At 72.7% G+C, this 56,772-nt stretch carries 54 protein-coding genes (1 of these 54 only partly in view); 23 read left to right on the forward strand and 31 right to left on the reverse strand.

The window, feature by feature from the left end; genetic code table 11:
• The 8 genes from CHR28_RS27645 to CHR28_RS27680 form a co-directional block, all read right to left on the reverse strand.
• A partial coding sequence (locus CHR28_RS27645; RefSeq protein ID WP_143655911.1) for a TerD family protein occupies positions 1–615 on the reverse strand: 615 nt, incomplete at its 3' end.
• Between the two features lie 64 nt (positions 616–679).
• Positions 680–901 carry a hypothetical protein gene (locus tag CHR28_RS27650; RefSeq protein ID WP_094056418.1) on the reverse strand — a complete coding sequence of 74 codons (222 nt, stop codon included), beginning with the start codon at positions 899–901 and terminating at the stop codon, positions 680–682.
• A gap of 83 nt (positions 902–984) precedes the next feature.
• On the reverse strand, positions 985–1,974 hold the full coding sequence (locus CHR28_RS27655; protein ID WP_094056419.1) for a zinc-dependent alcohol dehydrogenase family protein: 990 nt from the start codon (positions 1,972–1,974) through the stop codon (positions 985–987).
• The gene (locus CHR28_RS27660; RefSeq protein WP_094056420.1) at positions 1,971–2,822 is read right to left on the reverse strand and encodes a carbohydrate ABC transporter permease; all 852 of its coding nucleotides are present in this window, start codon (positions 2,820–2,822) and stop codon (positions 1,971–1,973) included. Before CHR28_RS27660 ends, CHR28_RS27655 begins: the two co-directional genes overlap by 4 nt.
• Positions 2,819–3,760 (reverse strand): carbohydrate ABC transporter permease, encoded by a 942-nt coding sequence (locus CHR28_RS27665; RefSeq protein ID WP_094056421.1) that lies wholly within the window; start codon positions 3,758–3,760, stop codon positions 2,819–2,821. Before CHR28_RS27665 ends, CHR28_RS27660 begins: the two co-directional genes overlap by 4 nt.
• The gene (locus tag CHR28_RS27670; protein ID WP_094056422.1) at positions 3,757–5,130 is read right to left on the reverse strand and encodes an ABC transporter substrate-binding protein; all 1,374 of its coding nucleotides are present in this window, start codon (positions 5,128–5,130) and stop codon (positions 3,757–3,759) included. Before CHR28_RS27670 ends, CHR28_RS27665 begins: the two co-directional genes overlap by 4 nt.
• 90 nt (positions 5,131–5,220) lie before the next feature.
• Entirely contained in the window at positions 5,221–5,988 is a 768-nt protein-coding gene (locus CHR28_RS27675; protein ID WP_094056521.1) for a DeoR/GlpR family DNA-binding transcription regulator, read from the reverse strand.
• Between the two features lie 300 nt (positions 5,989–6,288).
• Positions 6,289–7,098, reverse strand: a complete 810-nt coding sequence (locus tag CHR28_RS27680; protein ID WP_094056423.1) for an NAD-dependent epimerase/dehydratase family protein — start codon at positions 7,096–7,098, stop codon at positions 6,289–6,291.
• Positions 7,099–7,302: 204 nt separating this feature from the next.
• Here CHR28_RS27680 and CHR28_RS27685 point away from each other — a divergent pair, with 204 nt between their 5' ends.
• The gene (locus CHR28_RS27685) at positions 7,303–8,262 is read left to right on the forward strand and encodes a 5-dehydro-4-deoxyglucarate dehydratase (protein ID WP_094056424.1); all 960 of its coding nucleotides are present in this window, start codon (positions 7,303–7,305) and stop codon (positions 8,260–8,262) included.
• Positions 8,259–9,422, forward strand: a complete 1,164-nt coding sequence (locus CHR28_RS27690) for a hypothetical protein (protein ID WP_094056425.1) — start codon at positions 8,259–8,261, stop codon at positions 9,420–9,422. The genes CHR28_RS27685 and CHR28_RS27690 overlap by 4 nt, the downstream gene beginning before the upstream one ends.
• Positions 9,423–9,629: 207 nt before the next feature.
• On the opposite strand, the gene CHR28_RS27695 is transcribed toward CHR28_RS27690, so the two are convergent.
• Complete coding sequence (locus tag CHR28_RS27695; protein WP_094056426.1) at positions 9,630–10,844, reverse strand: MFS transporter; 1,215 nt, start codon at positions 10,842–10,844, stop codon at positions 9,630–9,632.
• A gap of 320 nt (positions 10,845–11,164) precedes the next feature.
• Here CHR28_RS27695 and CHR28_RS27700 point away from each other — a divergent pair, with 320 nt between their 5' ends.
• The 13 genes from CHR28_RS27700 to CHR28_RS27760 all read left to right on the forward strand — a co-directional run bounded on the left by CHR28_RS27700 (position 11,165) and on the right by CHR28_RS27760 (position 25,980).
• Positions 11,165–11,761, forward strand: a complete 597-nt coding sequence (locus CHR28_RS27700) for a TIGR03086 family metal-binding protein (protein WP_094056427.1) — start codon at positions 11,165–11,167, stop codon at positions 11,759–11,761.
• A 341-nt stretch (positions 11,762–12,102) separates the two neighbouring features.
• On the forward strand, positions 12,103–12,762 hold the full coding sequence (locus CHR28_RS27705) for a GntR family transcriptional regulator (RefSeq protein ID WP_094056428.1): 660 nt from the start codon (positions 12,103–12,105) through the stop codon (positions 12,760–12,762).
• Positions 12,759–13,670: a dihydrodipicolinate synthase family protein gene (locus tag CHR28_RS27710; protein ID WP_094056429.1), complete on the forward strand. Its 912-nt coding sequence runs from the start codon at positions 12,759–12,761 to the stop codon at positions 13,668–13,670. The genes CHR28_RS27705 and CHR28_RS27710 overlap by 4 nt, the downstream gene beginning before the upstream one ends.
• A complete protein-coding gene (araD, locus tag CHR28_RS27715; RefSeq protein WP_094056430.1) occupies positions 13,667–15,397 on the forward strand; it encodes an L-arabinonate dehydratase in 1,731 nt (576 codons plus the stop codon). Before CHR28_RS27710 ends, araD begins: the two co-directional genes overlap by 4 nt.
• 133 nt (positions 15,398–15,530) lie before the next feature.
• Positions 15,531–16,466: a carbohydrate ABC transporter permease gene (locus CHR28_RS27720; protein ID WP_094056431.1), complete on the forward strand. Its 936-nt coding sequence runs from the start codon at positions 15,531–15,533 to the stop codon at positions 16,464–16,466.
• On the forward strand, positions 16,463–17,359 hold the full coding sequence (locus tag CHR28_RS27725) for a carbohydrate ABC transporter permease (protein WP_094056432.1): 897 nt from the start codon (positions 16,463–16,465) through the stop codon (positions 17,357–17,359). The genes CHR28_RS27720 and CHR28_RS27725 overlap by 4 nt, the downstream gene beginning before the upstream one ends.
• A 64-nt stretch (positions 17,360–17,423) precedes the next feature.
• On the forward strand, positions 17,424–18,599 hold the full coding sequence (locus CHR28_RS27730) for a Gfo/Idh/MocA family protein (RefSeq protein WP_094056522.1): 1,176 nt from the start codon (positions 17,424–17,426) through the stop codon (positions 18,597–18,599).
• On the forward strand, positions 18,596–19,441 hold the full coding sequence (locus CHR28_RS27735) for a PmoA family protein (protein WP_094056433.1): 846 nt from the start codon (positions 18,596–18,598) through the stop codon (positions 19,439–19,441). Before CHR28_RS27730 ends, CHR28_RS27735 begins: the two co-directional genes overlap by 4 nt.
• Entirely contained in the window at positions 19,438–20,994 is a 1,557-nt protein-coding gene (locus CHR28_RS27740) for a glycoside hydrolase family 43 protein (protein WP_094056434.1), read from the forward strand. The genes CHR28_RS27735 and CHR28_RS27740 overlap by 4 nt, the downstream gene beginning before the upstream one ends.
• A 155-nt stretch (positions 20,995–21,149) precedes the next feature.
• Positions 21,150–22,499, forward strand: coding sequence for an ABC transporter substrate-binding protein (locus CHR28_RS27745; RefSeq protein ID WP_094056435.1), 1,350 nt, complete (start codon positions 21,150–21,152; stop codon positions 22,497–22,499).
• A 123-nt stretch (positions 22,500–22,622) separates the two neighbouring features.
• Positions 22,623–23,414 carry a rhamnogalacturonan acetylesterase gene (locus CHR28_RS27750; protein WP_094056436.1) on the forward strand — a complete coding sequence of 264 codons (792 nt, stop codon included), beginning with the start codon at positions 22,623–22,625 and terminating at the stop codon, positions 23,412–23,414.
• A gap of 33 nt (positions 23,415–23,447) precedes the next feature.
• Entirely contained in the window at positions 23,448–24,758 is a 1,311-nt protein-coding gene (locus CHR28_RS27755) for a pectate lyase family protein (protein ID WP_094056437.1), read from the forward strand.
• 97 nt (positions 24,759–24,855) lie between these two features.
• Positions 24,856–25,980 carry a pectinesterase family protein gene (locus CHR28_RS27760; protein WP_094056438.1) on the forward strand — a complete coding sequence of 375 codons (1,125 nt, stop codon included), beginning with the start codon at positions 24,856–24,858 and terminating at the stop codon, positions 25,978–25,980.
• A 182-nt stretch (positions 25,981–26,162) separates the two neighbouring features.
• Here the strand turns inward: CHR28_RS27760 and CHR28_RS27765 are convergent, their stop codons facing one another.
• From CHR28_RS27765 to CHR28_RS27780, 4 genes are all read right to left on the reverse strand, one after another.
• Positions 26,163–28,379 (reverse strand): family 43 glycosylhydrolase, encoded by a 2,217-nt coding sequence (locus CHR28_RS27765; protein WP_094056439.1) that lies wholly within the window; start codon positions 28,377–28,379, stop codon positions 26,163–26,165.
• Positions 28,380–28,703: 324 nt separating this feature from the next.
• Positions 28,704–29,537: a pectate lyase gene (locus CHR28_RS27770; protein ID WP_094056440.1), complete on the reverse strand. Its 834-nt coding sequence runs from the start codon at positions 29,535–29,537 to the stop codon at positions 28,704–28,706.
• Between the two features lie 85 nt (positions 29,538–29,622).
• On the reverse strand, positions 29,623–30,462 hold the full coding sequence (locus CHR28_RS27775; protein WP_094056441.1) for a hypothetical protein: 840 nt from the start codon (positions 30,460–30,462) through the stop codon (positions 29,623–29,625).
• On the reverse strand, positions 30,459–31,067 hold the full coding sequence (locus tag CHR28_RS27780) for a SigE family RNA polymerase sigma factor (protein ID WP_094056442.1): 609 nt from the start codon (positions 31,065–31,067) through the stop codon (positions 30,459–30,461). The genes CHR28_RS27775 and CHR28_RS27780 overlap by 4 nt, the downstream gene beginning before the upstream one ends.
• Positions 31,068–31,332: 265 nt before the next feature.
• Between CHR28_RS27780 and CHR28_RS27785 the strand changes: the two genes are divergently transcribed.
• Positions 31,333–32,790, forward strand: coding sequence for an NCS2 family permease (locus CHR28_RS27785; protein WP_094056443.1), 1,458 nt, complete (start codon positions 31,333–31,335; stop codon positions 32,788–32,790).
• 72 nt (positions 32,791–32,862) lie between these two features.
• On the opposite strand, the gene CHR28_RS27790 is transcribed toward CHR28_RS27785, so the two are convergent.
• The 6 genes from CHR28_RS27790 to CHR28_RS27815 form a co-directional block, all read right to left on the reverse strand.
• Positions 32,863–34,314: a peptidoglycan D,D-transpeptidase FtsI family protein gene (locus CHR28_RS27790; protein WP_094056444.1), complete on the reverse strand. Its 1,452-nt coding sequence runs from the start codon at positions 34,312–34,314 to the stop codon at positions 32,863–32,865.
• A 75-nt stretch (positions 34,315–34,389) separates the two neighbouring features.
• On the reverse strand, positions 34,390–35,052 hold the full coding sequence (locus CHR28_RS27795) for a response regulator transcription factor (protein ID WP_094056445.1): 663 nt from the start codon (positions 35,050–35,052) through the stop codon (positions 34,390–34,392).
• A complete protein-coding gene (locus CHR28_RS27800) occupies positions 35,049–36,320 on the reverse strand; it encodes a sensor histidine kinase (protein WP_373453391.1) in 1,272 nt (423 codons plus the stop codon). The genes CHR28_RS27795 and CHR28_RS27800 overlap by 4 nt, the downstream gene beginning before the upstream one ends.
• Complete coding sequence (locus CHR28_RS27805; protein WP_179272585.1) at positions 36,305–36,649, reverse strand: hypothetical protein; 345 nt, start codon at positions 36,647–36,649, stop codon at positions 36,305–36,307. The genes CHR28_RS27800 and CHR28_RS27805 overlap by 16 nt, the downstream gene beginning before the upstream one ends.
• An 88-nt stretch (positions 36,650–36,737) precedes the next feature.
• Positions 36,738–37,208: a GNAT family N-acetyltransferase gene (locus tag CHR28_RS27810; protein ID WP_094056446.1), complete on the reverse strand. Its 471-nt coding sequence runs from the start codon at positions 37,206–37,208 to the stop codon at positions 36,738–36,740.
• Positions 37,209–37,211: 3 nt separating this feature from the next.
• Complete coding sequence (locus CHR28_RS27815; protein WP_010037854.1) at positions 37,212–37,985, reverse strand: IclR family transcriptional regulator; 774 nt, start codon at positions 37,983–37,985, stop codon at positions 37,212–37,214.
• A gap of 131 nt (positions 37,986–38,116) precedes the next feature.
• Between CHR28_RS27815 and CHR28_RS27820 the strand changes: the two genes are divergently transcribed.
• The 5 genes from CHR28_RS27820 to CHR28_RS27840 all read left to right on the forward strand — a co-directional run bounded on the left by CHR28_RS27820 (position 38,117) and on the right by CHR28_RS27840 (position 42,851).
• Positions 38,117–39,646 carry an aldehyde dehydrogenase (NADP(+)) gene (locus CHR28_RS27820; protein WP_094056447.1) on the forward strand — a complete coding sequence of 510 codons (1,530 nt, stop codon included), beginning with the start codon at positions 38,117–38,119 and terminating at the stop codon, positions 39,644–39,646.
• Between the two features lie 100 nt (positions 39,647–39,746).
• Positions 39,747–40,355, forward strand: a complete 609-nt coding sequence (locus CHR28_RS27825) for a DUF1349 domain-containing protein (RefSeq protein WP_094056448.1) — start codon at positions 39,747–39,749, stop codon at positions 40,353–40,355.
• A 46-nt stretch (positions 40,356–40,401) separates the two neighbouring features.
• Positions 40,402–40,896 (forward strand): GNAT family N-acetyltransferase, encoded by a 495-nt coding sequence (locus CHR28_RS27830; RefSeq protein WP_179272586.1) that lies wholly within the window; start codon positions 40,402–40,404, stop codon positions 40,894–40,896.
• A 74-nt stretch (positions 40,897–40,970) separates the two neighbouring features.
• Positions 40,971–41,702, forward strand: coding sequence for a DsbA family oxidoreductase (locus CHR28_RS27835; protein ID WP_094056449.1), 732 nt, complete (start codon positions 40,971–40,973; stop codon positions 41,700–41,702).
• Between the two features lie 96 nt (positions 41,703–41,798).
• Positions 41,799–42,851 (forward strand): aminotransferase class V-fold PLP-dependent enzyme, encoded by a 1,053-nt coding sequence (locus tag CHR28_RS27840; RefSeq protein WP_094056525.1) that lies wholly within the window; start codon positions 41,799–41,801, stop codon positions 42,849–42,851.
• A 92-nt stretch (positions 42,852–42,943) separates the two neighbouring features.
• On the opposite strand, the gene thpD is transcribed toward CHR28_RS27840, so the two are convergent.
• From thpD to CHR28_RS27865, 5 genes are all read right to left on the reverse strand, one after another.
• Positions 42,944–43,858, reverse strand: coding sequence for an ectoine hydroxylase (thpD, locus tag CHR28_RS27845; protein WP_094056450.1), 915 nt, complete (start codon positions 43,856–43,858; stop codon positions 42,944–42,946).
• 7 nt (positions 43,859–43,865) lie between these two features.
• Positions 43,866–44,264 carry an ectoine synthase gene (locus CHR28_RS27850; protein ID WP_094056451.1) on the reverse strand — a complete coding sequence of 133 codons (399 nt, stop codon included), beginning with the start codon at positions 44,262–44,264 and terminating at the stop codon, positions 43,866–43,868.
• A gap of 38 nt (positions 44,265–44,302) precedes the next feature.
• Entirely contained in the window at positions 44,303–45,574 is a 1,272-nt protein-coding gene (gene ectB / locus CHR28_RS27855) for a diaminobutyrate--2-oxoglutarate transaminase (protein WP_094056452.1), read from the reverse strand.
• Positions 45,575–45,671: 97 nt separating this feature from the next.
• Complete coding sequence (ectA, locus tag CHR28_RS27860; protein ID WP_094056453.1) at positions 45,672–46,178, reverse strand: diaminobutyrate acetyltransferase; 507 nt, start codon at positions 46,176–46,178, stop codon at positions 45,672–45,674.
• 351 nt (positions 46,179–46,529) lie between these two features.
• The gene (locus tag CHR28_RS27865) at positions 46,530–47,627 is read right to left on the reverse strand and encodes a pyridoxal-phosphate-dependent aminotransferase family protein (RefSeq protein WP_094056454.1); all 1,098 of its coding nucleotides are present in this window, start codon (positions 47,625–47,627) and stop codon (positions 46,530–46,532) included.
• A 160-nt stretch (positions 47,628–47,787) separates the two neighbouring features.
• Between CHR28_RS27865 and CHR28_RS27870 the strand changes: the two genes are divergently transcribed.
• Together CHR28_RS27870 and CHR28_RS27875 are read left to right on the forward strand one after the other, a co-directional pair.
• Positions 47,788–48,885, forward strand: a complete 1,098-nt coding sequence (locus CHR28_RS27870; protein WP_094056455.1) for an amidohydrolase family protein — start codon at positions 47,788–47,790, stop codon at positions 48,883–48,885.
• A gap of 151 nt (positions 48,886–49,036) precedes the next feature.
• Complete coding sequence (locus CHR28_RS27875) at positions 49,037–49,930, forward strand: SCO1860 family LAETG-anchored protein (protein ID WP_094056456.1); 894 nt, start codon at positions 49,037–49,039, stop codon at positions 49,928–49,930.
• Between the two features lie 256 nt (positions 49,931–50,186).
• Here CHR28_RS27875 and cobC read toward each other — a convergent pair whose 3' ends face one another.
• The 7 genes in view from cobC to cobI are tightly spaced (at most 53 nt apart) and all read right to left on the reverse strand, a layout consistent with a single transcriptional unit that may run on beyond the window.
• Positions 50,187–51,242, reverse strand: coding sequence for an Rv2231c family pyridoxal phosphate-dependent protein CobC (cobC, locus tag CHR28_RS27880; RefSeq protein ID WP_256984438.1), 1,056 nt, complete (start codon positions 51,240–51,242; stop codon positions 50,187–50,189).
• The gene (locus tag CHR28_RS27885) at positions 51,232–52,170 is read right to left on the reverse strand and encodes a sirohydrochlorin chelatase (RefSeq protein WP_094056457.1); all 939 of its coding nucleotides are present in this window, start codon (positions 52,168–52,170) and stop codon (positions 51,232–51,234) included. The genes cobC and CHR28_RS27885 overlap by 11 nt, the downstream gene beginning before the upstream one ends.
• Positions 52,167–52,754, reverse strand: a complete 588-nt coding sequence (locus CHR28_RS27890) for a precorrin-8X methylmutase (RefSeq protein WP_094056458.1) — start codon at positions 52,752–52,754, stop codon at positions 52,167–52,169. Before CHR28_RS27890 ends, CHR28_RS27885 begins: the two co-directional genes overlap by 4 nt.
• On the reverse strand, positions 52,751–54,451 hold the full coding sequence (cobJ, locus tag CHR28_RS27895; protein WP_094056459.1) for a precorrin-3B C(17)-methyltransferase: 1,701 nt from the start codon (positions 54,449–54,451) through the stop codon (positions 52,751–52,753). Before cobJ ends, CHR28_RS27890 begins: the two co-directional genes overlap by 4 nt.
• A complete protein-coding gene (gene cbiE, locus CHR28_RS27900; RefSeq protein WP_094056460.1) occupies positions 54,448–55,695 on the reverse strand; it encodes a precorrin-6y C5,15-methyltransferase (decarboxylating) subunit CbiE in 1,248 nt (415 codons plus the stop codon). Before cbiE ends, cobJ begins: the two co-directional genes overlap by 4 nt.
• Positions 55,692–56,510: a precorrin-4 C(11)-methyltransferase gene (cobM, locus tag CHR28_RS27905; protein ID WP_094056461.1), complete on the reverse strand. Its 819-nt coding sequence runs from the start codon at positions 56,508–56,510 to the stop codon at positions 55,692–55,694. Before cobM ends, cbiE begins: the two co-directional genes overlap by 4 nt.
• 53 nt (positions 56,511–56,563) lie before the next feature.
• On the reverse strand, positions 56,564–56,772 hold the end of the coding sequence (cobI, locus tag CHR28_RS27910) for a precorrin-2 C(20)-methyltransferase (protein ID WP_094056527.1). Its footprint extends 523 nt past the window's final position; the window shows 209 of its 732 coding nt (coding positions 524–732); its start codon lies beyond the right edge, outside the window; its stop codon occupies positions 56,564–56,566.

A 56,772-nucleotide genomic window follows, 5' to 3' on the forward strand; every position in this document is an offset into this window, starting at 1 on the left:
GGCCGGGGCGGCCGGCGCTGCCGCGGGCGTGGTGACGGGCGGGGCCGGCGGCTGCACGGGCGGGGCCGGCGGCTGCGCGGGAGCCGGCGGCGTCACCGGCTGGGCCGGGGCGGCGGCGGCCGGCTCCTCCACCGAGACGCCGAAGTCCGTGGCGATGCCCGCCAGGCCGTTGGCGTAGCCCTGGCCGACCGCGCGGGCCTTCCACTGGCCGTTGCGCACATAGATCTCCACGACCACCAGGGCCGTCTCGCTGCCGAGCTGCGGGGGCGTGAACGTGGCCAGGACGGAGCTGTCGTCGGCGTTGCGGATCGTGGCCGTCGGTTCGATGCCCTGGAAGGTCTGGCCCGCGGCGTCCGGGCTGGCCGTCACGACGATCTTCTCGATGCCCGGGGGGAGGGCCGAGGTGTCGACCACGATCGCGTCGGGCGCGGTGCCGCCGCCCGAGCGGTAGGTCACGCCCGGGCCCGAGGGCTGGTTGTAGAAGATGAAGTCGTCGTCGGAGCGCACCTTGCCGTCGGCGGTGAGCAGCAGGCCCGATACGTCGAGCCGCACCGGGGCGGCGACGTCCACCGTCACGCGGGCGGCGGACAGGGGGATGTTCGAGCCGGGGGTCATAGCTGTCATGCCAGGTGAACGAGCGAGGCGGTTTTGCCGTTCCCTTACCTTGGGGCCAATCGGGTCAGCGGCGGTTGCGCGGGTGGTCGCGGGCGGTGCGTTCGTTGCCGCGCTTGTAGTTGCCGGTCCAGCGGGCCATGACGAGCTGGGGGTCGGAGGCCTCGACCTCGGCGAGGAACTGCGCGGCCCGCGCCCCGTTCAGGGAGGTGGCGGGGCGGCCGTGGTGGCTGATGCGGACGGTGCCGCCGGTGTGCTGCTCGTAGGTGAATCCATGCGGTCGTGGCATGCCGTGAGGGTACGGGGGCGGGGGCGGGCGCCCCACCGGATATCGCCCGCCCCGCCCCGACCTCGCTCAGCGCTCCCGGGGTCCTACGGCACGACCACGATCTTGCGGCCGACTCCCGCCGCGAACTGCTCCAGCGCCTCGGGGTAGCGCTCCAGCGGGATGCGGTCGCTGATGAAGACGTCCGGGTCGAGGACGCCGTTGGCGAAGAGTTCCGCCGCCCGTTCGAAGCTGTGCAGCACCGCCATCGAGCCGGTGATGGTGATTTCCTGGTTGTAGATGCGGTACGGGTCGATCGTCACGCGGGTCGCGTAGTCGGCGACGCCGAACTGCAGGAACGTACCGGCCTTCGCCACCCGGTCCAGGCCGTCCTGGATCGCGGCCGCGTTGCCCGTGGCGTCGACGACCAGGTCCCAGCCCTGCGGGCGGTCCAGCTCGTCCGGGTTCGCCGCCGATCCCGAGACACCGAGGCGGCGGGCCGTCTCCAGGCGGGCCGGGTTCACGTCGACGACGTCCACGCTCGCCGCGCCCGTGCGCTTGGCCAGCTCCAGCATCATCAGGCCCATCGTGCCGGAGCCGTAGATCAGCACGTGTGCGCCGAGCCGGGACTGCAGGACGTCGTAGCCGCGCACGGCGCAGGACAGCGGCTCCACGAGCGCCGCGTCCTCGGTGCGGACGTGGTCCGGGAGCTTCACGCAGTTGGCCACCGGGGCGACGGCGTACTGCGCCGCGCCGCCGGCCGTCGTCACGCCGATCGCCGCCCAGCGTTCGCAGAGGTTGTTGTGGCCGGTCCGGCAGTAGCGGCACTCGTGGCAGTAGAGCGACGGGTCGACCGCGACCCGGTCGCCGACCGCCACCTCCGTGACCTGGGTGCCGACCCCGACGACCTCGCCGGCGAACTCGTGCCCTGGCACGATCGGCAGCTTCGGGGCGAACTCGCCCTGGAGGATGTGCAGGTCCGTGCCGCACAAGCCGCAGGCCGCGACCTCGACGACGACCTCGCGCGGCCCTGGCGTCGGGTCCGGGACCTCGGCGACGACGGCCTTGCCCACGGACTCGATGACGGCGGCCTTCATTTCACGGCTCCCAACGACAGGCCCTGGACCAGCTTGTCCTGGGCGGCGAACCCCGCGGCGAGCACCGGCAGGGAGATGACGAGCGACGCGGCGCACACCTTCGCCAGGAACAGGCCCTGGCTGGTGATGAAGCCGGTCAGGAAGACGGGGGCGGTCTCGGCGACCACGCCCGTCAGGACCCGGGCGAAAAGCAGTTCGTTCCAGCTGAAGATGAAGCAGATCAGCGCCGTGGCGGCGATGCCCGGCAGGGCGATCGGGGCCACCACCCGCGCCAGCACCGTCGGCAGCCGGGCCCCGTCCACCCGGGCCGCCTCGATCACCGCGACCGGGATCTCGGCGAGGAAGGACTGCATCATCCACACCGCGATCGGCAGGTTCATGGAGGTGTAGAGGATGACCAGCAGCCAGATGTTGTCGAGCATCCCGGCGTTCTTGGCGAACAGGTAGATCGGCAGCAGGCCCGCCACGGCCGGCAGCATCTTCGTGGAGAGGAAGAAGAACAGGACGTCCGTCCACTTGCGGACGCGGTTGATGGACAGCGCGTAGGCCGCCGGGAAGGCCAGCAGGAGGACGAGGAGGGTCGACGCCACGGACGCGACCGTGGAGTTGATCAGGGCAGGCCAGGGGCTCGCGCCGCCGCCCGCGCCGAAGAACTCGCGGTAGCTGTCCAGGGTCAGGGCGGCCGCGAAGGACGGCGGGTTGGTCGCCGCGTCCGCCTCCGAGTGGAAGGACGTCAGCGCCATCCACGCGATGGGCAGGAAGAACGCGATGCCGAGCAGCCAGGCCAGCAGGCCGAGGCCCGCTCCCTTGCCACGGACCCGGCGGGGTCGCAGGGCGGTCGTGCTCATGCGCGGGACACCTCCTCGCGGAACAGGGACGACACCACGCGCAGGGCGAAGGTCGCGATGACGATCGAGCCGATGACGACCAGGACGCCCGCGGCCGAGGCGAGGCCGTTCTCGTGGGCCTGGTAGAAGCTCTGGTAGACGGTGTAGGGCAGGTTGGCGGTGCCGAGGCCGCCGGACGTGATCGTGAAGACCGCGTCGAAGTTCTGCACGATGTAGATCGAGCCCAGCAGGGCGCCGAGTTCGAGGTAGCGGCGCAGGTGCGGGAGCGTCAGATGGACGAAGATCTGCCAGTCGCTCGCGCCGTCGACCCGGGCCGCCTCGATCTGCTCGTGGTCACGGCTCTGCAGCCCGGCGAGCAGGATCAGCATCATGAACGGCGTCCACTGCCAGACGAGCGAGGCCTCCACGGCAAGCAGCGGGGTGCTGGAGATCCAGTCGGGCTGTGGGCCGCCCACATAGTGCAACAACCCGTTGAACAGGCCGTATTCAGGGTTGTAGAGCACATGCTTCCAGAGCAGGGCCGCCGCGACCGGCACCACCAGGAAGGGCGCGATCAGCAGCGTCCGCACGATGCCCCGGCCGCGGAACCTGCGGTCCAGCAGCAGGGCCAGGACGAGCCCCAGCACCAGGCTGGCCAGCACCACCGCCACCGTGAGCAGCACCGTCGTCCACACCGAGTGGCGCAGGTCCGCGTCGGTGAGGACCTCCTGGTAGTTGTCGAGGCCGGCGAACCGCCGGGCGTCGGGGTAGAGGCTGTTCCAGTCGAAGAAGGAGATCACCAGCGTGGCCACGAACGGCAGCTGCGTGACGGCGATCATGAAGATCAGGGCGGGGAGCAGCGGGGCGCGGGTCGCCCAGGCGCGCAGCCGGGCGGAGGGCCGGCGGACCGGGGTGCGTGTCTCGGGAGCGGCCACGGGGGCCGTGGTCATGGCGGTCATCGTCCCTCGTACTCCTCGGAGATCTTCTCGGCGAGCGCTTGCGACTTCTCCAGGGCCGACTCGACGGACTGGCGTCCGGCGATGGCCGCGCTGATCTCCTGGGAGACCTTGGTGCCGAGGTCGGTGAACTCGGGGATGCCGACGAACTGGATGCCGGGCGCGGGGCGCGGCTGCACGCCGGGGTCGTCGGGCCGGGCCTGCTCGATGGCCTTCTTGGTCATCTCCTGGAAGGCGGCGGCCTCCGCGCGGTACGCGGGGTTGGCGTAGGTGGAGGCCCGCTTGCCGGCCGGGACGTTGGACCAGCCGACCTCGTCGCCGACGAGCTGCTCGTACTCCTTGCCGGACGCCCAGGAGACGAACTTCCAGGCGTTGTCCGGGTTGCGGGAGGCCTTCTGGATGCCCCAGGCCCAGGTGTAGAGCCAGCCGGAGGACTCGGTCTTCTCGACCGGGGCGGGGGCGTAGCCGACCTTGCCCTTGACGGGGGAGCCGTCCGCCTCCAGGGATCCGGCCGCGGAGGTGGCGTCGTACCACATGGCGACCTTGCCCTGGGTCATGTTGTTCAGGCACTCGGCGAAGCCGGACTGGGCGGCGCCGGACTCGCCGTGCTCGCGCACCAGGTCGACATAGAACTTCGTCGCCTTCTCGAACTCGGGGGAGTCCAGCCGCGCCTTCCAGTCCCGGTCGAACCAGGTGCCGCCGAAGGTGTTCACGACGGTGGTCAGGGGAGCCATCACCTCGCCCCAGCCGGGCAGGCCGCGCAGGCAGATGCCCTTCATGCCGGGTTCGGCGCCGTCGGCCTTCGCCGCGAGGTCCGCCACCTGCTGCCAGGTGGGGCGGGCGGGCATCGTCAGGCCCTTCTTCTCGAACACGTCCTTGCGGTACATCAGGAACGACGACTCGCCGTAGAAGGGCTGGCCGTAGAGCTTGCCGTCCTCGGCGGTGAGGGACTGGCGCATCGGCTTGAGGACGTCCTGCTCGTCGTAGCCCGGGTCCTTCGCGACATAGCCGTTCATCTCGTGCAGCCAGCCGTTGCGGGCGTAGATCGGTATCTCGTAGTTGGACAGCGTGGCGACGTCGTACTGGCCGGCCTGGTTGGCGAAGTCCTGGCTGATCTTGTCGCGGACGTCGTTCTCCGGCAGGACGGTGAAGTTGACCTTGATGCCCGTCTCCTTGGTGAAGTGGGCCCGGGTCAGCTTCTGCAGCTCGACCATCTGCGGGTTGTTGACCATCAGGACGTTGATGGCGTCGCCGCCTGATCCGGCCCCGCCCGCCCCGACCCAGCAGCCGGAGAGCAGCGGGGCGAGCAGCGTCCCTGCGGCGGCCAGGGCGAGCGTGGCTCGCGGAGGCCGTCGTCGGCTCTGGGTTCGCATGGATCGCTCCTGGAATGAATGGGGAGATAAGGGGCAGCACGGGGCGTGACTGCGCCCGGTGGGGGGCGGAAGAGGGTGGACGGGGTCGGCTCAGACGCGGATGACCTGCGGCCCGAGCAGCGAGTAGCGGTGGGCCTCCGCCGCCGGCAGCAGCGTGCTCGTCACGATCGTCTCCAGCGCGCCGACCTCGGCGAACCGGCAGAAGCTGACCGCCCCGAACTTGGTGTGCACCCCGGCGAACACGGTCCGCCGGGCGGCCCGGATCGCCTGGGCCTTGACCTCGCTGACGGCCGGGTCGGGGGTGGTGAGGCCGTGCTCCCGCGAGATGCCGTTGGCGCCGATGTACGCCAGGTCGACGACGAAGCCGGCCAGCATCTTCGTCGTCCAGTGGTCGACGGTGGCCAGCGTGCCGGAGCGGACCCGTCCGCCGAGCAGCAGCACGGACACGCTGTCGGAGCCGGCGAGGGCGCCCGCGACCGGCAGGGACGCGGTGACCACGGTCAGCGGCCGGTCCCGGGGGAGTGCCTCGGCGATGAGCTGCGGGGTGTAGCCCTCGTCGACGAAGACGGTCTCGGCGTCGCCGAGCAGCTCGGCCGCGGCGGCCGCGATCCGGCGCTTCTCGGGGACGTGGCTGGTGGCGCGGAAGGCGAGCGTCGTCTCGAACCCGGCGCTCTCCACGGGGTAGGCGCCGCCATGGGTGCGGCGGAGCAGGCCGTGGTCCTCCAGGACCCGCAGGTCCCGCCGCACCGTCTCCTTGGCCACGCCCAGTTCGGCGGCGAGGACGGTGACGTCGACCGAGCCGTCGCGCCGTGCGGCCAGCACGATCTCGCGCTGGCGTTCTTCCGCGGTCCTGTTCACGGCCGTCACCCGCCTTCCTGCCGCACTGCCCGTTCGAACCCCCGGTGGGTCATGGGGAAGTTCTACAGCGGGTGCGTCGCCGGTGGCCAGGTCTGTTGCGGGCGGGATCGTGCCCGGATGTGCCCGTTCGGTCTTGGTGGCCCGCGGCGGGATGCCGACGGAGCCGGGCTCGTCGTGGCTGGTGGCGGGGGTTTCCCTACCGCCCTGGGGGCTGTCCGGCGGTGGCCGGGCCGTGCCCGAATGCCCGAGCGGGCAGGCCCGTTCTCTGCCCGCCCGCCCGTGTGCGCCGCCTCTTTCCGGTCAGTACGGCCAGATCGGCGGGTCCGTCACGAAGTGGCCGCCGAGGTAGGCGTGGGCCTCGTTCTCCGGGTCCAGCTCGCCCTGCTCGGCGATGAGCTTCGCGGCCCAGGGCTCGGAGTCGTCCTGCGGCTCGTAGCCGAGCGCCCGGGCGGAGGTGAGGTCCCACCACAGGCGCGTGTTGGCGGAGGAGCCGTGGACGACGGTGTGGCCGACGTGCTCGGCGGTCAGGGCGGCGTGGAAGAGGCGGGCGCCGTCGGCGGGGCTCATCCACACCGAGAGCATGCGCACGCTGGTCGGCTCCGGGAAGCAGGACCCGATCCGCACCGACACCGTCTCCAGGCCGTGCTTGTCCCAGTAGAGCTGCGCCAGGTCCTCGCCGAAGCACTTGGACAGGCCGTAGAAGGTGTCCGGGCGGCGCGGGGTGTCGACCGGGATCAGGGGGTCGTCGCCCCGGGGGCGCGGCGTGTAGCCGACGGCGTGGTTGGAGGAGGCGAAGACGATCCGGCCGACGCCCTCCTCGCGGGCGGCCTCGTAGAGGTGGTAGGTCCCCTCGATGTTCGCCTTGAGGATCTTCTCGAAGGGGGCTTCCAGGGAGATGCCCGCGAGGTGGATGATCGCGTCGACGCCCCGGACGGCCTCGCGCACGGCGTCCCGGTCGGCCAGGTCGGCGGTGATCGCGTCGGGCGCGCCCTCGACCGGGCGCAGGTCGAGCAGGCGCAGGTCGTAGCCGTAGGCCGGGAGCAGGTCCCGCATGAGGGTGCCGAGGCCGCCGGCGGCGCCGGTGAGCAGGACGGTGCGGGGAGCGGGCATCCTCGGGTCTCCTTGACTCGCCGATCGTGCACATGGGCGCACGGCATTCATATGCGTGGACACGCTAAGGAGCCGGGGCGGAGCCCGTCAAGGGGGCCCGGAAGTGGCGAATCCGCTGGTGTGACGCGGCGGCGCGCGCTTGACCGGCGCGGATGCGGCGCCTTAGCGTGGACTCGTTCAGAAATATAGACGGCAATCATGAATATGGAACCGGGAGAGCTCGTGACGTCAGCCCCTCTCGCCGCTCGACTCAACATCCCCAGCGGGCCGCTGTTCTTCCCGGTCACCGCCTACGGCTCCGACGGCTCCGTGGACCTCGACACCTACCGCACCCATGTGCGGGACGGCGTGGCGGCCGGAGCCGCCGCCGTCTTCGCCTGCTGCGGCACCGGGGAGTTCCACGCCCTGACCCCCGAGGAGTTCGAGCGGTGCGTCCGGGCCGCCGTCGAGGCGGCCGAGGGGCGCGTACCGGTCGTCGCGGGCGCCGGGTACGGCACCGCGCTCGCCGTGCGCTACGCCCGTCTCGCCGAGGCGGCCGGCGCCGACGGACTGCTCGCCCTGCCGCCGTACCTCGTCGTCGCCGCACAGGAGGGTCTGCTGCGGCACTACCGGCAGCTGGCCGCCGCGACCGCCCTGCCGGTCATCGTCTACCAGCGGGACAACGCCGTCTTCACCCCGGAAACCGTCGTCGAACTGGCCCGCACGGACGGCATCATCGGCCTGAAGGACGGGCTCGGCGACCTCGACCTCATGCAGCGGATCGTCAGCGCCGTCCGCACCGAGGCGCCGGGCGACTTCCTGTACTTCAACGGCCTGCCCACCGCCGAGCAGACCCAGCTCGCCTACCGCGCCCTGGGCGTCACGCTCTACTCCTCCGCCGTGTTCTGCTTCGTGCCCGAGGTCGCCCTCGCCTTCCACCGGGCGCTGCGCACGGGCGACGACGACCTGGTGGAGAGGCTGCTGGACGGCTTCTACCGCCCGTTCGTCGAACTGCGCGCCCGGGGCCGCGGTTACGCCGTCGCCCTCGTCAAGGCCGGGGTGCGGCTGCGCGGACTCGACGTGGGCGAGGTGCGGCCCCCGCTGCACGAGCCGGCCGAGGACCATGTGAAGCAGCTCGCCGAACTGATCGAACGCGGCCACGCGCTGCTGGAGGAGGCCAAGTGAAGGCGTCGGCATTCGTCTACCCCTGGGACGTCGACGGCGACCCGGAGGCGCCCGCCCGGATCGCCGCGCTCGGTGTGGCCCAGGTGACGCTCGCCGCCGCCTACCACTCCACCCGGGCGCTCACGCCCCGCCACCCGCGCCACCGCGTCGTCACCGCCGAGCACGCCGCCGTGCTGTACCCGGCGGACGACCGCTGGAACGGACGGGAGCTGCGCCCCTACGCGGCCGGCGACTGGGCCCCCGGCGACGCCTTCGGCCGGGCCGCAACCGCGCTCGCCGGCGCCGGCGTCGAGGTGCACACCTGGGTCGTCCTCGCCCACAACTCCCGCCTGGGCGCGGAACATCCGCACACCTCGGTCGTCAACGCCTACGGCGACCGCTACCCCTGGGCACCCTGCATCGCACAGCCCGCCACGCGCGCGTACCTGACCGACCTCGCGGCGGAGGCGGCCGTCCGGCCCGGGGCACGCGGCACCGAACTGGAGTCCCTCGGCTGGTACGGACTGCAGCACCTGCACGCCCACGACAAGACCGGCGGCGTCGGCCTCGGGGACGCCGGGCAGTACCTGATGGGGCTCTGCTTCTGCCCGTCCTGCCGGGAGGGCTACGGCCGGCACGGCCTCGACGCCGACGAGCTGGCGGCCGCCGTGCGCACCGCGCTGGAGCCGGTGTGGCAGGGGGCGCCCTCCGACGGGGGCTGGCCCGGCATCGAGAAACTCCTCGGTGAGCCGCTCGCGCGGGCCACGCGCGCGTACCGCGACGAAACCGCCCGCACGCTCCAGGAGGAGGCCGTCGCGGCGGTCCGGGCGGCCGCGCCCGAGGGCTTCCAGGTACTGCTGCACGCGGACCCGGTGTCGTACCACGTCGGCGCCAACGCCGGCGTCGATCCCGCGCACATCCTGTCCGTCGCCGACGGCGTGGTCGTGCCCTGCGCGGGTGGCACCGGCACGCTCACGCCCTTCGCGCGGCAGGACCGGGCGGGCGCGGTCATCGCCGCCAACTTCACCGTCGTCTCCGGCATGGGCGGCAGCCCCGGCACCCTCGCTGCCGACGCGGCCGAGGCACGACGGCTCGGCGCCACCGAACTGCGGCTGTATCACGCGGGGTTGGCGTCCGACAGCGATCTGGAGGCGGTGCGTTCGGCTCTCGGGAGTGTTTGAGGGGGGCGTGGTGGCTGTGCTCGGGGGTGTTTGAGAGGGGCGTGGTGGCTGTGCTCGGGGGTGTTTGAGAGGGGCGTGGTGGGTGTCCTCGCGGGTGTTTGAGAGGGGCGTGGTGGGTGTCCTCGGGGGTGTTTGAGAGGGGCGTGGTGGGTGTCCTCGCGCCTCTTTGAGGAGTGCCCGGCGGCTTTCCTCGCCGGTGGGCAGCCCTCACCGGTGAGCCCCGGCTTCCGCCGCGGCCGGGGCGGTGAACAGTGGGGCCGCCGTCGCCAGCAGGGCCAGGCCCAGTGCCACCAGCACCGGTCGGTGGTCCGCCAGCTCGACCAGGGCGGCGCCGGCAGCGAGTCCGGCCACGTTCGGTGCGTACACCAGCGTGTGGGCCGTGGCGGTGACCCGGCCCAGCAGCGGGCCGGGCGTCTCACGCTGCACGGACGTCAGCGCGGCGATCAGTACGGCGGGCAGCCCGGCCCCGATCGCCGCGCTGCCCCCGAGCGCCACCGGGTCGGACGGCACCGCCCGCAGAGCCACCCCGAGCGCCAGCAGGGCGACCCCGTACGCCGCGAAGCGCCGCGCCCCCAGCCGGCGCAGAGCGGTGCCGGACAGCAGGCCGGCCACGACCGACCCGGCGCCCTGCACGGCGTACAGCACACCGGCGTAGGCGGGGGAGCGTCCGAGGGCGTCGACCACGGCGTAGACCATCGCCCCGTTCAGGCCGGCGAGCAGCATGGTGGCGCCGCCCGCCAGGACGAGGGGGCGCAGCCCGGGGTGCGCCCACAGGTGGCGGGCCCCCTCGGCGGTGCGCCGCCGGGTGCTGCCGCGGGGCGGTGCGGGTTTCTCCTCCCGGACGCGCAGCAGGGCGTACACCCCCGTGGCCAGCGCGAACGTCGCCGCGTCCAGGACGGCGACACCCGGGCCGCCGTACGTGGTGTACAGGCCCGCGCCGGCCAGCGGGGCCAGCAGTTTCATGCCCTCGGTGGCCGTCATGCGCAGGCCGTTGAAGTCGCCCAGCAGGGAGGGACCCACAGCGGTGGCGACGAGCGCCGACTCGGCCGCGTCGTGGACCACGCCCGCCGCGCCGTACACGAACAGCACCGTGTACAGCAGCCACAACCCGCCCGGGGAGTCCACGCCGGCGAGGGTGAGCAGCAGACCGCACAGCAGCACGTTCACGCCGATCAGCAACGGCTTGCGGCGGACCCGGTCGGCCAGTGTGCCCAGCAGCGGTCCGGCCAGGGTCGGCAGCCACATCGCGAGCAGGCACAGCGCGGCCAGACCGTCCGAGCCGGTGAGGTCCTTGACCCACACGCCGGACGCCAGCCACAGCGCCGAGGTGCCGAAGCCGGAGATCACCACGGCGGAGAGGCAGAGCCCGGCCTCGCGGTCGCGCAGGACGCGCACGAGGGGCCGGGTCGTTTCGTTCGTCATGCCCGGTCATCGTGGTGCTAAGGCCGGTGGGCGGGGATCGGGAAAGTGCCCTAGAGGACGGGCGGCGGGGCGATGAGTTCCGCGGGCGCCGTCGGTCTACCTCCCAGAAGACGGAGCCAGGCAGACGGAGCCAGGCAGACGGAGCCGAGGCAGACCGAGCCGGGCGGACCGAGCCGGGCGGACCGAGCCGAGGCAGACGGAGCCGAGGCAGACCGAGCCGGGCGGACCGAGCCGAGGCAGACGGAGCCAGGGCAGACGGCGTCAGGCAGGCAGAGCCCGGCAGACCGAGCCGGGCGGAACGAGCCAGGAGGACCGACGGAATGACCGACACCACCCCGACCCTCGACCTGGGACCGCAGACGGCGGTCCTGGCGCGGCTGGTCGAAGGCGTCACCGACGACCAGCTGCAGGACCCGACCCCCTGTCCGGAGTACGCGGTGCGCAACCTGCTGGGGCACCTGGCCGGGCTGGCCGTCGCCTTCCGCGACGCCGGCCGCAAGGACCTGGGCGTCACGACCGACACCAGCCCGGACTCCGCGCTCCCGGACCTCGGCCCCGGCGGGCGCGAGGAACTGCCCAAGGTCCTCGGCGAACTGGCCGATGCCTGGCGCGACCCGGCCGCCTGGACCGGCATGACCCGGGCCGGCGGCGTGGACCTGCCCGGCGAGGTCGCGGGGCTGGTCGCCGTCGACGAACTGGTGATCCACGGCTGGGACCTGGCCCGCGCCACCGGCCAGTCGTACACCCCCGACCCGGCGGCGCTCCGGATCTGCCACGACTTCCTCGCCGCGAGCGTCGACGACCCGAGCCGGGGCGCGATCTTCGGCCCCGTCGTCCCGGTTGCTCCCGAAGCGCCCCTGCTGGAGCGTGCGGTGGGACTGAGCGGACGGGATCCGGGGTGGCGGCTGAAGCCGTAGGGCCGTGCCCCCGTCCCGTCCGCGCGGCACAATGATCCGGTCCGACGCACCAGACAGGGGCCGGAACGGGGTGGGACATGACGGGGGCGGGGCGTCGCAACCGGTCGCGGGGAGAGCTGATCCGGCAGCGCACCCGCGCACGCTTCGTGGGCCGCAGAGCGCAGTTGTCGGGGCGGAAGCCCAGGTCGTAGAAAGCGATTGCTGTTTTTGTGTGAGAAGCATTGACGAAGCAAACGCGCCCTCCTACCGTCATCGCGTCGTACTTCGTACGTCATATATGAGACGCGATACGAGAGATCCGATACGCGATCCATCGGGACCGCGAGATCCGAGAGGCGCGCATGACCTCTGTGCCCACGCCGATTCCCTCCCGCACGCAGTACGTGCTGGAGGGGATCAAGCACCGCATCCTGACCGGACAGCTGACGCCGGGACAGGCCCTGGTCGAGACCGAGCTCGCCGCGCAGTTCGGGGTGTCCAAGACCCCGGTGCGGGAGGCGCTCAAGACCCTCGCCGGGACCGGGCTGGTCGTGATGAGCCAGTACAAGGGCGTCACGGTGCGCATGGTGGACGCGGACATGGCGCGCGAGGTCTACGACGTCCGGCTGCTGCTGGAGCCCGAGGCGCTCAGGCGTGCCGTGCAGCGCGGCGCCTCCCTGGACGCCGCCAGTGACGCCCTGACCCGGGCCGCCGACGCCACCGACACGGCCGAACGCTCCCTGGCCAACCGGGAGTTCCACCGCGCCCTGTACCTGCCCTGCGGCAACCCGCTGCTCGGCCGGATGCTCGACGAGGTGCGCGACCAGGCCGCCCTGGTCTCCGCCGTCGCCTGGGCCGCCTCGCCCTCCTGGGAGCGCGAGGCCGGCGAGCACCGCGAGATCCTGCGGCTCGCCCTGGACGGCGACGCCGACGGCGCGGCCCGCGCCCTCCACTCCCACATCGCGTCCTTCGTGCAGCGTGCCTTCCCCGAGGCCGCACTGGAACAGGAAGGCCAGGAATGAGCAGCGTGGCGTTCGAGACCCAGCGGGCGGCCCTGGCCGACGTGGTGGCGATCCCGGTGACCCCGTTCGCCGAGGACGGTTCCGTCGCGCAGGACACCTACCGGGCCCTGCTGCGCCGCCTGCTCGACGGCGGCGTCACGACCCTCACCCCGAACGGCAACACCGGCGAGTTCTACGCCCTCACCCCCGAGGAGCGGCGCCTGGTCGCGGAGCTGACCATGGACGAGGCCGGGGACCGGGCCGTCGTCCTGGCCGGGGTCGGGCACGACATCCCGACCGCCGTCGCCTCCGCCCGGCACGCCCGCGAGCTCGGCGCGCAGATGGTGATGGTCCACCAGCCCGTTCACCCGTACGTCTCCCAGGCGGGCTGGGTCGACTACCACCGGGCCGTCGCCGAGGCCGTGCCCGAACTGGGCGTCGTGCCGTACGTCCGCAACGCGCAGCTCACCGGCGCCCGCCTCGCGGAACTCGCCGACGCCTGCCCGAACGTCATCGGCGTGAAGTACGCCGTGCCGGACGCCGCCAGGTTCGCCGCCTTCGCCCGGGACGCCGGCCTGGAGCGGTTCGTGTGGGTCGCCGGGCTCGCCGAGCCCTACGCCCCCTCCTACTTCTCCGCCGGCGCCACGGGCTTCACCTCCGGGCTGGTCAACGTCGCCCCGGCCGTCTCCCGGAACATGATCGAGGCGCTGCGCTCGGGCGACTACCCGGCCGCCATGAAGGTGTGGGAGCAGATCCGCCGCTTCGAGGAACTGCGCGCGGCCAACGGCTCCGCGAACAACGTCACCGTCGTCAAGGAGGCCCTCGCCTCCCTCGGCCTGTGCCGCCGCGAGGTCCGCCCGCCGAGCCGGACGCTCCGGGACGACGAGCGCGCCGAGGTCGCCGCGATCGCCGCGGGGTGGTCGATATGACCGGCCGGCTCGCCCCCGAGGAGCTCAGAAGCCACCAGTGGTACGGCGTCGAGGGCCAGTTGCGCACCTGGTCGCACAACGCCCGGATGCGCCAGCTCGGTTACGAGGCGGAGGAGTACCAGGGCCGGCCGGTGATCGCCGTGCTGAACACCTGGTCCGACATCAACCCCTGCCACGTCCATCTGCGCGATCGGGCCGAGGCGGTCAAGCGGGGGGTGTGGCAGGCCGGCGGCTTCCCGCTGGAGTTCCCGGTCGCCACGCTCTCCGAGACCTACCAGAAGCCCACCCCGATGCTCTACCGCAACCTCCTCGCGATGGAGACGGAGGAGCTGCTGCGGTCGTACCCCGTCGACGCGGCCGTGCTGCTCGGCGGCTGCGACAAGTCGACGCCCGCGCTGCTCATGGGCGCGGCCTCGGCCGACGTACCGGCCCTCTTCGTGCCCGCGGGGCCGATGCTGCCGGGCCACTGGCGCGGCGAGACCCTCGGGTCCGGCACCGACATGTGGAAGTACTGGGACGAGCACCGCGCGGGCAACCTGACCGACTGCGAACTGCGGGAACTGCAGGGCGGTCTGGCGCGCTCACCCGGTCACTGCATGACCATGGGGACCGCGTCGACGATGACCGCGGCGGCGGAGGCCCTCGGCATGACGCTGCCGGGCGCCTCCTCGATCCCGGCCGTGGACTCCGGGCACGAGCGGATGGCCGCCGCCTCCGGACGCCGGGCCGTGGAACTCGCCTGGACCGCGCTCAAGCCGTCCCGGATCCTCACCCGCGAGGCCTTCGAGGACGCCGTCACCACCGTGCTCGGGCTCGGCGGCTCCACCAACGCCGTCATCCACCTGATCGCCATGGCGGGCCGCGCCGGCGTCCGGCTCACCCTCGACGACTTCGACCGCATCGCCCGCACCGTGCCGGTGCTCGCCAACGTCCGCCCCGGCGGCCGGACCCACCTCATGGAGGACTTCCACTTCGCCGGCGGCCTGCCCGCCTTCCTCTCGCGGATCACCGACCTGCTGCACCTCGACCGGCCCACCGTCAACGGCACCCTGGGCGAGCAGATCGCGGGCGCCGCCGTCCACGACGACGACGTGATCCGCACCCGCGACAACCCGGTCGCCGCCGAGGGGGGAGTCGCCGTGCTGCGCGGCAACCTCTGCCCGGACGGCGCGGTCATCAAGCACATCGCGGCCGAGCCGCACCTGCTCAAGCACACCGGTCCCGCCGTCGTCTTCGACGACTACCGGACCATGCAGCGCACGATCGACGACCCCGGGCTCGGCATCACCGCCGACAGCGTGCTGGTGCTGCGCAACGCCGGGCCCAAGGGCGGCCCCGGCATGCCCGAGTACGGCATGCTGCCGATCCCCGGCCACCTGCTCAAGCAGGGCGTCCGCGACATGGTCCGCATCTCCGACGCCCGGATGAGCGGCACCAGTTACGGCACGTGCGTGCTGCACGTCGCGCCCGAGTCGTACACCGGCGGACCGCTCGCCCTCGTACGCACCGGCGACTCGATCACCCTCGACGTCGAGGCGCGCACCCTCCACCTCCACGTGGACGACGAGGAGCTCCGCAGGCGCAGGTCCGCCTGGACGCCGCCGCCCACCCGCTACGAGCGCGGCTACGGCGCGCTCTACAACGAGCAGATCACGCAGGCCGACACCGGCTGCGACTTCGAGTTCCTCGCCCGTCCTGGCCGGGTCGCCGACCCGTACGCGGGCTGAACGGCCGCAACACCCCGCACTCCCCAGCACGACGGCACGGCACTGCCCCGACAGAAAGCGCTTGCCGTGCACGCGCGTACGGACGAACGACGTACCACGACGCACCACGACGTACTGAGAACGGAGAACAGTCATGGCCCAAGCCGCAGCCGTGGCGAAACCGCCCGCGCCACCCCGGCGGCGCCGTGCCTCCGCCACCCCGCGCAGACTCCCGTACCTGCTGATCGCCCCGGCCGCCCTGCTCATGGCGGGCTTCATCGCCTACCCGGTCGTCAGCGTCTTCTACTACAGCCTGCAGAACTACAACCCCACCAAGCCCTGGCGGAACGGCTACGCGGGCCTCGACAACTTCGTCCACGCCTTCACCGAGGACCCCGTCTTCTGGGACACCCTGGTCTTCAGCGCCAAGTGGGTCTTCGTCGAGGTCGGACTCCAGCTGCTGTTCGGTCTCGCGCTGGCCCTCATCGTCAACCAGACCTTCGTCGGCCGGGGCCTGGGACGCGCCCTGGTCTTCTCACCCTGGGCCGTCTCCGGCGTGCTCACCTCCGCGATCTGGGTGCTGCTCTACAACTCCCAGACGGGCATCACCCGTTACCTCGCGGACATCGGCATCGGCTCCTACGGCACGAGCTGGCTGTCGGACACCTCCACCGTCTTCCCGGCGGCGGTCGTGGCCGACCTGTGGCGCGGGGTGCCGTTCTTCGCGATCCTCATCCTCGCCGACCTCCAGTCCGTCTCGAAGGACCTCTACGAGGCCGCCGAGGTCGACGGCGCGAGCCGCGTCAAGCAGTTCTGGCACATCACGCTGCCGCACCTGAAGGACGCCATCATCCTGTCCACGCTGCTGCGGGCGGTGTGGGAGTTCAACAACGTCGACCTGCTCTACACCCTGACCGGCGGCGGTCCCGCGGGCGAGACGACCACGCTGCCGCTGTACATCGCCAACACATCCGTCGACGCCCACAACTTCGGCTACGCGTCGGCCCTGACCACGGTGGCGTTCGTGATCCTGCTCTTCTGCTCGATGGTCTACCTGCGGCTGAGCAAGTTCGGAGGGGAGAGCAAGTGAGCGTCGAGGAAGCGATCAAGACGGCGCCCGCCCCCGTGCGCGCCACCCCGGAACCCGCCCGGCCCGACAAGAGGAACCGGGCGTGGGACGAGGCCCCCCGCTGGCAGATCTACCTGCCCCTGGGCATCTACCTGCTGTTCACCCTCATCCCCTTCTACTGGATCCTGCTCTTCTCGCTCCGCCCGGCCGGCTCGACCTCGCTCGTGCCCTGGCCCGTCACCTTCGACCACTTCGAGAAGGTGTGGACCGACCGCAGCTTCGGCACCTACTTCGCCAACAGCGTCCTCGTCGGCGTCGCCACCCTGCTCATGACGACGCTCGTCGCGCTGGCCGGCGGCTACGCCCTCGCCCGGTTCGACTTCAGGATCAAGCGCGGGTTCATGCTGGCGCTGCTGTGCTCCCAGTTCGTGCCGGGCGCGCTGCTGCTGGTGCCGCTGTTCGAGATCTTCGCCGAACTGCGGATGATCAACTCGCTGGGCAGTGTCATCCTCGCCGAGACGGTCTTCCAGCTGCCGCTGTCGATGATCCTGATCAGCAACTTCATCAAGAACGTGCCGTACTCGCTGGAGGAGGCGGCCTGGGTCGACGGCTGCAACCGCATGACGGCCTTCCGGATCGTGGTGCTGCCGCTGCTGCGGCCCGGCCTGATCGCCGTCGGCTCGTTCGCCTTCGTCCACTCCTGGAACCACTTCCTGTTCGCCCTGATGTTCCTGAACAACCAGGACAAGCAGACGATCCCCGTCGGCCTCAACTCCCTGATGAGCGCCGACAGCGTCGACCTGGGCGCGCTCGCCGCGGGCGGCATCATCGCGGCCGTGCCCGTCGTGATCGTGTTCGCCTTCATCCAGAAGTGGCTCATCACGGGCTTCAGCGCGGGGGCGGTGAAGGGATGAGCGTCGAACGACCCGCCGCCGCGACAGGAGGGAGGACCCCGTGACCGGCCCCATGATCGACTCCATGAGGGCACCCCTGAGCATCCCTGTGCCCGTCGTCCTCGCCGGTGCCCGCGGGCACGGCCGCTGGCACGTCGAGAACATCCGCCGCCTGCAGCAGCGGGGTCTCGTACGGCTGGTGGGCGTCTGCGAGCTGACCCCGCTCACCAAGGAGGAGCTCGGCGACCTGGGCACCCCCGAGCAGTCCGCCGACTTCGGGGCCCTGCTGGACTCCACCGGCGCCCGGATCGCCGTCGTCTGCACCCCGATCCCCACCCACACCGGCCTCGCCCTCACGGCGGCCGAGCGGGGCGTGCACCTCCTGCTGGAGAAGCCGCCCGCCCCCTCCTACGCGGAGTTCCGCCGGATGGCCGACGGCGTCGCCGCCGCCGGGGTCGTCTGCCAGATCGGCTTCCAGTCGCTGGGCTCGCACGCCCTGCCCGCCGTCCGCGCGCTGATCGCCGAGGGCGCGATCGGCACGCCGGTCGGGTTCGGCGGGGCCGGCGCCTGGGTGCGCGACGAGGACTACTTCCGCCGGGCCCCCTGGGCGGGCAAGCGGCGGATGAACGGCGTCGACGTCGTCGACGGGGCGCTGACCAACCCCCTCGCGCACGCCGTCGCCACCGCTCTCGCCCTCGGCGGCAGCACCCGCGCCGAGGACGTGCTCACCATCGAGACCGAGCTGCTGCGCGCCAACGCCATCGAGTCCGACGACACCTCCTGCGTGCGGATCACCACCGCCCAGGGCCATCCGGTCACCGTCGCCGCGACGCTGTGCGCCGAGCGGGCCGACGAGCCGTACGTGCTGGTGCACGGCAGCAGCGGCCGCATCACCTTCTGGTACAAGCAGGACCGCGTGCTGCTCCAGCGCGCGGGGCACGGCCCGCAGGAGTCCGAGTACGGCCGCACCGACCTGCTGGAGAACCTCGTCGACCACCTCACCACCGGCGCGGCCCTGCTGGTCCCGCCGGACGCGACCGGCGCCTTCATGAAGGTCGTGGAGGCCATCCGCACCGCTCCCGACCCGGCGCCGCTGCCGGAGAGCGCCTGGCACCGCGTCCCCGGCGAGAACCGCCGGGTGGTGCCCGGCATCGACGGGCTCGTCGCGGCCGCCGCCGACACCCTCTCCCTCTACTCCGAGCTCGGCGCCCGGTGGGCCCTGGCCGCCGAGCACCTGCCGAACGAGGTGAGCACCCGATGACCGGCAACGACACCACCGTCCTGCGCGTCGCGGGCCGGCCGGTCGGCCGGTACGTCACCCGGCCCGAGCTGCCCGCCCGGCTCTCCCCGCGGCCCTGCCTGCACCCCGTCACCACCCTGGCCGGCACGGCGGTCACCGAGCTCGGCCCCGCCGACCACGCACACCACCTCGGCGTCGGTGTCGCCGTTCCCGACGTCGAGGGGTTCAACTTCTGGGGCGGGCGCACCTACGTCCGCGACCAGGGCCCGACCGAGCTGGACAACCACGGCTCCCAGCGGCACGTCACGTTCCAACTGCGCGACCCCGACGGCTTCGTGGAGGAGCTGCGCTGGGTCGCCGCGGGCGGTGAGCTGCTGCGCGAGCGACGCACGGTCGCGGCCACCGCACTCACCGACCAGGCCTGGGCCCTGGACCTCACCTTCTCCCTCACCAACGTCACCCGGGTCCCGCTGTCGATCGGCAGCCCGGCGACCAACGGCCGCCCGGGCGCGGCCTACGGCGGCTTCTTCTGGCGGGCCCGCAAGGAGGCCACCGCGCCCGAGGTCTTCACGGCCGACCGCGCGGGCGAGGCCGAGGCGCACGGCAGGCGTGCCGACTGGCTCGCCCTGGCCGGGGACGGCTGGACGCTGGTCTTCGCCGGGGCCACCGAACGCACCCGGCAGGACCCGTGGTTCGTCCGGACCGAGGAGTACCCCGGGGTCGGCTCCTCGCTGGCGTACGACGAGCGGCTGCCCGTCCCGCCGGGCGAGACCGTCGTCCGCCGGATCGTCACCGTCGTCGCCGACGGCCGCCTCACCCGCGACGCCGCCGCCTCCCTGGTCCGCAAGGCGGTGAGCCCGTGACCGCCGGGACGACCGCCCAGACCTACACCAACCCCGTCCTCGACGCCGACTGGTCCGATCCCGACGTCGTCCGGGCCGGCGACGACTTCTACCTGACCGCGTCCAGCTTCGGCCGCGCCCCCGGCCTGCCCCTGCTGCACTCCCGCGACCTGGTCAACTGGACCCTCGTCGGCCACGCCCTCGAACGCCTGGAACCGGCTGCCGCGTTCGCCACGCCCCGGCACGACTGCGGCGTCTGGGCGCCGTCGCTCCGCTACCACGACGAACGCTTCTGGATCTTCTGGGGCGACCCCGACCAGGGCCTCTTCCAGATCAACGCCCCCTCCATCAGGGGCCCTTGGACCCGCCCACACCTGCTGAAGGCGGGCCGGGGCCTGATCGACGCCTGCCCGCTGTGGGACGAGGAGACCGGCGAGGCCTATCTGGTGCACGCCTGGGCCAAGTCCCGCTCCGGCGTCAAGAACCGGCTGACCGGCCACCGGATGCGCCCCGACGGCACCGAACTCCTCGACGAGGGCAAGGTGATCGTCGACGGCGACCGCATACCCGGCTGGTTCACCCTGGAAGGCCCCAAGCTCTACCGGCACGACGGCTGGTTCTGGATATTCGCCCCCGCCGGGGGAGTGGAGACGGGCTGGCAGGGCGCCTTCCGCTCGCGCGGCTTCTTCGGACCGTACGAGGAGCGGATCGTCCTGGAGCAGAAGGACACCGGCGTCAACGGCCCCCACCAGGGCGGCTGGGTGCGCACTCCGTCCGGGGAGGACTGGTTCCTGCACTTCCAGCAGCGCGGCCCCTACGGCCGGGTCGTGCACCTGCAGCCGATGTCCTGGGGGCAGGACGGCTGGCCGGTGCTCGGGGACGACGGCGCCCCCGTCACCGAGCACCGCCGCCCCGCTCTGCCGCCCCAGCCGCCCGCCGCCCCGGCCACCGACGACGACTTCCCCGGCGGACGGTTCGGCCGCCAGTGGCAGTGGACGGCGAACCCTCCCCCACTCCCGGCTTCGCTCGAGCGGGGGGACGCCCATGACGGCTGGGCCACCCACCACTCCGGGGACGAGCTGCGGCTGACCTGCGTCCGCTCGGCCGACGCCCACGACCTGCGCCGACTGCCGAACGTGCTGACCCAGCGGCTGCCCGGCAAGCCCTGCGCGGTCGAGGTGGAGCTGCGGCTCGACAGCGACGAGCCCGGGGCCCGTGCCGGACTGGCGGTGCTCGGCGACGCGTTCTCCTGGATCGGTCTGCAGCGGGGCACGGACGGCATCGCGCACCTGGTGCACCGGTTCGCCGAGGGAGTCGCCCCGGCCGAGCGGGACGCCGCCCACCCGCGGCTCGCCCCCGAGGGACGGGCCCGGCTGCGAGTCGAGATCGGCGCCGGTGCCCGCTGCCGCTTCGCGGCCGACACCGGCGACGGGTTCCGGCCCTCCGGACCCGTCTTCGCCGCCACCCCCTGGCGCTGGGTCGGCGCCCTGCTCGGCCTCGTCGCCCTTGCCCCCGCCGGGACCGGGCACGCCGGTGCCGCGACCTTCACCCGGTTCACAGTCACCCCCTCGTAAGCCACCCCGCACGCCACGCCTGTTGGGAGCCGCAATGACGCACTTCCGTAGCAAGCGCTTGTCCGGACCGGGCCCGCCCCGGCACGGCCGTGCCCGCCATCGACCCCCCACACCCTCGAGTTCCGCTGGATCCGGAAGAAGAAGAGAGCCGACCAATGAAGATCAGCAAGAGCAGAAACAGGCACGCCGTCACGGCCGTCGCCCTGGGGGCCGTACTCGCGCTGACCGCGACCGCCTGCGGCGACGACGGCAGCGGGGCGGGCGGTGACAAGGGCGCCGAGGGAAGCGGCAAGGGCAAGATCGTCTTCTGGGACAACAACGGCGGTGTCCGCACCGAGATCTGGAAGGAGATCATCGCCGACTTCGAGAAGGCCCACCCGGACATCGACGTCGAGTACGTCGGGATCGCCTCGACCGAGTACCAGTCCAAGGTCGACACCGCCCTCCAGGGCGGCGGGCTGCCGGACGTCGGCGGTGTGGGTTCGGCGATGATCGCCGGATTCGCCGCGCAGGGCGCACTGGAGCCGCTCGACGAGCGGCTCGCCGGGTCGTCCCTCGGCGGCAAGCTCAACAAGGACATGGTCGAGTCGCTGAAGGCGGCCGGCGGCGGCGACGACAAGCTGTACTCGATCCCGACCTCCGCGAACAACGGCGTGCTGTACTACCGCACCGACCTGTTCGAGAAGGCGGGACTCCAGGAGCCGACGACCTGGGACCGGTTCTACGAGGCCGCGGACAAGCTGACGAACAAGGGCAGGAACGAGTTCGGCTACACCATCCGCGGTGGCGCCGGATCCATCGCCCAGGCGCTGGACGCGATGTACGGACAGTCCGGGATCACCTCGTTCTGGGACAGCAGCGGAGAGAAGACCACGGTCGACGATCCGAAGAACGTCGCGGCGCTGGAGAAGTACGCGGCGCTGTACAAGAAGGTCACGCCGGCCGCCGACCTCAACAACGACTTCACGAAGATGGTCGCGCAGTGGGACTCCGGCACGATCGGGATGCTCAACCACAACCTCGGGTCGTACCAGGACCACGTGAAGGCGCTCGGGGTCGACAAGTTCCGCGGCATTCCGCAGCCGACCGGGCCCGGCGGCAAGCGGGTGCAGGTGTCCAACCCGGTGGACGGGCTGGGGCTGTTCAAGAGCGGCAAGAACAAGGAGGCCGCCTGGAAGTTCATCGAGTTCGCCACGTCCGAGGCGGAGAACTCGAAGTTCAACGAGGCGGCCGGGCAGGTGCCGTCGAACACGGACGCGGCACAGGACGCGTGGATCTCCAAGGCGGAGCCGACGAAGCTGGCCGCGGACGCCCTGTCGGACGGTTCGACGACGATCGTTCAGCTGCCGTACTACCTGCCGGACTGGAACACGATCTCCAAGGCCGACAACGAGCCCAACTTCCAGAAAGTGCTGCTCGGCAAGATGAGCGCCAAGGAATTCCTGAACACGATGGCCGAGCAGCTGAACACCGCGCAGGAGGAGTGGAACCAGCAGCACGGGTGAGCGGCTGCCGGGTTTCGCCGTGGGACGGCCTGTGCGGTGCAGGTGCGGGCCGTCCCTGGCTGGTCGCGCGGTTCCCCGCGCCCCTCAAGGCGTGGACCTCACCCTCTTCGAAAGGAACTCTGCGTGTCTTTGAGCCGTAGACGAGTGGCTGCCGCCGGAATGGCCGCTGTTCCTCTCGCGCTGGCGTTCGGCGGCAACGCGCAGGCGCGTGGTCGCCGCACCCTCCATATCGCCGGCGATTCCACCGCCGCGCAGAAATACGCCGATGCCGCGCCCGAGACCGGGTGGGGAATGGCGCTGCCCTTCTTTCTCCGCAAGGATCTCGTGGTCGCCAACCACGCCGTCAACGGACGGAGTTCCAAGAGCTTCGTCGACGAGGGGCGGCTCGATGCCGTGCTCTCCGTGATACGGCCCGGGGATTTCCTCCTCATCCAGTTCGGGCACAACGACGAGAAGGCGGAGGACCCCACCCGCCACACCGAGCCCTGGTCGACGTATCAGGAGTATCTGCGGAGGTACGTCGACGGGGCCCGGGCCCGTGGGGCGCGGCCGGTGCTCGCCACGTCCGTGGAGCGGCGCCGGTTCGACGCGGCCGGGACGGCCCTGCCGACGCACGGGGAGTACCCGGCCGCCATGCGCGCGCTCGCCGCCGAGGAACGGGTCGCCCTGCTCGACCTCCAGGCGCTGTCGCTCGCCCTGTGGCAGCAGCTGGGGCCCGAGGAGACGAAGACGTACTTCAACTGGACCGCCACCGAGCAGGACAACACGCACGTCAACCCGCCGGGAGCGATCGCCGTGGCGCGGCTCGTGGCGCGTGAGGCGCTGCGCCGGCGGGTGCTCGGGCCGCGGGACGTGCGGCGGCTGGACGAACCGGTCCCGGAGTCCTGGATCGGCTGGCCCGAGGCCGCCGCTTGACAGCCCCGACGACGAAGGAAAGAGAGCCGCAGCATGAACGTTCGTAAATGTCATGATCATGTCAGCAAGAGAGTGGTGGTGCTGGCCGGCTGCACCGCGCTCGTCCTCGCCCTGACCGGCACCGGCGCACAGGCCGCGCCCCGGGACGCGGCCCGTCAGACCCTCGGGGCCGGCGACGGCTGGGGCTCGTACGGCACGGGCACCACGGGCGGGGCGGCCGCCGACGCCGCCCACGTCTACACCGTCACCACCTGGGAGCAGTTCCGGGCCGCGCTGGCGGACGGCGGGACGGCGCCCCGGATCATCAAGGTCAAGGGGATGATCGACGCCGTCTCCGAGGGCTGCGAGGCGTTCGCGGCCGAGGGGTACGACCTGCGCAAGTACCTCGCCGCCTACGACCCCGCCGTCTGGGGCCACGACCGGCCGGTCAGCGGTGAGCAGGAGGAGCTGCGGGCGGCGTCCGCGGCCCGTCAGGACAAGGCCATCAAGGCGACCGTGCCGGCCGACACCACGATCATCGGCGTCGGCAAGGGCGCGGGCATTCTCGGCGGCAGCCTGCAGATCAAGGGCGTCGACAACGTCATCGTCCGCAACCTCACCTTCGAGGCGCCGGTCGACTGCTTCCCGCAGTGGGATCCCACCGACGACGGCAACACCGGCGCCTGGAACTCCGAGTACGACGGTGTCGTGGTGTACGGCTCCAGCCATGTGTGGATCGACCACAACACGCTCACCGACGGCCGCCACCCCGACAGCTCCCTGCCGACGTACTTCGGCAAGACCTACCAGCAGCACGACGGGCTGCTCGACGTCGTGCGCGGCTCGAACCACGTGACTGTGTCCTGGAACTCGTTCCGGGACCACGACAAGACCATGCTCATCGGCAACAGCGACAGCGCCACCGCCGACGACGCGGGCAAGCTCAAGGTGACGCTGCACCACAACCGCTTCGAGGGCATCGTCGAGCGGGCGCCCCGGGTGCGGTTCGGGCAGGTCGACTCGTACAACAACCACTTCGTGGTCACCGACGACCAGAAGTGGGGCTACGTCTACGGCATCGGCAAGGAGTCCCGGCTCGTCGCCGAGCACAACGCGTTCACGCTGGCGAAGGGCCTCAGCCCGGCGAAGATCCTCAAGAAGTGGAGCGAGGCGCCGGTCACCGCGAACGGCAACGTCGTCAACGGCCGGGCCGTCGACCTGATCGCCGTGCACAACGCGGAGATCCCCGGCGAGACGCTCCAGTCGGGCGCCGGCTGGACACCGGCCCTGCGCACCCGCGTCGACCCCGCGAAGGCCGTGCCCGGCATCGTCGACGCCCGGGCGGGCGCCGGCCGCGTCTGCTGAACCGGCACGTCCGAACCGGCCGGGGCGGGACCGCCCCGCGTGCCCGCCCCGGCCCTTTCCGCCCCGCACACCCGCCGTACCGCGAAGGAGCAGCCGCATGCCCGCGCAGCCCCACCGTCCCGTCTCCCGCCGGGGGTTCCTCGCCGCGAGCGCCGCGGCCGGCGCCGCCCTCGGCCTCGCCCCCGGGCCCGCGCGGGCCGCCACCCGTCCGCGCCCCTTCGGCCGCTACGGTTCACCGGCAGCCCGCCTCACCCCCCGAACCCTGTACGTCCACCCGGGCGGCGCCGGTGACGTCAGCTCCGTCCGTGACGCGGTGGCCGCCGCGGACGGCGAGGGCCACACCCTGGTCATCGCCCCGGGCGTCTACCGGGAGACGGTCTCCGTCGACCCGGCCCGCACCGGCATGACGTGGATCGGGGCGAGCGAGGACCCCCGGGACGTGGTGCTCGTGTACGACAACGCGGCCGGGACGCCCAAGCCCGGCGGCGGCACCCACGGCACCTCCGGGTCCGCGACCGCCACCGTCCAGGCGGACGGGTTCACCGCCCGCTGGATCACCTTCGCCAACGACTGGCTGCGCGCCGACCACCCCGGCGTCACCGGCACGCAGGCCGTCGCCCTCAAGGTCCAGGGCGACCGGTCGGCCTTCCACCACTGCCGGTTCCTCGGCCACCAGGACACCCTGTACGCGGACTCCATGGCCCTGGGCACCTTCGCCCGCCAGTACTTCGCGCACTGCTACGCCGAGGGCGACGTCGACTTCGTCTTCGGGCGGGCGACGGCCGTGTTCGAGCGGTGCCACTTCCGGACGCTGTCGCGGACCGACCTGGCGTCGGCGCCGTACGGGTTCGTGTTCGCGCCGTCGACCGCCGGCGCCTGTCCGCTCGGCTACCTGGTCACCCGCAGCCGCGTCAGCAGCGAGGCCCCCGACGGCTTCTACAAACTGGCCCGGCCCTGGGTGCCCAGCTCCGACCCCACCGCGCGTCCGATGCTCACCGTGCGGGACACATGGCTCGGCCCGGGCATCGACGCGGTGGCCCCGTACGCGGACATGCGCGCGGACCACCCCTGGCAGAGCATGCGGTTCGCGGAGTACCGCAACACCGGCCCGGGTGCGCGGGTCGTCGTCCCCGGGAACCGGCCCCAACTGACGGACGAACAGGCCCGGTCCGCGACCCGCGCCGCCCATCTGGGCGACTGGGAGCCGTGGAGGCAGGGCTGATGAGCGGAGGGGGGAGGGGGGCTCGGTGGTTGTGGACGGCCCGCTGCCCGGCTTCCATCCGGCGCCGAAGGACGCCCCGACCTTCCCGCCGGCCCGGGGCCGGTTCACCGGCCGGGCGCCGGGCGACGGTCACGACCGCGAGCGCGTGACCGTCTCCCTGACCCGACGACGTCCTGTGAGGGTCACCGCCGGACCGGTTCGATGCCCTCCAGCGTCGGCACCACGGGCGCGATGCCGCCGTCGGCCGTGAACTCCAGGCGGTCGACGGTCGTCTCGCGGTGCATGCCGTCGCCGCCCGGCCTGCCGGGGCCGCCGAGGGCGAAGCGGTGGTAGACGACGTACCAGTCGTCGGTGCCGGGGGCGTTCACCACCGAGTGGTGGCCGGTGCCGAGGATGCCGTACTCGGGCCGCTTCTGCAGGATCGTGCCGCGCTTGGTCCACGGGCCGAGCGGGGACGGTCCCGTCGCGTACGCCACGTGGTAGTCCTCGCTGCGGGTGTCGTCCTCCGACCACATGAAGTAGTACGTGCCCTTCCGCTTGATCACGAAGGAGCCCTCGCGGAAGCCGGCCGGGGTGATGTCCCGCACCTGCGACGCGTCGAAGGACACCATGTCGTCATCGAGCGGCACGACGTACCCGTGGCCGTTGCCCCAGTACAGGTAGGCCTGGCCGTCGTCGTCCGTGAAGACCGACGGGTCGATCATCTGGCCCTTGAACGTCCCGCCCTTGGCGACCAGCGGCTTGCCCAGCGCGTCCTCGAACGGGCCGGCCGGGGAGTCGGCGACCGCCACACCGATCTGCTGCTCGGCGCAGAAGTAGAAGTAGTACCTGCCGTTCCGCTCGGCGATCGCGGGAGCCCAGGCGTTCTTGTCGGCCCAGCCGACGTCCGGCCCGAGGTCGAGGACGACGCCGTGGTCCTTCCAGTTCACCAGGTCCTTCGACGAGTACGCCGTGAACTTCGTGCCGCTCCAGCCCGGGAAGCCGTCCGTCGTCGGGTAGATCCAGTATCTGCCGTCGAGGTGGCGGACGTCCGGGTCGGCGTTCAGGCCCGGCAGCATCGGGCTGCGGGTGCGGACCGCCTCGACCGTCCAGGTCCGCCTGGTGCCGTCGGCGGCCGTCACGGTGTACGTCTGCGGCGTGCGGAAGTCGCGGCGGGTACCGGACCTCGGGCTGAGCGTGGCGCCCGCACCGGCCCACAGCTTCGGGGCGAGGCGCCGCAGGTCGGCGTCCGGCTCCATCGGCAGCACCACCTTCGAGGCGCTGTCGGTGACGATCGCGTAGCCCTTCTGGTGCTTCGCCGTCGCGTCCGTCACCGAGGTGGAGGTGGCCGGGTAGGCGGTCAGCAGGCGGTCGTACTCCTCCTGCGTCACCGGCAGGACCGTGCCGTGCCGGGGGCTCGCCGGGAGCTGGTAGCCGGTCGACGGGGTCCACCTGCCGGAGGCGAGGTCGGTGGTCTCGAAGGGGAGGTAGCCCCGGCCGCCGTACTCGTCGATGAACAGGTACCACTTCTCCTCGGTGTTCGACTTGAACACCGTCGGGCCCTCACCGCGGTCCATCGCGCCCTTGCCGATGCAGTCGGCCACGAAGTCGTACCTCGTCGACGTCAGGGAGGCCGACTTCTCCCCGGTGATGAACTTCGAGCACGGGCCGGCGGAGCCCGGATCCCGCTCGTCCTTGGTGTAGCGGTAGTACTCGTCCTTGTGCTTCACGACCGTGGAGTCGATCACCGAGTAGCCCGGGTCGTTCCAGATCTTCGGCTCGCTGAAGGTGCGGAAGTCCTTCGTCGTCGCGTACAGCATCTTGTTGTACGTGTCGCCCTTGTGCTCCGGGTCGTCGTCGGCGTACAGCTTCGACGCCCAGAAGACGACGTACGCGCCGAGCTCGTCGTCCCAGTAGGCCTCCGGGGCCCAGGTGTTGCCCGCGTTGCCGGGGGAGACCCGCACCAGGCGCTGGTCGGTCCAGTGGACCAGGTCGGTGGACTCCCACACCATGATCGACTTGCTGCCGTGCCGCTGGACCTGGTCCCAGCTGCCGCTGGAGTTCCGGTACATCCGCAGGTCGGTGGCGATCAGGTAGAACCTGTCGCCCTCGGGGGAGCGGATGACGAACGGGTCGCGCAGGCCCTTCTCGCCGATCGTCGAGGTCAGGACCGGCTTTCCGGCGTTCAGCTCGCGCCAGTGCAGGGCGTCGTTGCCCCGGCTGAGGGCGTAGCGGATCTGCTCGCCGTCGGCGGTGCCCTCACCGGTGAAGTAGGCGAAGAGGTAACCGGCGTACTCGCTGTGCTTCACGGGTGGGGCTCCCGGGTCCGCGGTGCTGGGGGGTGCGCTGAGGAGGGTGAGCAGGAGGCCGGTCAGGGCCAGGAAGGGGAGCAGGAGCGTGCGGGCGATGCGGGGGCGCATGACACTTCCTGTCGGAGTGTGGGGGATTCTGTTGGATGGCGGCCCTCGGAGTGTCACCGGAGGGGAGAGGTGCGTCAACGGGTGGGCGCGGGGCCGGAGTTTCCGAAAATTTCGAAACGGCCTACCAGGTGCCGCACGACCGAAGGTGAGCCGTACGACCGAAGGTGAGCCGCACGGCCGACGGCGCGCCGCACACGACGGCGCCCCCGCCGGGTGCGAACCGGCGGGGGCGCCTTGGGCACAGGCCGAGGGGGGGCTCGGCCGGTGCCGTCCGGCCGGCCCAAGGGGGGACCGGGGCCGGCCGGAGTCACACGGCGACGGGACCTACTGGTAGGACACGTCCGCAGCGGTGAACGTGCAGGTCTTGCCGTCCGGGCCGGCCGGCTTCAGCTCCTTGGGCTCCTTGCCGGTGTCGTTGCCCTCGAAGCGCACACACGTCTTGATCTTCTTCTTGCCGTCGCCGTGGATGCGGATCCTCGACAGCGTGGCCGTGTCGCCGTAGTTGGCGTTCACGCCGACGATCGAGTTCATCGGCGCCGTCACGTCGATGTCGTTCAGCACGATCGTGCGCTTGTACTGCGTCTTGCAGTTGCCGCAGGAGCGGACCAGCTTGCCGGCGTTCTCCACCTGGAAGCCCGAGACGTTCAGCGTGCCGGCGCCGTTGAACTGCAGCACCTTGTCGTCGGCGTTCCTCGCGCCGCCGCCGATCACCTGGTACACCGCCGAGGGCGACTTGCCCTTGAAGCTGGCCGCGTCCTCGCCGACGTCCAGCCACCACACGTTCTGCAGCGTGCAACTGCCCTTGCAGTGCACCCCGTCGGCGGCCGGCGTGCCGATGACGACGTTCTTCAGCACCGCGCCGTCGGCGAGCTCGAAGAGGGGGTCCTGGCCCTCGTCCTGGCTGTCACCGCCGAGCGCGCCGGTGCCGTAGAACATCTTCATCCCGCCGTCGCGGACACCGGAGACCGCGATGGTCTTCGGCACGGGCGTCCTGCCCTTGTCCGTGGGCCAGGAGGACGCGGCGCCCGCCGACGACAGCATCGACGTCGTGATGATCGCCGCTCCCGTGATGCCGAGCGCCGACACACCGGCGATCACCGCCCGCCGCTTGGTCGCCCGGCGGCGGTGACGGACCCGCTGTTCTGCTGGTGCAGTCATGTACCGATTCCTCAGATGGGTGGTGACTCTTGCGCGAAGTGGTCGCCACCGGTGCGGAAAGGGTTGCCGCGCCTTCCGGTCTTTCTCACGAGCCGTCGCCCGCGGCGGCGAAACCGCCGCCCACGGACAGCTGCGCGGAGCCGTGCGCGGCCGTCACCGCGTAGCGGTCCGCGCCCGCGTCGCGGCCCCCGCGGTCGTGGTCGTACTGCCCCGCGAACACCCACTCGCCCACCGGGACCGTACGGCCCTCCTTGAGCGTCCAGGTGTAGACGAGGAAGCCGTCCTCCTCGGCGACCGTGAGCGTGAAGTCGCCCTCGGGCAGGGAGCGCCAGGCGCCCGTCCCGGAGACACCGCCGGTCTGCGCGATCCGCAACCGCACCGTCAGCGCGGTCAGTTGCTCACGGTTCTTCAGCGTCACGTTGCTCTGCGCCCAGAAGTCGTTGCTGTGCGGGTCCACCGAGCCGTCCGACCACAGCGGCCCGTCCTCGGTCGCGGCCGGTGTCCGCTGCGGGGCGGAGGCGCTCGGCGTGCGCGAGGGCGGCGGGCTGCTCGGCTGCCGCTCCCCGGGCGGGCTGCTCGGCGCCGGGTCCACGGGTGGTGCGGGCGCCCGGCTCGTCGCCTCCGGTGACGGCGCGGGTGCCGGTGACGTCGCCACCTCCCGCTGCCGCGGCGCGGCCTCCTCCCGCACCGCCGACGCGACCGCGTACCCGCCCACCGCCAGCACGCCCGCCACCGCCGCCGTCGCGCCCGCCACCCGCATCCAGCCGAACACCGGCGGACGCGCCGCCCGATGGCCCGCACCGGCCGGAGCGGCCATCCCGCGCTCGACGCGGGCCAGGATCCGCTCCCGGTCGGGCTGGTGTCCTCCGGCCGCCTCCTGCAGCCGGGCGCGCAGCTCCTCGTGCACGTCCCGCCGCATCGTCATCGGTCCCTTCCTCCGCGCTCACCGGCGCGCACGCCCTCCACGGCGGGCGAGCAGCGGGGGGCGCGGGGTGCGCCCAGCGCCGCGTGCATCCGCTGCGGCAGCCCCTGTGTGCCCAGCAACCGCTGGAGTTCGGCCATCCCCTTCGAGGTCTGGCTCTTCACCGTACCGACCGAGACGCCCAGGGCGAGCGCGGTGTCCTTCTCCGAGAGGTCGAAGGCGTGCCGCAGCACCACACAGGCCCGTTTGCGGAACGGCAGCCTGCGCAGGGCCTCCTGGACGTCGACCACGCCCGGCACGTCCGGGTTCTCGGTGTTCTCCTCGCGCTGCGACCAGAACAGCGCGACGCGCCGCCGCTCGCGCACCGCGCTGCGGATACGGGTGCGGGCCAGGTTGGCCACCACCCCGCGCGCGTACGCCGCCGGATGGTCGGCCGCGCGCACCCGGTCCCAGCGGTGCCACAGCGCCAGCAGGGCGTCCGCCGCCAGGTCGTCGGCGGTGTCCGGCTCGCCCGTCAGCAGGTGGGCCAGGCGGGACAGTTCGGCGTAGTGGCGCTCGAAGAAGGCGTGGAACTCCGCGGAGGCGGCGTCGTCGACGACTGTGCCCACGGGCGACTCCTCGCAGCGGCTGCAGGCACTCCCGGACGGGACGCCCTGTGAGTGTCATGTAGATGACATGTGATCACCCGGAGAGTCCGGACGAGATCCGGAAGCGTAGCAGCGATCCCCGGATGGTTCGTACGGAGCTTCGAACGGCATATGGCGGGCCGGACTTCGATTCCGTAACACGGAGAAAACCCGAACGGGGTGCGACGGGGGCACAATCCGGCCAGCATCCGCACACCGATCACCCAGGCACCGAGGAGCGCGCACGATGTCCGAACCGCAGCAGGTCACCGACCGGCCCACCGCCGGCCCGCCCCCGGCACACGGTGTCGACCGGTTCTTCCGCATCTCCGAGCGGGGTTCCACCCTCGGCCGGGAGATACGCGGCGGCTTCGCCACCTTCTTCACGATGGCCTACATCCTGGTCCTGAACCCCATCATCCTGGGCAGCGCGAAGGACAAGTCCGGGCACCAGCTGGACGCCGTCCAGCTCACCACCGCCACCGCCCTGGTGGCCGCCGTCATGACGATCATCATGGGCGTCGCCGGCAACCTCCCCCTCGCGCTCGCCGCCGGGCTCGGGCTGAACGCCGTGGTCGCCTTCCAGATCGCCCCGCTGATGAGCTGGGACGACGCGATGGGCCTCATCGTCCTCGAAGGCCTGCTGATCTGCGTGCTGGTGGTGACCGGGCTGCGCGAGGCCGTCATGCACGCCATCCCCCAGCCGCTCAAGCAGGCGATCAGCGTCGGCATCGGCCTGTTCATCGCCTTCATCGGCTTCGTCGACGCCGGGTTCGTCAGCCGCATCCCGGACGCCGCGAACACCACCGTGCCCGTGCAGCTCGGCGGCAGCGGCACCCTCGCCGGCTGGCCGCTGCTCGTCTTCTGCCTCGGAGTGCTGCTGACGGTGGCCCTGCTCGCCCGCAAGGTCAAGGGCGCCATCCTGATCAGCATCGTCACCATGACGGCCGTGGCGATAGTGATCAACTCCCTGGCGGACATCAAGAGCTGGGGCCTGACCACACCGTCCTGGCCCGACCGGATCGTCGACGCCCCCGACTTCGGGCTCCTCGGCGACTTCGACCTCCTCGGCGCCTTCAGCGCCCCCGGCGTGGGTGTCGTCACCGTCGTCCTGCTGGTCTTCACGCTGATCCTGTCCGACTTCTTCGACACCATGGGCACGGTCGTCGGCATCAGCGCCGAGGCCGGTCTGCTCGACGAGGACGGCAAGGTCCCGAACCTCGGCCGGGTGCTGCTCATCGACGGCGCCGCCGCCGTCGCGGGCGGAGCCGCCTCCGCCTCCTCCGCGACCTCCTACATCGAGTCCGCGGCCGGCGTCGGCGAGGGCGCGCGCACCGGCTTCTCCAACCTGGTCACCGGCGCCCTGTTCGGTCTCGCCCTGTTCCTGACCCCGCTGCTGACCATCGTCCCGCTGCAGGCGGCCGCCCCCGCCCTGGTCGCCGTCGGCTTCCTGATGATGACCCAGGTCAAGCACATCGACTGGGACCGCTACGACATCGCGATCCCGGCCTTCCTCACCATCGCCGTCATGCCGTTCACCTACTCCATCACCAACGGCATCGGCGCCGGCTTCCTCGCCTACGTCGTCATCAAGAGTGTCCTCGGCAAGGCCAGGGAGGTGCACTGGCTGCTGTGGGCGACCTCGGCGCTGTTCCTCGTGTACTTCGCGATCGACCCGATCGAGCAGCTGCTGGGCGCGAAGTGACGGCGACGGGCCGCCCCCGGGGGGAAGGGGGCGGCCCGTCGCTCGTACAGACGGCTTCCACGCCGCCGAGGTTCAGTCCTTCAGCGCCGCTTCCATCATCGCCTTCGCGACCGGCGCCGCGAGCCCGTTGCCGCTGACCTCCGAGCGGGCCGCGTCCGACTGCTCCACGACCACCGCCACGGCGACCTCCTTGCCGCCGGACTTGCCGTACGAGGTGAACCAGGCGTACGGCACCTGGCTGTTGTTCTCGCCGTGCTGGGCCGTGCCCGTCTTGCCGCCCACGGTCGCGCCCGGGACCTGCGCGTTGGTCCCCGTGCCCCGCTCCACCACCGTCCGCATCGCCGACTGCAGCTGCTCGGCGGTCGAGGAGGAGACGATCTCCTTCGTGCCCGCCTCGTCGTCGTAGTCCCGCAGCACGTCACCGCCGCTGTCGGTGATCTGCGCGACCATGTGCGGCGAGACCAGCTTGCCGCCGTTGGCGATGGCCGCGGACACCATCGCCATCTGCAGGGGCGTGGCCGTGACGTCGAACTGGCCGATGCCGGTCAGCGCCGTCTCCGACGGGTACATGTCCGACGGGTAGACGCTCGGGTAGGCCCGCACGGGCACGTCCTGCTCCTCGTCGTTGAAGCCGAACTTCTCGGCCATCGCCCTGACCTTGTCCTGGCCGAGCTTCACGGCCATCTTGGCGAAGACGTTGTTGCACGAGTACTCCAGCGCCGTGCGGATCGTGGCGTTCGTGCAGGGCGCGTTCGGGTTCTCGTTGCTCAGCTCCCGTGAGGTGCCCGGCAGCGTGTAGGGGTCCGGGCTGTCGGTCCGCTCGTCCACCGACGTGTACAGCCCGTCCTCCAGCGCCGCCGCGGCCACGACCAGCTTGAACGTCGAACCGGGCGGCAGCGGCTGCCGCAGGGCCCGGTTGGTCAGCGGCTTGTCCGGGTCCGAGGTGAGCTTCTTCCACGCGGTCCCGGCCGTGTTGGCGTCGGTCAGCGCCGAGGGGTCGTACGACGGCGTCGACACCACCGCCAGGATCTTCCCGGTCTTCGGGTCGACGGCGACCGCCCCGCCCTTCTTGTCGCCGAGCGCGTCGTACGCCGCCTTCTGCACGTCCGGGTCGATCGTCGTCACCACGTTGCCCGGGTCGGCCCGCCGGTTGGTGAGCGTGTCCAGCACCGACTTCAGGCGGTTGTCCGTGCCGTTGAGCAGGTCGGTGTAGATGCCCTCCAGCTGGGTCGGCGCGTAGGCCTGCGAGGCGTAGCCGGTCACCGCCGCGTACAGCTCGCCGTCGGTGTACGTGCGCTTGTATCTCAGGTCGCCCGTCTTCGTCGGCGCCGAGCCCGTGACCGACCGGCCGCCCACGATGATGTTCCCGAGCGGCGCCGAGTACGTCGCGATGGCGTTCCGCCGGTTGTCCTTGTCGTCTGCGAGCGCCCGGCCCTCGTAGAACTGCACCCAGGTGGCCCTGACCAGCAGGGCCAGCACCAGCAGCAGCGTGAAGAGGGAGGCGCGCCTGATCGTCTTGTTCATGCCGAACAGAAGGACGAGCCACGCGGGCCGGATCGTTCCCGTCCGTGCGCATTCTCATCGGAGCGCCCCGTTTTCTCATCCGCCGTTCAGAAAGCCCGCCTCGTACGCCGCGATCACCGCCTGGGTGCGGTCCCGGGTGCCCGTCTTGGCCAGGACCGCCGCGACGTGCGACTTCACCGTGGCCGGGCCGACCTCCATCCGGTGGGCGATCTCCGCGTTGGTCAGCCCCCGCGCCATGTGCCGCAGCACCTCCCCCTCGCGTGCCGTGAGCCGCGCCACCCACGCGGGCGGTTCCCGGTGCGCCCGGGCGTGCTCGGTGGCGAGGGCGCGCACGGCCGCCGGGAACAGCAGGCTGTCGCTGCGGGCCACCAGCCGGACCGCCTGCACGAGCGCGTCGGCATCGGCCCGCTTGAGCAGGAACCCGGCGGCCCCGGCGCGCAGCGCGTCGTAGACGTAGGAGTCGTTCTCGAACGTCGTCACGACGACGATCCGGGGCGGCTCGGCCAGGCCGGCCAGGATCTGCTCGGTGGCGCGGATGCCGTCGATGCCCGGCATCCGCACGTCCATCAGGACGACGTCCGGGCGCAGGTCGCGGACGACCGAGACGGCCTCGGCCCCGGTGGCCGCCTCACCCGCGACCTCCAGGTCCGGCTCGGCGGAGAGGATGGCGCGCAGCGCGGTGCGGACCATGCGCTCGTCGTCGGCCAGGACGACGCGGATCGGGGCGGGGCGGGTCATGCGGGTCCCTTCAGCGGCAGGCGTACGTGCAGACGGAAGATCTCCCCGGCGGCTCCGCTGGTTCCCGCCGCCGCCGTGCCGCTCAGCAGTCTGGCCCGGTCCGCGATGCCCCGCAGGCCGTGGCCGCCGCCGGGGCGGGAGGACACCGGCCCGGTCACCGGGTTCTCCACGGTGATCGCCAGCTCGCCGTCCGCCACCTCGATCCGCACGTCGACGGCGACCCCCGCGCCGGCGTGCCGCAGGGCGTTGCTCAGCCCCTCCTGCACGATCCGGTAGGCCTCGCGGGACACCAGCGGGGGCAGCGCCCCGGGGTCGGCGGCGACCGTGGCGGTCACGCGCTGCCCGCCCGCCCGGGTCCGGGCCAGCAGGCCCGACAGGTCGGCGGCGAGGGTGGGCGCCGGGGCGGTGCCCGGGCCGTCGCCCTCGCGCAGCACGCCCAGCACGGCGTCGAGTTCGCCCACCGTGCGCCGGGTCGTGTCCTCGATCGCGGCGAGGGCCTCGCGCACGAACTCCGGGTCGGAGTCCAGCACCCGGCGGGCCGCGCCGGCCTGCAGGGTGACCGCGCTCAGGGCGTGCCCGACGGAGTCGTGCAGCTCCCGGGCCAGCCGGTTGCGCACCGCGAGGTCGGCGGCGCGCGCCTCTGCGGCGGCGAGCCGGTCCTCGGGCGTGGGGCCGAGCAGCCGCGGCGCCCAGTGGGCCAGCAGGGCACCGGCCCCGGCCGCGCAGGCCGCCAGCGCGACGAGCGAGGCCACGCCCACGACGGGGGCGAGCGCCGGCGCCCAGGTGTGGTCGAGGACTTCGGGCAGCCCGAGCCGGGTGCCGCGCAGTGCCGCGACGGCCGGCAGCGCGATCAGCACGGCGGCGAACGGCGGCAGGGCCAGCGACATGCCCGCGATGATCCCGCCGACCCCGAGGTGCAGGGTGAACCAGGCGGCCGTGCGTGCCTTCTCGCCGCGGGTGCGGGCCGGTGCGAGGGCGAGCCGGTCCGCGTCGACCCCGCACAGCCAGCGCACGGCGGCGGCCTCCAGCGGCCGGGTCAGCGGGAACAGGGACGTGACCGCAGCGATCGGCAGTCCCGCGCCGAACGAGGCGAGCTGCAGCGGAAAGGACCCGAAGACGTTCTGCGAGCCGGTGGCGGGGCCGATGAACGCCTCGCCGAGCAGGACGTACGGCATGGCGAGCGCGCCGCCGAGGATCAGATGCACCCAGCGCAGCCGCGCCCGCCGGCCGAACAGGAGCCGGGCGGCCCCCTTCACGCCGTCCGCCACGCGGTCCCGGCCGCACGCTCCGCGAAGAAGCAGACGCCCAGGGCGGCGTCGAAGCCGGCGAGCAACTGGCCCGCGTGGGCCGGCCGGGTCGGCATCAGCGCGAGCACGATCACCGCGCTGTCCGGCAGCACCGACAGCGCGCTGATCACGGCCACGGCGAGCCGGTCGTCCAGCAGCGCGCTGCCCTCGGGTGTCCCGAGCCGACTCCCGGCGATCCAGGCGGTCTTGAGCCCGAGGTACGGCAGGCAGGAGACGACGGCGACGGCACGGAGAACCCGCCGGACACGGCCGGGACGGACGGCTGTGCCGGGAGCGATGGACTGCGTCATGCGCCCAGCCTCCCGCGGCGCGGCCCCGCGCCACCTCCTGCGCGCCGACGATCCGCCTCCGCCGGACGGCGGAGAACCCGGGGGCTGCTCAGCCCTCCAGGAGCAGCACCGTCTCCTCGATCTCGGTGCCCCGCGCCTGCGCGAACCCGCTGGCCGAGGCCACCGCACGGAACCCGCACTTCTCCAGCACCCGCAGCGATCCCGCGTTGTCCGAGGCCGCCCGGGCGTACAGGGGACGCTCGGGCACCTCCGCCAGCAGCGCCCGCAGGGCGGCCGTGGCGAGCCCTTTGCCCCAGTACGCGCGGTCGATCCAGTACGTCACCTCGCGCTCGCCCGGCACCCCGTACACCGCCGCGCTGCCGACCACGTCACCGTCGGCGAGCACCGTGCGCACCACGTCCGAGGAGGAGCGGATCCGGGCCCAGTGGGCGTCGAAGGCGTCCCGGTCGGACGGGTCCGCCGGGGTGAAGGCCGCCATGTGGAGCGCCTCGGGGTCGTTCAGCTGCCGGAAGAAGACCGGCAGATCGCTGTCGTGGACCGCGCGCAGCTCGACATTCATGCCTCAGAGCCTACGGGTGGCCAGGGTCAGCCGGTCCCGGGCGTCGAACAGCGCGTCCTTGACCAGCTGTTCGTGCGCCGGGGTCAGCCGGGCCACCGGAACCGAGCAGCTGATGGCGTCGCGCGCCGGGGTGCGGTAGGGGATCGCCACGCCGAAGCAGCGCAGCCCCAGCGTGTTCTCCTCGCGGTCCACCGCGAAGCCCTGCTCGCGCACCTGGTGCAGCTCCTCGATGAGCTTCTCCCGGTCGGTGATCGTGTTCTCGGTCAGCGCGGGCAGCGTCTCCGGGAGCATCTTGCGGACCTGCTCGTCGGAGTAGGTGCTCAGCAGGGCCTTGCCGAGGGACGTGGAGTGCGCGGGCAGCCGGCGGCCGACCCGGGTGAAGGGCCGCAGGTAGTGCTGCGACTGGCGGGTGGCGAGGTAGACGACGTTGGTGCCGTCGAGGCGGGCGAGGTGGATCGTCTCCGTGGTGTCGTCCGAGAGCCGGTCCAGGGTCGGCCGGGCCGCCGCGACGACCTCGTCGCCGTCGATGTACGAGGTGCCCACCAGCAGGGCCCGCACGCCGATGCCGTAGCGCGTGCCGGTGGCGTCCGTCTCCACCCAGCCCAGTTCGACGAGGGTGCGCAGCAGCATGTAGAGGCTGGACTTGGGGTAGCCGACGGCCTCCTGGACCGCCGCGAGCGAGTGCATACCGGGACGCCCGGCGAAGTATTCGAGCAGTTCAACCGTACGTACCGCGGACTTGACCTGCGCCCCGCCGCCCGTCTCGCCAGCCGACATCGCCCTTGACCCCTTCGTTCGACGGGAAATAGTCTCCCAGCGTATTCATCATCGGAGACAGCGTTCAGTATATCGAACGTCCCTGGTGGATGACCCCGTACTGCGGCATTACATGTGTGGAGGGACCCGCGGTGGCAGCAGCACCAGTCTGGAGTGTCGACCCCCGAACCGGGAAGCAGCGCGAGCAGGTTGCGGTGGAGGCCACAGCCCAGGAGGTGGACGCCGCCGTCCGTGCCGCGCACGAGGCCCGCGGCTCGCTCGCGGACCGTACCGTCCGCGCGGCCTTCCTGCGCGGCGCCGCCGAGGAGCTGGAGGCGGCCAGGGACGGGCTCGTCGAGACCGCCGACGCCGAGACCGCGCTCGGCCCGGTCCGGCTGACCGGCGAGCTCGCCCGCACCTGCTACCAGCTTCGGGCCTTCGCCGACATCGTCGACGAGGGCGCCTTCCTCGACGTCGTCATCAACCACCCGGACGACACCGCCACCCCGCCGATCCCGGACCTGCGCCGCTACAAGGTGCCCCTCGGCGTCGTCGCCGTCTACTCGGCCTCGAACTTCCCGTTCGCCTTCTCCGTCGCCGGCGGCGACACCGCGAGCGCCCTCGCGGCCGGCTGCCCCGTCGTCGTCAAGGCCCACCCCGACCACCCGGCCCTGTCCGAGTACGTCGCCAAGGTGCTGCGCCGCGCCGCCGCCCGGCACGACATCCCCGAGGGCGTCGTCGGCCTGGTCCACGGCTTCGAGGCCGGCGTCGAGCTGATCAAGCACCCGCTGGTCGCGGCGGCCGGCTTCACCGGCTCCGTGCGCGGCGGCCGGGCCCTGTTCGACGCGGCGGCCGCCCGCCCGGTGCCGATCCCCTTCCACGGCGAGCTGGGCTCGCTGAACCCGGTCGTCGTCACCGAGGCCGCCGCCGCCGAGCGGGCCGAGGCGATCGGCTCGGGCCTCGCCGGTTCGATGACGCTGGGCGTCGGCCAGTTCTGCGTGAAGCCGGGCCTCGTCCTCGCGCCGTCCGGCGCCGCCGGTGACGCCCTGCTCAAGTCGCTGACCGACGCCGTCAGCGACACCGACGCCGGGGTCCTGCTCGACCACCGCATGCGGGACAACTTCGTCGCCGGTGTCGCCGAGCGGGCCGGGCTGCCCGACGTCGAGTCGCCGGTCACGCCCGGGGCGGGCGGCGAGCACACCGTCAGCGCGGGCTTCCTCACCGTGCCGGCGAGCAGGCTGGCCCGGGAGGGCGAGCACGACCTGCTCCTGGAGGAGTGCTTCGGCCCGGTCACCGTGGTGGCCCGCTACGAGGACGAGGCCGAGGTCAAGGCCGTGCTGTCGCGTCTGCCGGGCAACCTGACGGCCACGGTGCAGCTCTCCGAGGAGGAGGCCGCGGGCCAGGGCCGTGGCGCGGAACTGCTGCAGGAACTGACGCCGCTGGCCGGTCGCGTGCTGGTGAACGGCTGGCCGACGGGTGTCGCCGTCGCCCCGGCGCAGCACCACGGGGGGCCGTACCCGGCGACGACGTCGACGTCCACGTCGGTGGGCGGGACGGCGATCGAGCGGTGGCTGCGGCCGGTCGTGTACCAGAACGCCCCGGAGGCGCTGCTGCCGCAGGAACTGCGGGACGACAACCCGCTGGGGCTGCCGCGGCGGTTCAACGGGCGTCTGGAGCGCTGAGCGCCGCGGGGGTGCGGGGGGATCGCGGGCTGCCGGTGCGTCGTGGCCGTTCGCGCAGTTCCCCGCGCCCCTGGAGGGCGTGTCTGGAAGAGTGGGTCGAATGGATCTCGAACTTCCCGAACTGCCGTTCCCGCTGCGCTCCTACGGGCCCGAGGCCCACTGGACCCATGAGGACGGCGTGCTCACCGGGTGGGCCGGGACGCGGCAGGACCGCTTCGTGCCGCCCACCGGGGAGGGGCTGGACCCCGCCTCCGACGCGCCGCGGCTGCTGGGGGCGCCCGAGGGGGACTTCCAGCTGATCGCCAAGGTCACGGTGGGGTTCGCGGCGGCGTTCGACGCCGGGGTGCTCTACGTCCACGTGGGTGAGCGGGCCTGGGCCAAGCTCTGCCTGGAGTACTCCCCGGACGTGCCCACGGTCTGCACGGTGGTCACCCGCGGCCACTCGGACGATGCCAACTCCTTCACGGTGGACGGCAGTTCCGTCTGGCTGCGGGTGAGCCGCACCGGCCGCGCCTTCGCCTTCCACGCCTCCCGCGACGGCGAACGCTGGACCTTCGTCCGCCTGTTCACCCTCGGCGACGAGAAGGAGACGGGCGCGGCCCTGGTCGGCTTCATGACCCAGTCGCCGATGGGGGAGGGCTGTGTGGTGACGTACGACCACATCGAGTTCCGGCACCGGTGGCCCGACGACCTGCGCGACGGCAGCTGAGGGCGGGACGGGAACCGTCCCCCCGGCCGGGCACGTCCTCCGTTCCATGATCGGCAACAGAGTGACTCCCGGCCGGGTGATCCGTACGGTGCTGCCCGCCGAGGTGGAGCAGGTCGTCGCGCTGCACGCCCGGGCCAGGGCGACGTACTACCCCGACGGGGTGCCGCAGGACGGCACGGACTGGACCGCCTCCTGGCGCGGCGCCCTCACGCGGCCGGACGGGCGGGTGCTGTGCGTCGTCGAGGCGGGGCGGATCATCGCCCTGGCATCCTTCCGCACGCCCGAGGACGCTCCGCCGGAGGTGGTGAAGCTGTTCCAGTTCCACGTCGACCCCGGCCACTGGCGCCGCGGCGTCGGTGCCGCCCTGCACGCCGCCTGCGTCGAGGAGTGGCAGGCCGACCGCAGACGGACGGCCGTGCTCGACGTGCACGTGGACAACCGGCGGGCCCAGGGCTTCTACCGGCGGCAGGGCTGGGTGAGCGAGGCGGCGGAGCCGGGGGACCACCACCTGCGGATGCGGCTCGGCCTGCCCGGGGAATGAAACGCTCTGCTTGAACGTTCACGCACCCGGCGGAGGGAGCCTCCGTCCCCCGAGAGCTGGAGAGAGCCGAAGTCATGCGCGTCGAGATCTGGAGCGACATCGCCTGCCCCTGGTGCTACGTGGGCAAGGCCCGCTTCGAGAAGGCGCTGCGGGAGTTCCCGCACCGCGACGAGGTCGAGGTGGTGCACCGCTCCTTCGAGCTCGACCCCGGGCGCGCCAAGGGCGACGTCCAGCCCGTGATCACCATGCTCACCAAGAAGTACGGGATGAGCCCCGCGCAGGCCGAGGCCGGTGAGGACAACCTGGGCGCCCAGGCCGCCGCCGAGGGGCTCGACTACCGCACCCGCGGCCGCGATCACGGCAGCACCTTCGACATGCACCGTCTGCTCCACCTCGCCAAGGAGCACGGCCGCCAGGAGCGGCTGCTCGACCTGCTGTACCGGGCCAACTTCGCCGACGAGCGCTCCGTCTTCGACGACGACGAGCGGCTGGTGGAGCTCGCCGTCGCGGCCGGACTGGCGGAGGAGGACGTACGGGCGGTGCTCGCCGACCCGCGCGCCTACGCCGACGAGGTCCGCGCCGACGAACGGGAGGCCGCGCAGCTCGGCGCCAACGGAGTGCCGTTCTTCGTGCTCGACCGCAGGTACGGCGTCTCCGGCGCCCAGCCCGCCGAGGTCTTCGCCCGCGCCCTGGCCCAGGCCTACGGCGAGCGCACGCCGCTGCAGATCGTCGACAGCGCGGCCGACGGGGGCACGGACGGCGCCGACGCCTGCGGTCCGGACGGCTGCGCGGTGCCCCAGCGCTGATCCGCCCAGCTCAGCGCGCATACATAAGCGTTGCTTGGCGACATCACGCAGAAATCGGCAATGGACGGGGAGATCGAGCGGACGCAGAGTGGTCCCATGGAGACCTTCGAGAACCTCGTCCGAGCCGAGTTCGCCCCGAAGCACACCTACCTCAACACCGCGAGCAACGGACTCCTGCCCGCCCGCACCGTCACCGCCGTGCAGCGGGCGGTGCGGATGCGGGCCGAGGGCGTGCCCCTGGGCCCCCTGTACGAGGACGTGGAGGCCGCCCGCGCCTGCTTCGCCCGGCTCGCCGGGGTGCCCGCCGAGCGGGTCGCGACCGGGGCCTCGGTCGCCGAGTACGGCGCCCTGATCGCCGCCTCCCTGCCCGCCGGGGCCGAAGTGCTCACCGCCGAGGACGACTTCGCCTCGCTGGTGAATCCGTTCCACGAGCGCGGTGACCTCAAGGTGCGGGCCGTGCCCCTGGAACGGCTCGCCGAGTCCGTCCGGCCCGGCACCGCGCTGGTCGCCGTGAGCAGCGCCCAGTCCGCCGACGGCCGGCTCGCGGACCTGCCGGCGGTGCGCGACGCGGCCCGCGGGCACGGGGCGCGCACCTACGTCGACGCCTCCCAGTCCGCCGGCTGGCTGCCGCTGGACGGCGACGCCGACGACTTCGTCGCCGCCGTCGGCTTCAAGTGGCTCCTCGGGCCGCACGGCGTCACGTTCTTCGTCGCCCCGCGGGACTTCGGCGGGCTCACCCCGCTGCTCGCCGGCTGGGTCGCCGGCGAGGTCCCCTGGGACAGCTGCTACGGCCCGGTCCGCGAACACGCCCACTCCGCGCGGCGGTTCGACATCAGCCCGGCCCTGTTCAGCCACGCCGGGCTGCGCGCCTCCCTGGAACTCGTCGAGGAGATCGGCGTCGACGCCGTGCACGCCCACGACGTCGGGCTCGCGGACCGCTTCCGGGCCGGGCTGGCCGAGCTGGGACACACGCCGGTTCCGGCCCCGGGCTCGGCGATCGTGTCCGTGCCCGGGCTCGGCCACCGGCAGGACGAGCTGAGCCGGGCGGGCATCCAGGTGTCCGACCGGGCGGGCAACCTGCGGGCCGCGTTCCACCTCTACAACACCCCGGCGGACGTCGACCGGCTGCTGGACGCCCTGAAGGCCTGAGGGCATGAAGAAACCGGGTGGGGCCTCCCGTCCCACACGAGGAGGCCCCACCCGGCAGCTCGTTCACACGGTCGGTGCACCGCGACCCGCGCTCACTGCACCGGCGTGAAGTCCCGCGCCCCGATGAACTCCGGGCGCCGCACCGGTGCCGCGAACGGTTCCACCGCCGTGTTCTCCACGCTGTTGAACACGATGAACACGTTGCTGCGCGGGAACGGCGTGATGTTGTCGCCCGAACCGTGCATGCAGTTGCAGTCGAACCAGGTCGCCGAACCGGCCCTGCCCGTGAACAGCTTGATGCCGTGCTCGGTGGCGAACCGGGTCAGCGCCTCGTCCGAGGGCGTGCCCGCGTCCTGCATCTGCAGCGACTTCTTGTAGTTGTCCTTCGGCGTCTCCCCGGCGCACCCGAGGAACGTCTTGTGCGACCCCGGCATGATCATGAGCCCGCCGTTGGTGTCGTAGTTCTCGGTCAGCGCGATCGAGACCGACACCGTGCGCATCCGCGGCAGACCGTCCTCGGCGTGCCACGTCTCGAAGTCCGAGTGCCAGTAGAAGCCACTGGCGCCGAACCCCGGCTTGACGTTGATCCGCGACTGGTGGACGTAGACGTCCGAGCCGAGGATCTGCCGCGCCCGTCCGACGACCCGCTCGTCGCTGACCAGCTTGGCGAACACCTCGCTGATCCGGTGCACCTCGAAGACCGAGCGGATCTCCTTGGACTTCGGCTCGACGATCGACCGCTCGTCGGCACGGATGTCCGGGTCGTTGACGAGCCGGTTCAGCTCGTTGCGGTAGACGGTGACCTCGTCGTCCGTGATGAGCTGGTCGATGGCGAGGAAGCCGTCGCGCTCGAAGGACAGCAGGTCGGCGGGCACGATCGGCCCGGGCGCGTCGGGCGCGCCCCAGACGACCGGGTCCTGCCGCGGGGTGAGCACCTCGGCCGCACCGCGCGTGGGGTAGAGGTCGGGGATACCGGTGGTGGTGGTCGTGTCGGTCGTGGCGGTCATGGAAACGTCACACCTCCTCGGTGAGCAGCGGGTAGACGCCGTTCTCGTCGTGGTCCTCCCGTCCGGTCACGGGCGGGTTGAACACGCAGAGGCAGCGGAAGTCCTCCTTGACCCGCAGCGTGTGCCTCTCGTGCCCGTCCAGGAGGTACATGGTCCCGGGCGTGATGGTGTGCTTCCGCCCGGTCTCGTGGTCGGTCAGCTCGGCCTCGCCCTCGACGCAGACGACGGCCTCGATGTGGTTCGCGTACCACATCGACGTCTCCGTACCCGCGTACAGGATCGTCTCGTGCAGGGAGAAACCGACCTTCTCCTTGGCGAGGACGATGCGTTTGCTCTCCCACGTGCCGGACGCCGCCTTCACGTGCCGGTCGGTACCTTCGATCTCCTTGAACGAACGGACAATCACGGTGCTGCGATGCCTCCTAGGTGGGTGGTGCTGTGTGGTCAGGCGGTCTCGCGGACGGCGCGGGCCAGCGTGCTCAGGCCCTCGTCCAGTTCCTCGGGCGTGATGGTGAGCGCGGGCAGCAGCTTCACGACCTCGCTCTCCGGGCCGGACGTCTCGATGAGCAGCCCGAGTTCGAAGGCGCGCCTGGCGACCTTGCCCGCGCGGGCCTTGTCGTGGAACTCCATGCCCCACACCAGGCCGCGGCCCCGGTACTCCTTCACGTCGGCCAGGTTCTCCTCGGTGATGGAGATCAGCGCCTGCTCGACCTGCTCGCCGCGCTTGCGGGTCTGCTTCTCCATCGCGCTGCCGTCGGCCCAGTACGTCTCCAGGGCCGCGGTCGCCGTGACGAAGGCGGGGTTGTTGCCGCGGAAGGTGCCGTTGTGCTCGCCCGGCTCCCAGACGTCGAGCTCGGGCTTGAACAGGCACAGCGACATGGGCAGGCCGTAGCCGCTGATGGACTTGGAGACGGTGACGATGTCCGGCGTGATGCCCGCCTCCTCGAAGGAGAAGAACGCGCCGGTGCGCCCGCAGCCCATCTGGATGTCGTCGACGATCAGCAGCATGTCCTGCCGCTCGCACAGATCGGCCAGCGCGCGCAGCCACTCGGCCCGGGCCACGTTGATGCCGCCCTCGCCCTGCACGGTCTCGACGATCACGGCGGCCGGCTTGTTCAGGCCGGAGCCCTGGTCCTCCAGCAGCCGCTCGAACCAGAGGAAGTCCGGGACCTGGCCGTCGAAGTAGTTGTCGAACGGCATCGGGGTGCCGTGCACCAGCGGGATGCCCGCGCCGGCCCGCTTGAAGGCGTTGCCGGTGACGGCCAGCGAGCCCAGCGACATGCCGTGGAAGGCGTTGGTGAACGACACGATCGCCTCGCGGCCCTTCACCTTCCGCGCCAGCTTCAGCGCGGACTCCACGGCGTTGGTGCCGGTCGGGCCCGGGAACATGACCTTGTACGGCAGGTCGCGCGGGCGCAGCAGCAGGTTCTGGAACGTCTCCAGGAAGCGGCGCTTGGCGGTGGTCGACATGTCGAGCCCGTGCGTGACGCCGTCCCGCTCCAGGTAGTCGATCAGCGCGCGTTTCAGGACCGGGTTGTTGTGCCCGTAGTTCAGCGACCCGGCTCCGGCGAAGAAGTCGAGGTACTCATGGCCGTCCTCGTCGTACATGCGGCTGCCCACCGCACGGTCGAAGACGGTGGGCCAGCCGCGGCAGTAGCTGCGCACCTCGGACTCCAGGGTCTCGAAGACGCTCAGGTCGGGCTGGGTGATGGTCACGACGAATCGCTCCTCGGTGCGTGGGGGAAGTCTGTGAAGTCAGCGGGAGTCTGCTGGGGTCTGCGGGAGTCGGGGCGGACGTCTCGGCGCGGAGGTCTCAGTGCGGCAGCGGGCCGATGCGGTACAGGACCTCCGGGTCGTGCGGCCCGTCGGGGAACAGGCCCGTGTCGAACAGCACCTCGCGCTGCAGCGGTGCGCCGTGCCGCTCGGCGAAGGACGTGAACAGACGCTCCGAGGCGGCGTTGCCCGGAGTGATGGTCGTCTCCACCGTCGTCACCGCGCGCTCGGCGACGGTCCGCGCGACGAGACCGTCGAGCAGCGTCGCGGCCAGACCGCGCCCGCGGTGCGCCTCGTCCACGGCCACCTGCCACACCAGCAGGGTGCGCGGGCTGTCCGGTCGCACGTACCCGGTGATGAAGCCCATCGGCTCGCCGCGCTCGTCACGCGCGACGGCCGAGGTGGCGGCGAAGTCGCGGCACCACAGCAGATAGCTGTAGGACGAGTTCACGTCGAGAACCTTCGAGTCCTTCGCCATCCGCCACAGTGCGGCTCCATCGGCCACCGTGGGTCGGTCGATTTGCGGATCTGCTTGTACGGCGGTCATGCGAATTGAACTTACCCAGCGAAATTCAAAATTGCATCGCCGATCGGGCTTACATATGAGCCGCCCCTGTGTTATCGCGCGAGCGCGAGGCTCGGGACACAGGGGCGGCGAGATGCCCGATATTGTCCGGGTAAAACCGGGCAAAGGGGTCACTGTGTGTAACGCGTCACAACCATGTAACCCCCACGAGACCTGTCGGAATTACCTCGCGGAAGGTCCTCAAAATCTGCGCGTTTAGGACCGGGAAAAGCGGGCAGAAGAATACCGGTAGCTTTTCCTGGAAGAATTCATTAATTGTGTGCCAGCTTACATGTGGGACAACTCGAAAAGTCCACCGAATTCAAGCCCCGGTCACTTCGCCGACTCGGCGGCCCGCAGGGCGCTCTCCACGTCCACCGACAGGCCCTGCGCGGACAGCGCGACGCCGAGTGCCGTCAGGCTCGCGCGGACGGCTCCGGGCGTCGCGTCGGCGCCGTAGTGGTTGACCCGGATCATCTCCTTGGCCAGCGCGCCCCCGCCGGCGGCGAGCGGCAGCGCCGGATCCGCCGCCAGGGCACGGGCCACGAGCTCCGAGGCCACCACCCCGGCCGGGACGCGCAGGGTCGTGGCGACCGGCGCCGCGTCCCGGGCCTCGTGCACGTAGGGCTCCAGACCGCCACCGAGGGCGAGCGCCCCGGCGCGCGTGGCGGCCGCGGCCGACGCGTGCCGCGCCATCACCGTCTCCAGGCCCGCCGCCTCGATCCGCTCCACGCACGCCTCCAGCGCGAGCATCTCCAGCTGTGCCGGCGCGTGCAGCAGGGCCTTGCGGCCGCCGTCGATCCACCGCTCCTTCCAGTCGAGGAGCGACAGGTACGACCGGCGGGGCGCCCGCGGGTTCGCCGCCATCCGGGCCCAGGCCCGCTCGCTCACCGACACTGCCGACACCCCGGCCGGGCCGCCCATCGCCTTCTGCGCCCCGATCACGCACAGGTCGACGCCCCACGCGTCCGGCAGCACCGGCTCGGCGCCGATCGACGCCACGGCGTCCAGGTAGAACAGCGCCCCGTGCGCCCGCACCACCTCGCCGATCTCCGCGACCGGGTTGGTGTTGCCGGTCGCCGCCTCTGCGTGCACCAGGGACACGAAGTCGATCTCCGGGTGCGCGGCGAAGGCCTCCCGGATCTGCTCGGCCGTCACCGCCGTGTGGAAGGGCACGGCCAGGTCGATCACCGTCGCGCCGCAGTCCCGCAGCCAGTCGCCGAACGTCTGCCCGTAGGGGCCCGTGATCACGTTCAGCGCCGTTGTCCCCGGGCCGGCCGTGGCGCGGATCGCGCCCTCCAGCGGCAGCAGCGCCTCGCCCTGCATGATCACGACGTCCTGCCCGGTGCTCAGCAGCCGCGCCACACGGTCCTCGATCGCGGCGAAGCGGTCCGCGCCGAGCGGGGCCAGGTCCAGAAACGGATGCGTCACAGCAATGCTCTCTTCACTCACAGGTTCGACGGCATGAGCGTAACCGGCGGGTACCGCGCTCCCCGTACGCGAGGCCCGGGGACCCGGCGCACCCGTGCGCGAGGCCGGGGAGGCCCGGCCCCCGTCGAGGCGCCGCCGGCGGCTCACTAAGGTGCCGTGCATGAGCGATCACGCGGTGCTGCACGTGAAGGGACGGGTGCTCGTCGGGCCCGAGGACGTCCGGGACGAACTGTGGGTCGTCGACGGCCGCGTCTGCTACGACCGCCCCGCCGGCGCCCGCGACGTCCGCACGGTGGAGGGCTGGGCCCTGCCCGGCCTCGTCGACGCGCACTGCCACGTCGGACTCGACCGGCACGGCGCGGTCCCGCGGGACGTCGCGGAGCGGCAGGCACTGACCGACCGGGACGCGGGCACCCTGCTGATCCGCGACGCCGGCTCGCCCTCGGACACCCGCTGGGTCGACGACCGCGAGGACCTGCCCAAGATCATCCGCGCCGGGCGGCACATCGCGCGCACCCGCCGCTACATCCGCAACTACGCCTGGGAGATCGAACCGGACGACCTGGTCGCCTACGTCGCCCAGGAGGCCCGGCGCGGCGACGGCTGGGTCAAGCTGGTCGGCGACTGGATCGACCGCGACCTGGGCGACCTGTCGGCCTGCTGGCCGCGCGGCGCGGTCGAGGCGGCGATCGCGGAGGCGCACCGCCTGGGCGCCCGCGTCACCGCGCACTGCTTCGCGGAGAGCTCCCTGCGCGACCTCGTCGAGGCGGGCATCGACTGCATCGAGCACGCGACCGGCCTGACCGACGACCTCGTCCCGCTGTTCGCCGAGCGGGGCGTGGCCATCGTGCCGACCCTCGTCAACATCGCCACCTTCCCGCAGCTCGCCGACGGCGGCGAGGACAAGTTCCCGCGCTGGTCCGCCCATATGCGCCGGCTCCACGCCCGCCGTTACGACACGGTCCGGGGCGCCTACGACGCCGGCATCCCCGTCTTCGTCGGCACCGACGCCGGCGGCGGACTCGCCCACGGCCTGGCGGCGGCCGAGGTCGCCGAACTGGTCACCGCGGGCATCCCGCCCGTCGAGGCCCTGGCGGCCGGCACCTGGAAGGCCCGCGCCTGGCTCGGCCGGCCCGGCCTGGACGAGGGCGCCCCGGCCGACCTCGTCGTCTACGACGAGGACCCGCGCGCGGACGTGCGCGTGCTGGCGGCACCGCGCCGGGTGGTGCTCAACGGGCGTGTGGTGGGCGGGGCGTGAGGGTGACGGCGGGAACGTCTGTGCCGCGGGATTCGAATACAGCGCCGATATCGCCCCGTTGGGGTGAAGCGGCGTCGGATCGCTGACGGGGGGCGCGCGGCGGGGTGATTCTTTCCGGGTCCCGAGCCTGTCTCTTCTGGGAGTCCCCACCGTGAACAGCACTTCCTTCCGCATGCCCGCACGCCGTCTGGCGGCCGTCGCCACGGCCACGGCCCTCGCCGCCGGGCCCGCGGTCCTGGCCGGCGCGAGCCCGGCGCACGCCACCGGCGACCACGGACGTGCGAGCGCCGTCGTCCTGCGCACCGGCCTCGACGTCTCGCTGCTGAACAAGTCGGTCCAGGTCCCGCTCGCCGTCTCCCTCAACGAGGTCGAGGCCCCCAGGAGCGCCGAGAAGACCACGCTGACGGCCCGGCTGGACGCGGTGGACGGCGGCCGGCCCTTCAGCGTGCTGCGCGCGGAGGTGGCCCGGGCGACGGCCACCACGACCGCCACGAAGGCCGAGGGGAACACCACCCTCGCCCAGGCCCGGCTGCACGTCCCGGGCCTGCCGCTGCTGTCCCTGGTCGAGATCGCGCAGGTCACCTCCACGGCCACGTGCGAGGTGGGCAGGAAGCCGGTCGCCACCACCGAGCTGCCCGGCTCGGTCACGGTGCTCGGCAAGCGCGTGAAGCTGACCGCCGGCGGCCCGACCGACGTCACGGTGCCCGGCGTCGGCGAGGTGCGTCTGGAGCTGTCGAACACCCGGACGACGGCCCGCTCGGCCGCCGCCACGGCCCTCGAACTCAAGGTCTCCGTCAACCCGCTGAAGCTGAACGTCGCCGAGGTCGACGGCACGCTCACGCTGGCCGAGGCGACCTGCAAGACCCCCAGCCCCGCGGCCGAGGCCTCCGCCCCGCCCGCCGGCACCCGGCCCCAGGGCGCACCCGCCGAGGCGAACCTGGCGGAGACGGGCGGCAGTTCGGCGACGCCCTACCTCGTGGGCGGCGCGGTGGCCCTGCTGGCCGGGGGCGGGGGAGCGGTGTTCCTGGCCCGGCGGCGCGGCTGACGCGCGGGGGCCGACGGTACCGGCGCCGCCGCACGAGAGGTCGCGGTGGCGCGGATCGCGTCGGGCCCCACGCGAACGGACGCGCCGCGCCCCGCTCCCGGGCGGAGGTGATGCCGCCGTGCTCCGTGACAGCGGGACGCCGCGCCGGGCGGGGAAGTGGGCGATCTGCCGGACGCCGTCCCGGTCCGGGCGCTCGCCCTCGTGCCCCTCGCGCTGTTCCCGGCCCGGAGGCGTGCGCGACGCCCCGGGCCGGGCGTCAGTGGTCCAGCGCCTTCTCCAGCGCGCGCAGGAACCCGTCCACGGTCGCCCGGTCCCGTACCGCGAGGCGCAGCCACTCCTCGTCCAGGCCGGGGAACGTGTCCCCGCGGCGCACGGCGTAGCCGAGGTCGCGCAGGCGGTGGCGTACGGTCGCCGCCCGCTCCAGGCGGATCAGCAGGAACGGGCCCTGCGCGGGCTCGACCACCCGCAGCCCCGCCGGGGCGAAGCGGGCGAGGCCCGCCAGGAGGTGGGCCCGGTCCGCGGCGATGCGGTGCGCGGCGTGCGCCGCCTCGGCCACCGCCCGCGGCCCCACGCACGCCTCGGCCGCCGCCAGCGCCGGCGTCGACACCGGCCACAGCGGCTGCGCCCGCTCCAGGTCCGCCACGGTCTCCGGCGCCGCCAGCACGTACCCGATCCGCAGCCCGGCCAGCCCCCAGGTCTTGGTCAGGCTGCGCAGCACCACCAGACCGGGCACGTCGGTCCGCCCGGCCAGGGACTCCCGCTCACCCGGCACGGCGTCCATGAACGCCTCGTCGACCACCAGCACCCGCCCGGGCCGGGCGAGCGAGGCGACGGCCTCCGCCGGGTGCAGCACCGACGTGGGGTTGGTGGGGTTGCCGATCACCACGAGGTCCGCGTCCTCGGGGACGGCCGCCGGGCCGAGCCGGAAGCCGTCCTCCTCCCGCAGCAGCACCCGCCCGACCGAGTGCCCCGCGTCCCGCAGCGCCGCCTCCGGCTCCGTGAACTGCGGATGCACCACGACCGGCCGCCGCACCTTCAGCGCCCGGGCCAGCAGCACGAACGCCTCCGCCGCGCCCGCCGTCAGCAGCACCCGCTCCACCGGCAGCCCGTGCCGTGCCGCCACCGCCGCGCGTGCCGCCCGGCCGTCCGGGTAGGCGGCGAGGCCGCCCAGCGACGCGGCGATGTGCTCCCGCAGCCACGCCGGAGGCGTGTCCGCGCGGACGTTCACGGCCAGGTCGACGAGCGAGCCGCCGTCGTCCCGGACCTCCGCGTCCCCGTGGTGGCGCAGGTCGTGCCCGCTGTCAGTGCGCATGCGAGTGCGCGCCATGGTGATGCCCGTGCCCGTGGCCATGACCGTGGTGATGGTCGTCGTCGTCCGGGTGGAAGTGCGGCTGCTGAGGCATCCCCACCTTGTCCTCGAAGCCCGGCAGCGCGATGCGGTACACGCACGAGTCGCAGTTCATCCGCAGATCGCCCTTGACGGCCTCCTCGTACCGCTCCCACACCAGGTCCAGCAGCTCCGGCTCGGGACCGATGACGTCGGCCGAGCGCACCTCGACCTCCGGGTGCGCGGCGGCCCAGCCCTCCGTCTGCTGCCGCACCCGGTCCGGAAGGATGCCCGTGAACAGGAAGTAGGGCAGCACCACGATCCGGCGCGCGCCCAGCCGCACGCACCGGTCGAGCCCGTTCGGCACGTCCGGCGCCGCCAGCGACACGAACGCCGTCTCGACGCCCGCGTAGCCGCGCCCCTCCCACAGCAGCCGCGCCGCCTTGTGCACCTCGGCGTTGGCGTCCGGGTCCGTCGACCCGCGCCCCACCAGCAGCACCGTCACGTCGGACCGGTCCCCGGGCGCGCGCCCCGGGCCGGCGCCCAGCGCCTCCTCCAGCCGCCGCTCCAGCACGTTCAGCAGCGCCGGGTGCGGGCCGAGGGGACGCCCGTAGGTGTATGAGATGCCGGGGTGCCGTTCCTTCTCGCGGGCCAGCGCGGCCGGGATGTCGCCCTTGGCGTGCCCGGCCGACACCAGCATCAGCGGCACGGCGGCGAACCGCCGCACCCCCCGCTCCACGAGTTCGGTCACGGCCTCGCCCAGTGGCGGCGGGGACAGCTCGATGAAGCCGCCCGCGACGGGCAGTTCGGGGTGGCGGGCCCCCAGCTCCCGTACGAAGTCGCGGAACGCCTCGGCTCCGGCGTCGTCCCGGGTGCCGTGGCCGGCGATGAGCAGGGCGGGCGGGGTGGTCACAGTTTCTCCTCGGCGGAAGTGGGGTGGTACAGCAGGGCGTTGAGCGCGGCGGCGGCAACCGCCGAGCCGCCCTTCTCGGACACGTTGCTCACGGCGGGCAGCCCGCTCTCGCGCAGCGCGGCCTTCGATTCGACGGCGCCGACGAACCCGACGGGCAGGCCGATGACGAGCGCCGGGTCGGCGTCCAGGGTCAGCAGTTCCTCCAGTGCGGTCGGGGCGTTGCCGATCACCCACAGGGCGCCCGGGCCGACCTGCTCGTAGGCGAGCCGGATCGCGTGCGCGGACCGGGTCAGCCCCGGGCCGGCCTCGGCGTCCCGCAGCCGGCAGACGGTCTCGCGGCGGGTGATGCCCGCCCCGACCATCTCCACGTCCACGACGACGGGCGCCCCGGCGTGCAGCGCGGCGTGCGCCTGCACCAGGTCGGCTTCGGCCATGACGAGGTCGGTGGCGTAGTCGAGGTCGGCGGCGGAGTGGATGACCCGCTCCACGACCGCCCGGGTCAGCGGCGGGAAGTGCGAGGTGTCCAGCCGGGCGCGCAGCCGCCGGTAGGACTCCACCTCGATGGGATGCACCACGCGGTTCACTCGGCGCCCTCCTGTGCTGTCTGCCAGCGGTAGCCGCGCGGCGTCACCATGCGCCCCGCGATGTCCCGGGTCGCCGTGTTGCCCACGGTCACGACCGTCATCATGTCGACCGTCGCCGGGTCGAGCGCGCCCAGCGTGGTGAGCCGGCTGGACTCGTCCGGCCGCGAGGCGTTCCGTACGACACCGACCGGCGTCCCGGGCGCGCGGTGCTCGGCGAGGATCGCCAGGGCCTTCGGGAGCTGCCAGTCGCGGCCGCGTGAACGGGGGTTGTAGAAGGTGACCACGATGTCCGCCTCGGCCGCCGCCCGCACCCGGCGCTCGATGACCTCCCACGGCGTGTGCAGGTCGGACAGGCTGATCGACACATGGTCGTGGCCGAGCGGAGCGCCGAGGATCGCGGCCGCCGCCAGGGCCGCCGTCACGCCGGGCACGCCGATCACGTCGATGTCGTCGGAGGCCTCGGCGAGCGCGGGGGAGGCCATGGCGTACACGCCCGCGTCCCCGCTGCCGATCAGCGCGACGGCCTGCCCCTTGCGGGCCTCCGCGACGGCCGTGCGGGCCCGTTCCTCCTCGGCCCCGAGCCCCGACTCCAGCACGCGCGTGCCGGGCCGCAGCAGGTCCCGGATCTGGTCGACGTACTGGTCGAGCCCGACGAGCACGGCGGCGCGCCGCAGTTCTTCCCGGGCGCGCGGCGTCAGCAGGTCCCGGGCGCCGGGCCCGAGCCCCACCACCGCGAGCCGCCCGCGCCCGGGCCGCCGCACGACGGCGCAGGTCGCCATCGCCGGGGTGCCGTCGGCGCGCCGCGACTTCCGCTTCGGCACGAGCAGTTCACCGCCGCGCAGCAGCGCCGAGGCCTCCGCCACGGAGGGCGTGCCGACGGCGGCCAGGGGCGCGTCGGACGGGTTGGGCACCTCGACCCCGGACAGCTCCCCGGCCGGGTACGTCACGAGCGGCACCCCGAGCCGCCGGGCGGCCTCGACGACGCCGGGCTCCTCGGCCTTGGCGTCGACGGTGGTGAGTTCGGCCAGGCTGCGCGCCGACAGGCCCGCCTCGCGCAGCGCCGACCCGACCAGCTCCAGCACCTCCTCGGCTGGCACGCCCGAGGAGGCGCCCACGCCGACGACGAGGGACGGTGGCCGGAGCACCACTTCGCGCTCCGCCACCTCGACGAGCCGGTCGGTCACCCGGATCGTGTACGCCCCCGCGGCCGCCACGGGCAGCGGCGGCAGCGGCCAGGCCACCTCGGCCCGCAGCGCCACCGGCTCACCGTCGAGCAGGGCCCGCGAGACCCCGGCGACATCGCCCTCCACCGGGAGGCCGAGCGTGTCCAGGCCGGGCAGGTCCACGGCGTCCGTCGCCGTGGTCACCACGGGCTCGGCGCCCAGCACCTCACCGACCTCGCGGGCGAGGGCGTTGGCGCCGCCGCCGTGCCCGCCGGCCAGCGACACGGCGTACCGCCCGGCCTCGTCGACGCACACCACACCCGGGTCGCTCGCCTTGTCCGCCAGCAGCGGGGCGACGATCCGCACGACCGCGCCGGTCGCGAGGAAGCACACGAGCTGCTCGCACTCCGCGAACGCCCGCCGGACGGCGTCCGCCACGGGCCCGTCGTACAGGCGGGTGCGGTCCGGCCACGCCGCGGCCAGCCGGTCGCGCGCCGCCGCCCCCGCCGCGGTGGCGGAAATGAGGCCGATCACTGGGCAACTCCCTCACGATCCAGGGGCCTTCTGACGCCCCACAACAGGAAAACCGGATTGGTCGCCGCCAGCCGGGTCACATCACCCGGCAGCGGCGCGAGCCGGGACGACTGCAACAGCACACCCTCGCAGGAGAACCCGGCGTCCGTCAGGGCCGCGCGCGCGGCCGGCACCCGGTCCAGCGCGGCCATCGCGACGACCACCGCGCGCCGGGCCCGCCGGGCGCACCCGGCGACGATCGCCGGCAGTTCCCGCCCGCCGCCCCCGACGAACACGGCGTCCGGGTCGTCGGCGAGGCCGTCCAGCGCGTCCGGCGCCACGCCCCGCACCACGCGCACGTCCACACCGTGCGCGGCGGCGTTGGCACGGATGCGCTCCACCCCGTCGGGCGCCTTCTCGACGGCGACGGCCGCCGCCCCGAGCCGGGCGCACTCCACGGCCACCGAACCGGACCCCGCGCCCACGTCCCACACCAGGTCACCCGGCCGCGGACCCAGCCGGGCCAGGGCCAGCGCCCGCACCTCGAACTTGGTGATCATCGAGTCGCGGTGCGCGAACTCCGCCTCGTCCAGGGCCCAGCCGGCCGGCCGTTCCCCGGGCCCCGCGACCGTCCGCACCGGCCCGAGCGCCCGCCGCTCGTCCAGGCACAGCACCACGTTCACCGCCGTGCCCCAGTCCCGGGCGGCCGCCTCCCCGGGCGTCACCCGCTCCACGCGCTCGGCGGCGGAGCCGAGCCCGGACGCGACGACCAGCACCCGGTCCTCGCCGGCCAGGGCGGCGCCCAGCTCGGCCGGACCGGCCCCCGGCCCGGTCAGCACGGCCGTCTTCGCCCGCGCCCGGCACACGTTGACGGCCGTCCGCAACTCCCGTCCGTGGGCGCTCACCACCACGGCGTCGTCCCAGGGCAGCCCGATCCGCGCGAAGGCGGCGGCGACGGACGACACTCCGGGCCGCACGTCCAGCCGCTCGGGCCCGAAACGCTCGGCCAGCACGCGCACGATCCCGAAGAAGCCGGGGTCGCCGGAGGCCAGCACCACCACCGGGCGGTCCTTGCCGACGTACTCCTCGATGGTGTCGAGGGCGGGCGCGAGCGGCCCGAGCACGACCCGTTCGGCGCCGTCGGGCAGCGGTACGGCATCCAGATGCCGCCGCCCGCCGACGACCAGCTCGGCGGCGGCGAGGACATCGGCGAGGACGTCGTCGGCAGGCGCCGCCCCCGTCCCCGTGCCGACCACCGTGATCACGTACTCGCCCCCCGCTCGCGCAGCGCCCGGCGGGCCTCGGGGTCGGCCTTGCGGTAGCCGTGGAAGTGCCCCGGGTGGTACAGGTGCGAGCGCGTGCCGTGCGCGTCGAGGGCCGGGCCGACCAGGAACAGCGTGTGCTTCCAGAGCTTGTGCTCCTTGACCGTCTCCTCCAGCGTGCCGATCGTGCACTTCACGACCAGCTCCTCCGGCCAGGTCGCCTGGTACGCCACCACGACCGGGGTCGTCGTCGGGTAGCCGCCCTCCAGCAGCTCCCGCACCAGCTGCCCGCTGCGGGCGGCGGACAGGAAGACCGCCATGGTCGTGCCGTGCTTGGCGAACTCGCGGACCTCCTCACCGGGCGGCATGGGCGTCTTGCCGCCGCCGAGCCGGGTCAGCACGACGGACTGCGCGACCTCCGGGATGGTCAGCTCGCGCTGCGCCAGCGCCGCCACGGCAGAGAAGGACGACACACCGGGCACGATCTCCGTCGCGATGCCGATCTCTGCGCACCGGTCCAGCTGCTCCTGCGTGCCGCCCCACAGGGCCGGGTCGCCGGAGTGGATGCGGGCCACCTTCAGACCCTCGCCACGGGCCCGCTCGTACACGGCCACGACGTCCTCCAGGGACATGGTCGCCGAGTCGAGGATCTCCGCGTCCTCGCGCGCGTGGTCGAGGACCTCGGCCTGCACCAGGCTGGCCGCCCAGATCACGACGTCGGCCTCGGCGATGGCGCGCGCGGCGCGGAACGTCAGCAGGTCGGCGGCGCCGGGGCCGGCACCGACGAAGGTCACTTTGCCGGCGGGGGCGTCGGCCATGGGGTGGGTCCTCTCGTACAGGGGGTGGACGGTGATGAACGGACGGGGCCGGGTCAGAGCTTGCCGCCCCGGCCGCCCTCGCGCCGGGCGGGCGCGATGAGCGTCGACAGATAGGGCAGGGGGGCGCCGTCGAGGTCGGCGGCCGGGCGGATCGACTCCTCCGCCAGCCCCAGCGCCGATCCCCACACCGCGCCCTCCAGCCGCCCGGTCTCGCGCAGCGCCTCGGCGACCTCGTGGGCCTGCCGGCCGAACTTGTAGGCGA

The organism is Streptomyces sp. XY006 (genome assembly GCF_002237655.1).
GTDB lineage: Bacteria > Actinomycetota > Actinomycetes > Streptomycetales > Streptomycetaceae > Streptomyces > Streptomyces levis.

Bases quoted from the DNA above. Each gene is read 5' to 3' on its own strand.
- CHR28_RS27805 (WP_179272585.1), bottom strand. From the start codon at position 36,649: ATGACGCAGTCCATCGCTCCCGGCACAGCCGTCCGTCCCGGCCGTGTC.
- CHR28_RS27705 (WP_094056428.1), top strand. From the start codon at position 12,103: ATGACCTCTGTGCCCACGCCGATTCCCTCCCGCACGCAGTACGTGCTG.
- CHR28_RS27825 (WP_094056448.1), top strand. From the start codon at position 39,747: ATGGATCTCGAACTTCCCGAACTGCCGTTCCCGCTGCGCTCCTACGGG.
- ectA (WP_094056453.1), bottom strand. From the start codon at position 46,178: ATGACCGCCGTACAAGCAGATCCGCAAATCGACCGACCCACGGTGGCC.
- CHR28_RS27775 (WP_094056441.1), bottom strand. From the start codon at position 30,462: ATGACGATGCGGCGGGACGTGCACGAGGAGCTGCGCGCCCGGCTGCAG.
- CHR28_RS27650 (WP_094056418.1), bottom strand. From the start codon at position 901: ATGCCACGACCGCATGGATTCACCTACGAGCAGCACACCGGCGGCACC.
- CHR28_RS27720 (WP_094056431.1), top strand. From the start codon at position 15,531: ATGGCCCAAGCCGCAGCCGTGGCGAAACCGCCCGCGCCACCCCGGCGG.
- CHR28_RS27835 (WP_094056449.1), top strand. From the start codon at position 40,971: ATGCGCGTCGAGATCTGGAGCGACATCGCCTGCCCCTGGTGCTACGTG.
- CHR28_RS27735 (WP_094056433.1), top strand. From the start codon at position 18,596: ATGACCGGCAACGACACCACCGTCCTGCGCGTCGCGGGCCGGCCGGTC.
- CHR28_RS27710 (WP_094056429.1), top strand. From the start codon at position 12,759: ATGAGCAGCGTGGCGTTCGAGACCCAGCGGGCGGCCCTGGCCGACGTG.
- cobM (WP_094056461.1), bottom strand. From the start codon at position 56,510: ATGGCCGACGCCCCCGCCGGCAAAGTGACCTTCGTCGGTGCCGGCCCC.
- CHR28_RS27765 (WP_094056439.1), bottom strand. From the start codon at position 28,379: ATGCGCCCCCGCATCGCCCGCACGCTCCTGCTCCCCTTCCTGGCCCTG.
- CHR28_RS27840 (WP_094056525.1), top strand. From the start codon at position 41,799: ATGGAGACCTTCGAGAACCTCGTCCGAGCCGAGTTCGCCCCGAAGCAC.
- CHR28_RS27665 (WP_094056421.1), bottom strand. From the start codon at position 3,760: ATGACCGCCATGACCACGGCCCCCGTGGCCGCTCCCGAGACACGCACC.
- thpD (WP_094056450.1), bottom strand. From the start codon at position 43,858: ATGACCGCCACGACCGACACGACCACCACCACCGGTATCCCCGACCTC.
- CHR28_RS27760 (WP_094056438.1), top strand. From the start codon at position 24,856: ATGCCCGCGCAGCCCCACCGTCCCGTCTCCCGCCGGGGGTTCCTCGCC.
- CHR28_RS27870 (WP_094056455.1), top strand. From the start codon at position 47,788: ATGAGCGATCACGCGGTGCTGCACGTGAAGGGACGGGTGCTCGTCGGG.
- CHR28_RS27795 (WP_094056445.1), bottom strand. From the start codon at position 35,052: ATGACCCGCCCCGCCCCGATCCGCGTCGTCCTGGCCGACGACGAGCGC.
- CHR28_RS27755 (WP_094056437.1), top strand. From the start codon at position 23,448: ATGAACGTTCGTAAATGTCATGATCATGTCAGCAAGAGAGTGGTGGTG.
- CHR28_RS27830 (WP_179272586.1), top strand. From the start codon at position 40,402: ATGATCGGCAACAGAGTGACTCCCGGCCGGGTGATCCGTACGGTGCTG.
- CHR28_RS27680 (WP_094056423.1), bottom strand. From the start codon at position 7,098: ATGCCCGCTCCCCGCACCGTCCTGCTCACCGGCGCCGCCGGCGGCCTC.
- CHR28_RS27700 (WP_094056427.1), top strand. From the start codon at position 11,165: ATGACCGACACCACCCCGACCCTCGACCTGGGACCGCAGACGGCGGTC.
- CHR28_RS27790 (WP_094056444.1), bottom strand. From the start codon at position 34,314: ATGAACAAGACGATCAGGCGCGCCTCCCTCTTCACGCTGCTGCTGGTG.
- CHR28_RS27745 (WP_094056435.1), top strand. From the start codon at position 21,150: ATGAAGATCAGCAAGAGCAGAAACAGGCACGCCGTCACGGCCGTCGCC.
- CHR28_RS27815 (WP_010037854.1), bottom strand. From the start codon at position 37,985: ATGTCGGCTGGCGAGACGGGCGGCGGGGCGCAGGTCAAGTCCGCGGTA.
- CHR28_RS27810 (WP_094056446.1), bottom strand. From the start codon at position 37,208: ATGAATGTCGAGCTGCGCGCGGTCCACGACAGCGATCTGCCGGTCTTC.
- CHR28_RS27695 (WP_094056426.1), bottom strand. From the start codon at position 10,844: ATGACGAACGAAACGACCCGGCCCCTCGTGCGCGTCCTGCGCGACCGC.
- CHR28_RS27770 (WP_094056440.1), bottom strand. From the start codon at position 29,537: ATGACTGCACCAGCAGAACAGCGGGTCCGTCACCGCCGCCGGGCGACC.
- araD (WP_094056430.1), top strand. From the start codon at position 13,667: ATGACCGGCCGGCTCGCCCCCGAGGAGCTCAGAAGCCACCAGTGGTAC.
- CHR28_RS27660 (WP_094056420.1), bottom strand. From the start codon at position 2,822: ATGAGCACGACCGCCCTGCGACCCCGCCGGGTCCGTGGCAAGGGAGCG.
- CHR28_RS27730 (WP_094056522.1), top strand. From the start codon at position 17,424: ATGAGGGCACCCCTGAGCATCCCTGTGCCCGTCGTCCTCGCCGGTGCC.
- CHR28_RS27685 (WP_094056424.1), top strand. From the start codon at position 7,303: ATGGAACCGGGAGAGCTCGTGACGTCAGCCCCTCTCGCCGCTCGACTC.
- CHR28_RS27670 (WP_094056422.1), bottom strand. From the start codon at position 5,130: ATGCGAACCCAGAGCCGACGACGGCCTCCGCGAGCCACGCTCGCCCTG.
- cobC (WP_256984438.1), bottom strand. From the start codon at position 51,242: ATGCGCACTGACAGCGGGCACGACCTGCGCCACCACGGGGACGCGGAG.
- CHR28_RS27785 (WP_094056443.1), top strand. From the start codon at position 31,333: ATGTCCGAACCGCAGCAGGTCACCGACCGGCCCACCGCCGGCCCGCCC.
- CHR28_RS27655 (WP_094056419.1), bottom strand. From the start codon at position 1,974: ATGAAGGCCGCCGTCATCGAGTCCGTGGGCAAGGCCGTCGTCGCCGAG.